Origin of the sequence: Photobacterium arenosum, assembly GCF_014841115.1 — a bacterium.
GTDB classification, from domain to species: Bacteria; Pseudomonadota; Gammaproteobacteria; order Enterobacterales; family Vibrionaceae; genus Photobacterium; species Photobacterium arenosum.
Genome location: NZ_JACYTP010000006.1, coordinates 170,267 through 227,307, shown reverse-complemented (window position 1 = coordinate 227,307; position 57,041 = coordinate 170,267). Strand labels below are relative to the sequence as shown.

Sequence of the window (57,041 nt, the reverse complement as noted above, 5' to 3'; positions counted from 1 at the left end):
CGATGATTTTGGCGTGTTATTGCCAGCGGTGGGGGTCAGTATTCATGATCCGGACGAGCTGAATCAGAAAGTGGAAGATTTCCAGGATGTTAATGACGAACTGGAAATGGCGATAGATAATAGCGGCGGCAGCCCGGTTTCTGATTCCCTGGTCAATGAATGGAAAGCGGCACTGATGGCCATGGATGAGGGTAAACTCAAGGCTGACATCAGTATCGGAGCGGCCGTTGCGGTGCCGAACCGTTATCTGAGCATGAGCCTGTTCACTCAGGCACAGATTGTCAGCCTGGCTCAGGCCAACATTGATCCTGATGATTTGGCTGGTGTGGATGGCTCGAATCCGCCGGATCTCGACAATCTTCAGTCTGATGTGCTGGGGATTGCTGGTGGCATCGTCGATGTCGGTTTAACCATGGGTAAATCTTTCGAATTACCTACTGTCTCCCTGCCGGAGCAGAAGGTGTCTGTGGGTATCTCACCTAAGATTCAACAGCTGATTGCCGTGAGCTTCCAAAACACTGTCAGCCAGTTTGATAACAGTGACTTCGAATTTGAAAACGAATATCAGGATGATACGGCCTTCAACCTGGATATCGGTCTGGCTTACCAGCCGATCCCAACAATAACTCTAGGGTTCAGTGGCCGTAACTTGTTTAAGCAGGAGCTGGAAACCAACACACCGGAATCCCCCGCAGGTCAGCCAGGCAAGTTTACCAGTAAGACTTTGCTGGTTGAGCCTAAATACACTCTGGGTGCTGCATACAGTAACAGCTGGTTTACCGCTGCCGCTGATGTGGATCTGACTGAGCAGAAATATTTCAAAGAGTTTGATCTGGCGACGCAATATGCACGGCTGGGTATGGAATTGAATGGCTGGGACTGGGTGCAGTTCCGTGCCGGTTACAGCTTGAGCCTGACTGATTCTGCTGAAGATACCATGAGTGCCGGTATCGGCCTGAGTCCGTTCGGCGTGGTTGCGGTTGATCTGGCATTGCAATACGGCCAGGACAACAATTATGGTGCGGCCCTGCAGTTCGGCTTTACTATGTAATCACCTGGAAAAGTATAGTGCTCACCCCGTCATAAATTTGGCGGGGTGTGTATATGATAAATAGATTGATTACATGTAATCATGGCAGTGGATCAAATAACAGAAATAATCTGAATGAAGTTTTCACAATCCTTTGAATTAAAATATAAAAATAATTTCTGATTTTTTGATATTAATTAGAATTCCCCAGAATATTAGCTAACCTCATAAGCAATGAAGTTAATCTTCATTTAACTGCTAAATAAAAAAATAAATAAAGAATCGATCTTTATTTTTATCGTCTCCGGAATTTTTAATCATGCTTTTCATTCGGTTAAATTATTATTCAGCGAATAGCACGGTTAAAAGGGGGCTCACAAAAAAATATGAGGAACAACGTCATGGCAAATATTAATAAAGTCGAAATCGTCATCGACTGCGAAGCAATTGAAAATGGTGCACAGGGCTATCAAGCCGTTCAGATGTTTGCTGATCCCAGTCTGGTTATCGATAATTCACAGGGTTCTTATGAACTGAGCATTAAGGTCAATAACGGCGATGTGATTCGCTGGTCTGCGTTTCCGAAAGTGAGTGTTTCGGAAGATGGCAGTCATTATTCAGTTCTTATTGACGCTGAACATGAATGGAACAGTACTTTGATCAAAGGTTGGTCGGCGTATCAGGGCAATACACAAGTCTATGTCTATCAGGAAGACGGTATTCCGATGAATGACAGCGTTAACGTGCCATTTGTACGCCAGACGGCCTACATGCCGTATGTTCAGGCTGAAGCCACACTGCCAGGTCGCCCGAATCCGGGTACTCAGCAAAAAGCGGCGTATACATTCTGGGTACAAGTCTTTAAAGATGATCAGCTGATTAAAGAAATTAACTGGGACCCATATGTGACTGCCATCCAGCCATAATTTGTTTTTATAACACCCAATAGCGAGCGTTATTTTCTCTCGCTATTGGATCTTATCTAGTCTTTATTTATTAAAGCATTTCATCTTTAAGCGGTTTTCATCACAATTACTGCAGCGATAACCACAAAAATACCTGTCCAGCCAAGCGGTGAAAGTCGTTGTTTAAACAAGACAGAGCCGCCAATGGCGGTGCCCAGAATGCCTATGGCGCCCCATGACGCATAAGCCACCGCCAAATCAATCTCTTTGACGGCCTGAGCCAGCAGCGTAAAGGCACACAAGACCAGCGCGATAGACAAGCCTCCCCAGAGTTTGTGCTTGAAGCCGTTCGAACGGGTCAGTGCCATGTTGGCGGCAATGTCGACCAAAGCCGCCAGCACCACAAAGCCGAAGGACAGGGTAAAGAACTGACTCATGATCGGCTCCTTGCTGAGGTTGAGTGCGGTATTGAAGACTTAGCCTGGGTGGCACGGCAGTCTGACTGCGCTTCACCCAACGTCACCATTACAATACCTGCCACGGCTAAACCCAGGCCAAGCAGTTCCTGGCTGTTCAAATCGGCCTTGAACACCAGCAGTGACACCAGAGTGATCAGGGTAATACCCAGCCCCTCCCATATCGCATACGCTACACCTATGGCAATTCTCTTCGCCGCCAGCGACAGGAAGTAATAAGACACAGTGATCAATAGATACATGACCGCATAACCCCAGAGTGCGTCTTGCTGGCCGAGCAGATTCATGGTGCTGGTACCGGCGACTTCAGAAGCGATAGCCAGTAGCAGAAAGATTCGTGCAAGAAACATCATTCACCTTTAAATGAACTTAATTAAATGCATAACATTGAAGGACATGAAATCCCGCCAGCAGGGAGAAAAACGCTGAAACCGTACTTTTGTTGACTGTGCAGTAAAATGTTATGGAGTAAGGCTAGAGTAGCCCGCGATATTCGGCCTGGACAGGTAATTGAGATATTCATTTTTGAATATCTCTTGGTGGTTCAGAGCGGGTGTTTGAACAGGTTCTTTACAATACGATGTAAATGCTGGTGCATCGGGTGATTTCTGTTGGTCTGCAAAAAACCGCCTGAGATAACAAAGTCGCTGAATTCCCGGTTGACGGCAGGCATAGGGTAAGCCACCAGATCCGGAAAAAGCCGGATGGAGCTTTTGCTGGCGTACATGATGGCATCGGTATTGCGCAGCATCTCGGCTGCGACGCGTAAACTGTAGGTTTTGAGCAGTACGTTCGGCTGATAGCCCATGCGCTGATATTCAGACTCCACGGTACACAAAGGATTGTACGAAGCGGGGGACGGCAGAGACACAATCGGCAATTGCGCGACCGCCTCCCAGTCGTTGCTGTCTTTATCCAGCGACAGGCTCGGGTGGTTATGCCGGGCCAGTATCATCCGCTTTTCCGTAAACAGTGGGCGCATATAGATGTCGTTCGACAGCTCGGTTTCCTGATCCAAAATGCAGTAATCATGCATGCCTTCGAGCATTTCACCCTGGCTGTTATTGTTCCAGCTGGAAAAGGAAAACGTCGCGCGGGGAAAGGCCTGGTAACAGCCGCTCAGCAGGCGTGCTCCCTGCTCGTCGAGCAGATACGGATCGATGACCAGCGAGAGCTGGCCGTCATACGCCTGCGCACTGAAATCCTCAAACTCGTGCAACACCTTGGCAATGGGCGCCAGGATGTTGTCGAACTCTTCGGCTAAGCGCAGCGCCATCGGAGAGGGTTCCACACCGTGCGGCTTGCGCACGAACAGCGGGTCGTTGAACGTGGTCTTTAATCTGGCCACACCACGGCTGGCACTGGGCTGAGAGATCCCGAGCTGCGCCGCCGCGACTTTAATACTCTTATGATCAACCACCGCCTTGAGCAAGCGCATAAGATTGAGATCCAGTGTATCGAGCTGATGGGCCATGCAGACACCTGATAGATCAACAGAAAAAGTGATTTGATGATTGTAATGGGTTGCGGCGTTCTGGTCACGGTGACAATCCGGCTGGCGTTATTTTGGCACCAGAAAGTGCGGTGAGTGGCTGTGATATTGAGCGCAAAACAAGATAAATAGTTGTATTGCCAGCAGCAACTGTGAATTTGCCGGCTGTTTACGACATAATGCCAAATGCGCATAACCGGCGTACTGCTTAAAATAGGGCCATTTTTGATCCCAACGGTGCTTTCTTCATGTCGTCCGATATCAAACCGACCAAACGTTTTGTCAAAGCCGCTTATCAGCCACTGGATGAGCGAATTTACAGCTCTAAACCTGAACCGGTTCCAGAGACAGAGCCTGTACCTGAATATGCCTATTCTGTGGCATTTGCTTGCCGGCCGGCGCTGTACCGACAATACGTCAAACCTTATCTGTCGCTGCAATTAAATCAGTCTGAGCAAGAAGGCCCGCTCACGCAATGGTCAGAGAAAGCGCAGGGTCAGCATACTTATGTGTCGTGCGAAGTCAGGAAGGATGAAGAAAAGTCACTGCAGGTAAATTGGCGAACCAGCCCTTTGGTGAGTTTTGGAGTGGATGCTGTCCTGCCGCACGACAAGTCTGCCGCAGTGATTCAGGAAGCCTTTGTGCCTGTTCGCCCGGCGATTCAGATGGGAGAGCAACTGGGCCTGCCGACCAAAGGCTACCTCTATCACTTTCTGGCAGGCAAACTGATCAGCGAATACCGTTGTATGGGGGAAACCTATCCGCGTTTTCAGGTTACCCAGAGCCGTGCGGAGGCCATGTATCCTGAGCCCGCGATTGATCAACCGCTCGAATTCATCCTTGCCCTCTGGCAGCGAAACGGCCAGACGGTTCAGGATCAATACCTGCTCTATAGTCAGGAAGCACTGACTGACGATGCCATTAACAGTGTCGATACCGCCTTTCTGGATCAACATGGTGTGAAGCTGGACATGCAGCAGATTATCCCGCTGACAGAAAATGGCGGGCAACGTAAAAAGCACACCGTGGTTGAGGGAGAGACCTTATCCGGTATCGCAGACCATTATCAGATGACGCTGGAATCATTGTTGTCACTCAATCCATTCTGGCGTGATAACAAAACACACCTGAGCATTGGCAGTCAGGTTTACCTTGAGTCGGTGGGGATTTACACCCATGGTCAGGACACACGTTACCCGGCTTCTGCAATGATGCTGGGAGACGGCGTTTTCGCCATCAGCAATCAGTCGCAGGGCTGGGTCGACTTTCCTGTGGTGAAAGTGGCTGAAGCGGAAGCAGGTCAGTTTACGGCCCTTTCCCCGGTGCGTTACGCCATTGATGCACGTAACGAAAAAGGACAGGGCTTGCACCCCGTTCAGGACACAGAGGTGTTTTCCGGGGGGATTTTTCAGTCAGCAGAGATACCCTACACCCTGCGTCAGATCCGTGACGGCTGGCTGTATGCGCTGCATCCGCTGCCAGAATCGGAAGCGTGGCAGCTGGAAGAATACAAGATTGAGCAGGGGGAGTTTCGCCGGGTAGAAGGCCACACGGCGCAAGCACGCGCAAAGGCGGAGCCTCAGCAACCGAAAAGCCATATTCTCTGCGCTACGGCGAGTCCGTATTACCTGGCCTATTCCGTGAAGCGCTGGACAGATCGTATCTGCGATTTTTATCTCACCGATGCACAGGCCCGCGACAACTGGCTGCGCAAAGTCGATCTGAATGAATCGGGTCAGCATACTCATCGCGCTGATGTCGCCACGGTGGAATGTGCTGTTGCCGATGTGAACGTCGAAGGGCTGGATCCCTTTGCCGGAACCTGCGCGCCGCTGACAGGTGAGCCCGGCAAACCGAACGATTTTATTCATGTCCCGCCGAAAAAGACACTGGCCAGTTACACCTATCAGGCACCGTCAGCACACGGACAGCAGATAGTGGCTCTGGACGATCCGCTGGCCGACCTGAGCGATCTCTATCTTGCCCTGCTGGAGCCGGTACTGACCACCACGCCCGATGAGCAAACCCACCGCAAAGTGGTGCTGGCAGAAGCCATTCGCTCCATGGTTCGGGTGTCGATCCCGCAAGATAAAATGCCGGTAATCCAGCCGGAACAGTGGCTTGATTTTGAAAGCGCACTGGATACCTGTCTGGAATATCAGTATCAGATACCCGTACTGCATACGGGACCAGATAATACTTTGTCAGCCAGGCTTGAGCTGCTTAACCAATACAAACAGGCCAGTCTCAAGGCGCAGGCCAAGCTGGAAGCCATGGGCTTTTTCGGGGTTGAAGACTATGTGCAGGAATATACCGAACGGCGAAAAGCCCACTCACAGGTAAATTGGGACGGGCTGGATACCTTTTATAAAGCCTATCTGGCGTCGCAGGCGGGCGCGTATGCGGCGATCCCCGGCGCCTTTGACCGGCTGTTAGCCGCCTTGCCCACACTGGGTACTGAGCCGATGCGTCTCGGGCTGGACATGCTGTACAGCGATCACATGGCTTATCTGATGGAACTCTTCGGGGAGATCCTGCCTGCACTCAACAGCAGCGCCAGCGATGACGCCATGCAGCAGAAGCTGGCCGAGGCGCTGGTGCAGGAGACACCGGATAACCTGATGGCACTGGCCACCTCATTTTTCTCGGCGGAATTCTATACCAAAGCCGATGAACTGGTGAAAGAAAGCGATGTGCTTGATCTGCAGCGTGAGTCTGTCCCTGTGACAGGTGTGGTCGCCGGTCTTAACAGCGTGCTGGGTTTTGGGCTGGGGACAGAATCGGCACTTTACCAAAAAACCTTATCCATGACGGTACCGCTGGGCGGTTTGATTGACAGTGCCATTGAAGCGGTGAAAAAAACGGCAGGCATGGGATTCCAGAAGGGGTATTTTACCTATTTAGGGATCACCATGAAAAAAGGCGGCTTTCGCGGTGGCTTCAATGTCGCGGCGATGACCTGGAGTCTGGAACAGATCTCTCAGGGCAAAATCGGTCTGAATCCGGCGTTTGAGCAGACCCGTCAGGCCTTCCGTCAGCGCTTTAGCGGTGCGGTCTCAGAGTGGCAGTCGCTGGATGAGCAGCTCAGGCGGATGCCTGCCGACTCACCCAAGCGGGCAGCGCTGGAACTGAAGCAGCAGAAAATGGAAACCCGTGTCGCCCGGATGGTCACCGAGGCACCTGGGGTATACGACAGTTTCAACGGCGCAAAATTGCAGGCGTTCAACAGTGTTCTGGACAGGGCCAATCAGGGGTTCAGTCGGCTCGGCCGGCTCGATTTTATTGTGGCGTTTCTTAATGCCATTAACGTGGTCGCCCAACAATACGCAGTGGAAGAGACGCTGGCCTCCACACCCAATGCCGACGTGAATACCCAGCGCCATGTGGTGGGTTTCAGCACCGCCTGGCTGATGCATGCCACCAGTGAGATCTTCCGCGGACTGGCATTTGATAGGGTGAAGCAGCATCCTTCTTTGCTTGAGCAAAGGTTGAATCACATTGTTTCAATAGGCAAAGGTGTCGATATAAAAGCGTTAGCGCGAAGCTATCTTCAGCGCTCTATGCTGGCAGGCATGCTGGGCGTTGTCGCGGCGGGGTGGGAAGCCTATTTAACCTGGCAGGATGCTGAGAAAGCTGACTTTTTAATAGAACAAAAACTGCTTGGAATTAAATCGATAATTCTTGCCGGACAAGGACTCACATGGGGAGTATTGGCGTTAAATAGTGTGTTGGGAACAGCGAACAGATTAGCAATCGGAGTGGTGTTGCAAGGCTGGATGGTCGCAGCCTGGTTCTGGCTGGGGATCGCTTATCTGGCCGTCTCTGTGATCATCAATGTCCTGCAAAAATCCCCGCTGGAAAGCTGGCTGCGCAACAGTGTCTGGGGAGAAGAGCCCAAAGGTGACTGGACTGCAGCAACTGAATATCAGGCGCTGCTGCAAATTCTCAATCAGCCGCACATTGAGGCGGTGGTCAAAAGTGCCAGGCAACTACCGGGCAAAGTCGCCTCCCCTTATGCGCCTTTGCCTTATACCTTTCAGCAGCAGTTGAAGCTCACTTTTCCGCAGCAACGTCCCGGACAGCGTATTGACGTCGGCGTTACTGTCTCTGGGCTGCGGGAGCGGGAAGTTTACGAAGGCTACTACAAAACCACCAAAGTTGATGCTTTTACCTATCAGCTGACCGAACAGGATATCGCACGGGGCGACTGGGAATTTGATGAACACAAGGTGCCGACGCTGGTACTGGATATCCCTATCTGGGTAGAGCGTATTGACACCATCAGGGTGTTTGCTGTGGTGAACAACCGCAACCCCTTTGCCGAATCACAGCAGACGGCACAGCACTATAAACATCAGGTGCATCCGCAGCTCCAGGCACAATCGGATGTGATGAAAGATGGCCAGGCAAGCGATATGCTCGGCCATCAACTGATTTTAGTAAAAATAGAGGACGTATGACTTCAACAGTATCTTTACCCGAATACACGGAAGAGTATAAAGTGCAGCAACACCAGCAGGTTTTGGAGGCTGAGGTGGTGCATGAATGGGAGTGTGTTTTGCGAACCAAAGTTAAGCTTTTGGGAACTTTGATTGTAGGTGGCGCAGGAATCATATTTGTTAGTGTGATGAACTATCTACATCCTAATGATTTTTTATTATTTCTGTGTGGCGGAGGAGTATTGATGTTTTTCCCCGTTTGTTATTTTCTGTTCTATACAGACTACGACTACAAGGGCCAAATCACTCCCAAAGGCATCATTATTCAGAAAACAGAACGGGTGCCGGACATCTTCTACAAGGCAACACGGGGAATGGCTTATATCGGCATTGTGGTGTGCGTGATTGCCGCCCTGATGGTCGGGCCGCTGGCCTTTGTCGGTGCAGGGGCTTTTGCTTTGATGTCGTTTAAGATGACGGGGTTTCATAAGCAACCGAAGGTATTAGTGTATCCGTTCTTGGAAAGCTTTACTTATCGAAATACATGCTCTGAATTAGATGATATTTATCAATGGGATATTTATACATTTATGTGCGATATTCCAAGTTTTGATGACCAGAAATTATATAACCTCTATTGGTTTGGTTTTCAATGTAAGGCATCAGACTTTCCTCACATTGAAAAAGTGTTGAAGCAATACATTCGGTTTGCAGATTAACGTTCAGAATGAGCCTAAGGCTAATACGAGTGAGTGTTGCAACATGACCACAAAAGTACCTATACCCGAATACTCGGAAGAGTATAAGCAACAACAACACCAGCAAGTGCTGGAGGCTGATGTGGTGCATGAATGGGAGTGTGTGCTTCGTCATCAGGATAAGCATCATTTACCGTTATTTATGGTTGGTGGGATTAGTGTTGTTTTTGGTATTTCGTATTATTTGAGCACCGATACCAACTTTTTATATATGTGGCCTATATTTGTCGCGATTTTCGTTCCTGTCAGCTATTTCCTGTTCGATGCCGACTACGACTACAAGGGCCAAATCACCCCCAAAGGCATCATTATTCAGAAAACAGAACGGGTGCCGGAAATCTTCTATAAAGCAACACGGGGAATGGCTTATATCGGCATTGTAGTGTGCGTGATTGCCGCCCTGATGGTCGGGCCGCTGGCCTTTGTCGGTGCAGGGGCTTTTGCCTTGATGTCGTTTAAGATGACGGGCTTTCAGAAGCAGCCGGAAGTGTATGTTCGTTCCTTTTTAGAGGGTATCCCTTATCGAATCAGACGTTCTGAAATGCCGTACCAATACGAAGTTCAACAGTTTTCCAGTCACTGTAAAAGTTTAAAAGACTTAAATGACAATGCTGAGCAGCTAAGGTGCTTTCATCGGTGGACAATTAACTGCACCGCAGAGCAGGAAAAGGAAGTTCTTTCTCAGTTATCCCGATTTGTTGAATTCGAGAATAAAGTGTGATGATTGAGTTAACCCATAATATTCAGTCTGTACTGAAGAGTGCAGCGGTATGACCACAACAGTATCTTTACCCGAATACACGGAAGAGTATAAACAGCAGCAACACCAGCAAGTACTGGAGGCTGAGGTGGTGCATGAATGGGAGTGTGTCTTGCGAACCAAAGTTAAGCTTTTAAGCACGTTAATACTGGGTGGGCTGGGAGGTGGGTTTGTCGGAGTAACTAACTACTTTCATCCAGATCTCGTCGCGCTGCTTTTATGCGGGGGAATGGTATTAATTTTTCTGCCAATTATTTATTTTTTGTTTAATGCCGACTACGACTACAAAGGCCAAATCACTCCCAAAGGCATCATTGTTCAGCAAACAGAACGGGTGCCGGAGATCTTCTACAAGGCAACGCGGGGAATGGCCTATATCGGCATTGTAGTGTGCGTGATTGCCACCCTGATGGTCGGGCCGCTGGCCTTTGTCGGCGCAGGAGCTTTTGCCTTGCTGTCGTTCAAAATGACGGGGTTTCATAAAAAAGCTCAAACTGAGGTCATTCCATTTGTTCGAGACAAACAATACCGCTACATGGGGTACGAATCATTTTATCAATACACAGTGTGTACCCATGGGTATGGCGTGGAAGAATTTTTAAGAACTCCGATTCATGGTGTCTATGAAGTTGCATTTAGTTGTACTGATGAGCAATTGCCAGAGTTAGACAAAATAATACGCCAGTATATTGATGTGGCGAAAGAAACTGAAAGCTGCGGTTAATACCGGTAAGATTATAGCAACATGACCACAACAGTATCTTTACCCGAATACACGGAAGAGTATAAACAGCGCGACATGTTGTAACAGCGCTGAGGTGACGTGGACATAAAAAGACCAGCAATTCCGCTGGTCTTTTGTATGTTAATGCTGAACGTGATCCTGCGGATCAACGCATAGTAACAAACTCTTCCGAGCCGGTTGGGTGGATGGCAACCACGCTGTCGAAATCGGCTTTGGTGGCGCCCATCTTCATGGCAACGCCGAAGCCCTGGATCATTTCGTCCACGGTATAGCCAATGCCGTGCAGGCCGACTACAGTTTCTTCCGGACCGGCGCAGACCAGTTTCATCTTACAAGGCTGGCGGTGGCTGGTGACGGCTGTGTACATGGCCGTAAAGCCGGACTGGTACACTTTCACATTCTCTTCGCCGTACTGGGCGATGGCTTCCTGCTCCGTCAGACCAATAGTGCCGATGGGCGGATGGCTGAAGACCACGGTTGGCACCAGTTTGTAGTCCATCTTGGCGTCTGGCTTGTTGTTGAACAGGCGCTCAGACAACTGACGGCCGGCTTTGACGGCCACAGGAGTCAGCTCGATGCCGCCGTCCATGATGTCGCCGACACAGTAGATGCCAGGCACATTGGTCTGCTGATATTCATCGACCTTGATGTAGCCTTTGCCTGTGGTTTCCACACCGGTCGCGTTCAGGTTGATTTTGTGCGTCACAGGGTTGCGGCCGATGGCCCAGATCAGCAGGTCGGTATTGTGTGATTCGCCGTTTTCAAAATGCAGCGTGGTGGTGCCATCGGCTTCTTTCACCACTTCTTTGGGCACTGAGTGGGTGTGCAGGGTCGGGCCTTCGTTGTTCATGACTTCGACCAGGGTGTCGACAATCATGGGATCGAAGCTGCGCAGCGGCGATTCTTTACGTACGAACAGGTGGGTATCTGTACCCAGCGCGCTCAGCACACCGGCGATTTCGACTGCGATGTAACCGGCGCCGATAACAGCAGTACGCTTAGGCTGCTCGGTCAGCTCGAAGAAGCCGTTAGAGTCGATACCGTGTTCCGCACCCGGAATGTCCGGGATGGTTGGCTCACCGCCAACGGCAATCAGAATATGATCGGCAGTGAAATGCTGGCCGTTCACTTCCACGGTTTTGGCATCTACGAATTTGGCAAAGCCGTTGATCACTTCAATCTTGTTCTTGCCCAGCACGTTATCGTAGGCCTGATGGATGCGGCCGATATAGGCTTCGCGGCTTTCCACCAGGGTAGCCCAGTTGAAGTTTTTCACGTCCACGTCAAAGCCGTAATCTTTGGCATACAGATGCATGGCTTCTGCAATCTGAGCGCCGTGCCACATCACTTTTTTCGGTACACAACCGACGTTGACACAGGTGCCGCCCAGGGCTTTGGCTTCAATCAGCGCGACTTTTGCGCCGTACATTGCCGCGCGGTTAGCTGATGCAATCCCGCCGCTGCCGCCACCAATACAGATGTAATCAAAATGCGTTGCCATGACTGTTCTCTCTATGCTGTGAAATCTTAGCTGGACGACAGTGTATACCTAAGTCGCCTTCAGATGCTAGGTTCGGCGAAACTGACGTCTTTGCCGTGGAATCTGTGGTGATCTTGATGCCGGGAAGTTAGGGAAGGGCTAATCATTCCGGTGCAGCATGCCTGGCTTTGCACCGGAGATCATTAAACGGCGGGGATTATTCCGGCACCACCCAGCGCAGTGTGGTGTGGCCGCGGGTGGGTGCAATCACAGACTGCAGCCAGGGCAGCAGGGCAGCCATCTGGCTTTCCAGCTTCCAGGGCGGGTTGATGACAATCATGCCCGAGGCCGTCATGCCGCGCTCTTCGGTATCCGGCTCGACACCCAGTTCAATCTGCAGAATGTTGCGGATCCCCAGGTTCTCCAGCTCTTCCAGCATGGCGTCGATATTGCTGCGGTATACCACAGGGTACCAGATGGCATAAGTGCCGGTCGCCCAGCGTCTGACGCTCTGACCTATGGCTTTCACCACATCCATGTACTCGTGTTTCAGCTCGTAGGGCGGGTCGATCAGCACCAGACCACGCCGTTCTTTGGGCGGCAAGCTGGCTTTGAGGCGGGCAAAACCGTCTTCTTTGTAGATACGTACCTGACGATCGCCGCGAAACTCCTGCAGCAGCAGCGGGAAATCGGTTGGGTGCAGTTCGGTCAGGATCATGCGGTCCTGGTCACGGATCTGGGCGCGGGCCACCTTGGGTGAACCCGGGTAGTAGCGCAGGGTGTCACCCTGGTTCAGAACCCGGATGGCATCCAGGTAAGAGGCCAGTGCTTCCGGCAGATCGTCGCGCTGCCACAGGCGTGCAATGCCTTGCAGGTATTCGCCGGTTTTTTCACTGCGCTCATCCTGTAGATCATAACGCCCCACACCCGAATGGGTGTCGTGATACACAAAAGGTTTGTCCTTTTGCTTGAGCGCATCAAGGATCAGGCTTTGGACTATGTGTTTGATCACGTCAGCATGGTTGCCGGCGTGAAAACTGTGGCGATAACTCAGCATGGGTTACTCTGTGATGGTCGACGAAGGGCGTTATTATGGCGTAATCCGGCCGATTATGCAGCGGGATTGTGGTCTGTCATCCTCGCGGCCACTAAAATAGAGTGAACTGCGAGCCTAAATTGCGCGAAGGGATTGAAAATCCCCTTATGCAGACGCATTTCCTCAGGAACCTACTTAAAAAGGATACGCTGATGTCGAACCCATTACTGACCATGACAGATCTGCCCCCGTTTACGCAAATCAAACCCGAACACATCTTTCCTGCGGTTGAGCAGGCCATTAAAGACTGCCGGGCCAAGGTAGAAGACGTCCTGGCCAGCGGCGAGACACCCAGCTGGGACAGCATTTGTGCGCCGCTGGCGGAAACCGATGATCGTCTGAATCGCATCTGGTCACCGGTGGGCCATCTCAACGGGGTGAAAAACAGCCCGGAACTGCGCGAGGCCTATGAAAGCTGTCTGCCCATGCTGTCGGACTACAGCACATGGCTGGGTCAGCACAAGGGTCTGTATGAAGCCTACAAAAGTATCCGCCACAGCGATGCGTTTGCGACCCTGTCTCAGGCGCAGAAAAAATCCATTACCGATGCACTGAAAGACTTTGAGTTGTCGGGCATCGGCCTGCCCGCGAGCGAACAGCACCGTTATGGTGAAATCAGCAAGCGTTTGTCCGAGCTGTCGTCATCTTTCAGCAACAATGTGCTCGATGCCACTATGGGCTGGAGCAAGCTGATTGCCGATGCCGGCGAGTTGTCGGGCCTGCCGGAGTCGGCATTGCAAGCGGCCGCGGCGGCGGCGGAAGACAAAGGTGAGCAGGGTTATCTGTTTACGTTGGAAATTCCCTCCTACCTGCCTGTCATGAGCTACTGTGATAATCGCGAATTGCGCCGTGAAATGTACGAAGCCTTCGTGACCCGTGCCTCGGATCGCGGCCCGAACGCGGGCAAATGGGATAACAGTGAAATCATTGCTGAAAAACTCAAACTCAGCCATGAACTGGCCCGTTTGCTGGGCTTTAATACCTACAGCGAGAAGTCGCTGGCCACCAAGATGGCGGAATCCACCGATCAGGTGCTGGGGTTCCTCAATGATCTGGCCGCCCGCGCTAAGCCGCAGGGCGAACAGGAAGTGGCAGAGCTGCGTGAGTTTGCCCGCAGCGAGTTCGGTGCCGATGCACTGGAGCCCTGGGATATTCCTTACTATGCCGAGAAACTGAAACAGCACAGATACAGCATTTCCGATGAGCAGCTGCGGCCGTATTTCCCGGAGCAGAAAGTGGTGTCCGGCTTGTTTGAGGTGCTCAAGCGTGTCTTTGGCATGACAGTGACTGAGCGTGAAGGCGTGGATGTCTGGGATCCGAGTGTCCGTTTCTACGATATTTTTGATGCCAGCGGCGAGCTGCGCGGCAGTTTCTACCTGGATCTGTATGCCCGCGAGCACAAGCGCGGTGGTGCCTGGATGGACGAATGTATCGTGCGCCGCGTGCGTCAGGACGGCAGTCTGCAGCACCCGGTGGCCTACCTGACCTGTAACTTCAACAAACCGGTTGGCGGTAAGCCAGCGCTGTTTACCCACGATGAAGTGGTGACCCTGTTCCACGAAACCGGCCACGGTATTCACCATATGCTGACCAAGGTTGATGAGTCTTCGGTCTCTGGCATCAATGGCGTACCCTGGGATGCGGTAGAACTGCCGAGTCAGTTCCTGGAAAACTGGTGCTGGGAAGAAGAGGCGCTGGCCTTTATCTCCGGCCATTATGAAACCGGTGAGCCTTTGCCGGCCGAATTGCTGGGGAAAATGCTGGCGGCGAAGAATTTCCATTCAGCTCTGGGTATGCTGCGCCAGCTGGAATTCGGTCTGTTCGATTTCTCACTCTACACCAATTACGATCCGGAAACGGGCGCGCAGGTGCTCGATACACTGGCTGCTATCAAGCGTCAGGTGTCTGTGCTGCCAAGCCCGGAATGGGGCCGATTCCCGCACAGTTTCGGCCATATCTTTGCTGGTGGTTACAGCGCGGGCTACTACAGTTACCTGTGGGCTGAAGTACTGTCATCCGATGCCTATTCCCGCTTCGAGGAAGAAGGTATTTTTAACCCGCAAACCGGGGCGGATTTCCTGGCCTGTATTCTTGAGCGCGGTGGCAGTGAGGAGCCGATGGATTTGTTCAAACGCTTCCGCGGCCGCGAGCCTAAGATCGATGCCCTGCTGCGTCACAGCGGTATCACAGGTTAAAGATACTCGATTCTACGATCAGAAAAGGCTCCCGTCGGGAGCCTTTTTTATGAGCATTGTCTTGAGCCACAGTGTTATGTGGCAGGTGTTCAGCTTTCTTCGCTGATCTGCAGTGGCCAGCCGAGATCGCTTTGGCGGTGGGCTTCCTGTTGTAACTCAGCATCAGTCAGCGGATTGGCTGTCAGCCAGGCTTTTGGCAGTATCAGGGTGAGCTGATTGTCATCGACCGTCAGGTGCGCAGGGGGCTGGTGCTGGCTGTCACGCCGGTGGCAGAGAATGACCGCCAGGCGCAGCAGGCGCAAGATACGCACAGCGTTGATTGCGGGGATGGCATGCTGTTCCGGCAGGCTGGTCAGGTTGTCCCTGTGCCTGCGCAGCAGCTCGCCCAGCAGGTGTTTCTGCGCGCGGGTAAAACCGGGCAAGTCCAGATGCTGGACCAGATAGGCGGCATGATCGCCGTTTTGCTTGAAGCCGATACCTGTGCCTATTTCGTGCAAGATGGCGCTGGACTGGAGCAAAGAGCGGGCTTGCTCATCGGTCTGCCAGGCGGGCTGACAGTCCTCCAGTAAAGCCTGCGCGGTGTCGGCCACGGTTTGGGCATGTTCGGTATCAACCTGAAAACGGTATTGCAGGCTGTTCAGGGTTCTGGCTCGCACATCGTCGTGACGCATCTGGCTCATCATGTCATACACCATGCCTTCGCGCAGGGCGCCGCCGGCCAGTGTCATGGTTTGGATGTCCAGCGATTCAAACAAGGCGATCAGAATCGACAGGCCACTCGGAAACACCAGAGCCCGTTCTAATGTCAGCCCTTCAATATCCAGATCTTCCAGGCGTTCGTATTGCATGGCCTGACGCTGCAGACGCTTGAGTTTAGACAGGGTGATCAGCTCGTCCATGCCCTGGGCAACCATGATTTCCTGCAGCGCCTGTACGGTGCCGCTGGCGCCGACACAGTGGTCCCAACCCAGTTTGCGGTAGGGCTCCACGATAGGCGCAATGGCTTGTTTTGCCGCCAGGATTGCCGCGCTGAAATTGTCGGCTGACAAGTGCCTGTCTTTGAAATAGCGTTCCAGCCAGGTGACACAACCCATTTTCAGGCTGGTCAGTGCCTTGGCATCAAAACCTTCACCGATAATGACTTCAGTACTGGCCCCACCGATATCGACGACCAGGCGTTTTCCCTGACCGCCAGAGGTGTGTGCAACGCCCTGGTAGATAATGCGTGCTTCCTCTTCACCAGGAATAATGTCGATGGGGTGACCCAGTATACTGATGGCTCTGGAAAGAAAGTCTTCGGCATTCACGGCGGTTCGCAGTGCCGCGGTACCAACAATGCGGACCCGTTCAGCCGGAATATCCTGCAATCGTTCTGCAAACATTGCCAGGCATTCCCAGCCGCGCTGCATGGCTTCCTGGCTCAGTTCATTCTGGCCGTTAAGGCCGGCTGCCAGCCGTACTTTGCGCTTGATTTTAGCCAGCGTATGCACACTGCCTGCGACTTCACGCACGATCCACATGTGAAAACTGTTAGAGCCAAGGTCAATGGCTGCATACAGCGGGGATACGACACAACTTTCCATAGCGTCTTCTTCAGTTACTGTGTTTTCTGTGGTGAGCGACGGCGGTTATTACTGCGCTGACGTCCCTGTCCTTGTCCCTGACGGGAACCACTGTTGCGACGACCACCGCTCTGGCGAGGTGCCCGCTGGAATTTTACCGGTGGCGGCAGATCATCCAGCAGCGCTTCGGCATCGTATTTTGATTGCGGAATCGTGTGCTCGATGTAGGTTTCAATCGCCGTCAGATTAATGGCGTATTCTTCACAGGCAAAGCTGATGGAATGACCGCTTTCGCCGGCACGACCGGTACGGCCAATACGGTGAACATAGTCTTCGGCATCGTCAGGCAGATCGTAGTTAAAGACGTGAGTCACCTGAGGAATGTGCAGACCGCGCGCCGCGACGTCGGTTGCCACCAGGATGTCGACTTCACCTTGAGTGAACTGCTCCAGAATGCGTACGCGTTTTTTCTGCGGCACATCGCCGGTCAGCAGGCCAACACGGTGGTTATCGGCTTCCAGGTGCGCCCAGATGTCTTCACAACGGTGTTTGGTGTTGGCAAAAATGATGGCGCGATCCGGCCAGTCTTCTTCGATCAGGGTCTGCAGCAAACGCATTTTGTCCTGATTGGACGGGTAGAACAGCTCTTCCTGGATACGGTGACCGGTTTTTTGCTCAGGCTCAACCACCACACTTTCCGGGTTGTTCATGTGCTCGAACGCCAGCTCTTTGACCCGGTATGACAGGGTGGCAGAGAACAGCATGTTCAGGCGTCCTTTCGGGCTTGGCATACGTCGGAACAGGAAACGGATATCTTTAATAAAGCCCAGATCGAACATACGGTCGGCTTCATCCAGTACCACAACCTGAATGCTGTGCAGATCTATCACACGCTGCTTGTAGAAATCGATGATACGGCCACAGGTGCCGATCAGAATATCTACACCGTTTTCCAGGTGCTGTTTCTGTTTTTCGTACGCTTCGCCACCATAAGCCAGACCGGCTTTCAGGCCAGTGCTTGCCAGCAACGGTGCGGCATCATTGTAAATCTGAATGGCCAGTTCCCGTGTAGGTGCCATAATAATTGCACGGGGCTGATTGGTTTTTCGCTCCTCGGATGCTGGGTTCAGCATCAAATGGTTAAAGGTCGCTGTCAGGAAAGCCAGGGTCTTACCAGTCCCTGTTTGTGCCTGACCAGCAATGTCACGGCCGGAGAGCAATACCGGCAATGCCAGGGCCTGGATAGGGGTACAGTTATGAAACCCCTTGTCTTCCAGTCCTTGTAAAACCAGGGGGTTTAGTCCCAGGTCGGCAAATTTCTGCTCTGTGATATGAGTCGTCTTCATTCGTATAGAATATCAGCTTAGGGTTGCAATACGAAACGTATTCAATTCAAATAGGGCATCGATTTGCTGGTTAAAATAGAATCAGCGTTGAAAATCAACCATTGGAGTGGAAGATGAGCGACAAGATTGTGCAGCTGACAGACGCAAGTTTTGATAACGATGTGATTAACGCTGCAGGCCCAGTTTTAGTCGATTTTTGGGCTGAGTGGTGCGGACCGTGTAAAATGATCGCGCCAATTCTTGACGAAATCGCAGACGAGTACCAAGACAAGCTGACTATCGGAAAGCTGAACATAGATCACAATGCCGCGACACCACCAAAATTTGGTATCCGTGGTATTCCGACTCTGTTGCTGTTCAAAGACGGCAATGTGGCTGCGACCAAAGTCGGCGCACTGTCTAAGTCTCAACTGAAAGAGTTTCTGGACGCCAACCTGTAATTGGCCTACAGTAACGCGAAACCGCGTACAATGATCCTTTTGTACGCGGTGTCTTTTTCAGGCCACTAGACGGATGCTGGCTTTAGTGCTAAGTTATTGCACGTAAATTATACGACAGTTCATTTCTTGACCAGCCCCATTGGTCGAAGCTTTTCTCAATTAACCATAGAACCCCTAATTTGACTGACAAGAAACCCACCACTATGAATCTTACAGAACTGAAGAACCAGCCTATCTCAAAGTTGGTTGCGCTCGGCGAAAGCTTAGGACTCGAAAACCTAGCGCGTTTGAGAAAACAGGACATCATCTTTGCCATTCTCAAACAGCACGCGAAAAGTGGTGAGGACATTTTTGGCGACGGGGTTTTGGAAATTCTGCAGGACGGCTTTGGCTTCCTTCGTAGCGCAGACAGTTCATACCTGGCAGGCCCGGATGATATTTATGTCTCACCAAGCCAGATTCGCCGCTTCAACCTGCGTACCGGTGATACCATTTCAGGTAAAATCCGGCCACCAAAAGACGGTGAACGCTACTTTGCCCTGCTGAAAGTCAACGAAGTAAACCACGACAAACCAGACAACGCCCGCAACAAGATCCTGTTTGAAAACCTTACCCCGCTGCACGCCAATGATCGCATGCGTATGGAACGTGGTAACGGCTCAACCGAAGACATTACTGCTCGTGTACTGGATCTGGCCTCACCTATCGGTAAGGGTCAGCGTGGTCTGATTGTTGCACCGCCAAAAGCGGGTAAGACTATGCTGTTGCAGAACATTGCACAGAGCATTGCTTACAATCACCCAGAGTGTGAGCTGATGGTGCTGCTGATTGACGAGCGTCCTGAAGAAGTGACCGAGATGCAGCGTCTGGTAAAAGGCGAAGTGATTGCTTCTACCTTTGACGAGCCGGCTTCCCGCCACGTTCAGGTTGCCGAAATGGTGATCGAAAAGGCCAAGCGACTGGTTGAGCATAAAAAAGATGTGGTTATCCTGCTGGATTCTATTACCCGTCTGGCCCGTGCGTACAACACAGTGGTGCCATCTTCCGGTAAAGTACTGACCGGTGGTGTCGACGCCAACGCCCTGCACCGTCCGAAGCGTTTCTTCGGTGCGGCCCGTAATGTGGAAGAAGGCGGTAGCCTGACCATCATCGCGACGGCACTGGTTGATACCGGTTCTAAGATGGACGAAGTGATCTACGAAGAGTTTAAAGGTACAGGTAACATGGAACTGCACCTGTCGCGTAAGATTGCCGAGAAGCGAGTATTCCCTGCGATTGACTTCAACCGTTCCGGTACCCGTCGTGAAGAGCTGCTGGCCAAGCCGGATGAGCTGCAGAAGATGTGGATCCTGCGTAAGATCGTTCATCCAATGAATGAGACCGACAGCATGGAATTCCTGATCGACAAGCTGGGCATGACCAAGACCAACGACGAGTTCTTCGAAGCGATGCGTCGTCAGAAGTCCTGATTCCATTGGCTTGATGTCACAGATTGTATAAACGCCACCTTGTGTGGCGTTTTTTTATTGCTGATAATATCGGCATGTTGTTTGAAACAGCATTCAATTGACGACTGAGGTTATCCTCTTTCAGACTTTGCCGGTCTGCCAGGAAGGTGGGCTGAAATGGACCTGATGCTCAGCGGCTCGGGAACCAACAATGAATCAAGTCAGCAATAACATGGAGTATGCAACATGCAACATGGAAGAGGCATGTGGGTCTGGTTGTGGTTACTGCTGGTCGCGCTACCCCTGAGGGCTGATGAAATCAGTCAGCAGGAATACCAGCAGGTCACGCAGGACATCACACCGGCATTAAAATCGCTCAAAACCCTGTACCGGGAAAGTGATATTGCCCAGCTCAATTATCAGCTGGCTGATTTCTCTGTGCTGGAGCAGGAAGCCCTGCGTTCGGCACTGGTGGACTACGCCCATACCTTGAAAAAGCTGGATGATGAAAAGATCGCCTGGCTTGAAACACAAGCGGCCCGACAATCACGTTTCACCCTGACAGAACAGGGCGATGGCTACCGGGTTACCCGGGCAGCATTTACCTACGGCACCCGGGCACACCAGCTGTTGCAGCGCTGGCAGCGTGAGCAGCTGGCGGAATCCTTTGTCCGTCAGGTTGATGCCGGTGATTTAGTGCTGGCAGACTGGCTGGCCGGTGATCTCAATACCCAGCGCACCCGGCGCGATATTGCCCTGGCGCAGCTTTCTGCGCTGTCCGGCACAGGCGTGAGGTATCTTGCCGATCAGTTTCTGTCCGACAGACAACTGCTTTGGCTGTCTGATAACGGCTTACTGGCCAAGCTGGCCGCGATAACCGGGGATGAAGGTTTGTACCAGCAATTGTGGCGTCGTCGCACCGATCAGTACAGCCGGGGCGAGCTGAACCGGCTGGCAGATGAACTGCCGGGCAAACTGGCTGTGAGCCAACTGATGGCCGCAACTCGTAATCCCTCCCTGAAAGCTCAGGCATACCAGGCACTGGCTACCCTTAAGCCACTGCCGGACGAGGTGGAAATCTTTCTGTTAGCCAAGCTGTCCGAGCCGGAAGACGGTGAGCTGGTGGCCAGTAAACTGGTCAATCAGGGTCATTCTAGCTGGCTCACCACACTCGCCGCAGGCACTAAGAGTTACACGTTAAAGCGTAATCTGGAAACCGCTTTATCGGCATCCATGCCCTGATGCCCGGTACAGTGCGCTGCAGGGGCGGGAAGATTTCTTTTCAGTACCTTGTTTTACCACCAATAAATGCCTGCATCACAAGCATCTTGTCAGGGATTCAGTATATAATGTGTCCTATTTTTATCCCGGCTGTCCGTAAGCCGGGTCGAGCAAAACAGATAGGGTGCAGGAATGAAACTCAATGATTTGCGCGACTTTATCGCCTACCTGGAAGAGCGTGGGCAACTTAAGCGCATCAAGCAGCCAATCGATCCCCGGTATGAAATGACTGAAATCTGCGACCGCACCCTGCGGGCAGGCGGACCGGCATTACTGTTTGAAAATCCGGTGGGTTACGATATCCCTGTGCTGGCGAACCTGTTTGGCACTACCGAGCGGGTTGCTATGGGCATGGGACGTGAGGATGTGCTGGAGCTACGGGAAGTCGGCAAACTGCTGGCGTATCTCAAAGAGCCGGAACCGCCGAAAGGCTTCCGTGATGCCATCGACAAGCTGCCGGTCTTCAAGCAAGTCCTTAATATGCCTGCCAAGCGCCTGAGCAAAGCGCCGTGCCAGCAGATCGTCTGGCAGGGCGATGAGGTCGATCTCGATAAGATTCCGGTCATGAGTTGCTGGCCGGGCGATGTGGCGCCGCTGCTGACCTGGGGGCTGACGATTACCCGCGGCCCGGAAAAGAAACGCCAGAACCTGGGCATTTACCGTCAGCAGAAGCTGAGCAAGAACAAAGTGATCATGCGCTGGCTGGCTCACCGAGGCGGTGCGCTGGACATGCGCGAGTTCATGCAGGCCCATCCCGGCGAGAAATTTCCGGTTTCTGTCGCTTTTGGGGCCGATCCGGCAACGATTCTCGGGGCGGTAACGCCTGTGCCTGATACCTTGTCTGAGTATGCCTTTGCCGGTCTGCTGCGCGGCAGCAAGACCGAGGTGGTCAAAAGCATCAGCAATGATCTGGATGTGCCGGCCAGCGCAGAAATCGTGCTGGAAGGCTATATTGATCCCAATGAATACGCAGACGAAGGCCCGTACGGTGACCATACCGGGTATTACAACGAAGTGGAAAGCCACCACGTTTTTACCGTCACACACGTGACTATGCGCAAAGATCCGATTTACCACAGCACCTATACCGGCCGCCCGCCGGATGAACCGGCTGTGCTGGGCGTGGCGCTCAATGAAGTGTTTGTGCCGATTCTGCAAAAGCAGTTTCCGGAAATTGTCGATTTTTACCTGCCGCCGGAAGGGTGTTCCTATCGTATGGCCGTAGTGACAATGAAGAAACAGTATCCGGGCCATGCCAAGCGGGTGATGATGGGCGTGTGGTCTTTCCTTCGCCAGTTCATGTACACCAAGTTCGTGATAGTCTGTGACGATGATGTTAATGCCCGTGACTGGAATGACGTGATCTGGGCGATTACCACCCGGATGGATCCGGCGCGGGATACTGTGATGATAGAAAACACCCCGATCGATTCGCTGGATTTTGCCTCGCCTGTGGTTGGCCTGGGGTCAAAGATGGGTCTGGATGCCACCAATAAATGGCAGGGTGAAACACAGCGCGAGTGGGGGACACCTATCATTAAAGACCCGGAAGTGGTTGCTAAGGTGGACGCCATTTGGGATGAACTGGGTATTCTGGCGCAATAACGCCGGATAACGCAGCAAGAAGGTTTACCGCAATGTATCAGGTTCGTGTGTTGCCGCAGGACGTCATGTTCAGCGTCGGGGAAGAGGAAACCCTGTTGAGCGCAGCACGCCGGGCAGGACTGGCTTTCCCCCACCGCTGTCAGGTCGGGGCGTGTGCCACTTGTTTATGCCGCAAGCTGGCGGGTGAGGTCACTTACCGGCTGGCACCGGTGCTGACGGAGAAAGAGCAGGCTGAGGGATGGATATTTCCCTGCCTGGCTATGGCCCGCAGCGATCTGGTACTGACTTTGGAATAGAGGAACAGAATGTCGATTCAGTGTGAAGTGAAGTCAGTCGAGTCACTGGCGTGTAATACGTACCGTATCCTGCTGCAACCTAAGCAACAGGTTGATTTTAAAGCCGGGCAGTATTTGCTGGCGGTGATGGGTGAAAAAGACAAGCGTGCATTTTCCATTGCCAGCAGCCCTTGCCGCAGTGGCGAGCTGGAACTGCACATAGGTGCGGCTGACCACAATCCCTATGCTATGGAAGTGGTGGAAGCCATGCGTCAGGCGATGGAAGGCGGCAGGGCATTTGATGTCGAAGCCCCGTTGGGTGATGCCTGGTTGCGTGAAGACAGTAATCAGCCTTTGCTGCTGATTGCCGGCGGCACGGGCTTTTCCTACGTGCGCAGCCTGCTGGATAACTGCCTGAGCCGCGGCATGAAGCAGCCGATTTTTGTGTACTGGGGCGGCCGTGATGAATGCCAGCTGTATGCCCATGACGAGCTCGTTGCACTGGCTGCCAAGCACGCTAATCTGACTTATGTCCCTGTGGTAGAAAGTGCGCCACCAGCCTGGCAGGGCAAAGTGGGTAACGTGCTCGAAGCGGTGAATGACGATTTTGTCAGCCTGTCTTCTTATGACATTTATATCTGTGGCCGTTTTGAGATGGCGGGTGCTGCCCGTGAACAGTTTACGGCTGAGAAAGGGGCCGATCGCGAGCGGATGTATGCCGACGCTTACGCCTTTATCTGATTGTTGCTGGTAAAAAGAAAAGCCCCTGGCATCGTGGATGTCAGGGGCTTTTTTATACAGGCGGGAAAAATTATCAGGCGTGGGCGGCCGCGACGCGGCGCTTGACCCAGGTTTCATTGACCCACAGCGACAGCAGGATAATAGCGCCGCCCACGATCAGACGCGGGTAGTCGACATCCCGGTTCCAGATCACGAGGTTAACGATAAGACCCGCCGGTACCAGGGCGTTGTTCATGATAGCCAGCGCCCCGGCGTTTACCAGGGTTGCTCCCTTATTCCAGATGAAATAGCCCAGACCGGAAGCGACAATACCCAGATACACCAGAATGCCCCATTGGGTGTCGGTGGTCGGCAGTTTTTCTGTGTTGCCGAACAGTAAAAACATCGGCAGGGCCACGCAGACGGCACCGAGATAGAACAGGCCAAATACCGTGTGCTGAGGCAGATCGGCCTGCTCTTTTTCCATGATGACTTTGTAACCCACCTGGCCGATGGCAAAGCACAGGTTAGCCCCCTGCACAATCAGGAAACCGAGCACAAAGTCTTCATTGATGCCTTCGAATTTGATGACGGCGGCGCCTAATACCGCAATGACGGCGGTGATCAGATACCAGGCCGAAAAACGGCGCTGCAGCAAATCATAAATGAGGGTGACATAAATGGGGGTAAAAATGGTGAACAGCAGCACTTCCGGCACCGACAGGTAAAGGAAAGACTGGTAGTAAAAGCAGTACATGATGCCGAGCTGAAAAGCACCCACCACCATGAGTTTCAGTGCCAGCTTGACCGTCAGGTGCTGACGACGCAGAAACGGCAAGAATACCAGGGCGGCCAGTGCCACCCGGGTCAGTACCGAGAACCAGGCATCAACCTGCCCGGCCAGATAAACCCCAATCAGGCTGAAGGAAAACGCCCAGAGCAGCGTAATCGCAGTTAAGTATCCCATTTGACATGTCCTTTGAATTTTGGCCGCCTAGTGTAACCGAAATTCAGTGATAGCCAATGAGAGGCTGGTCTGTCCTGATCAGGCACTGGCTGGCGTTCACAGTGGCCAGCCAGGATAGTTATCTGTACGGGGTGTGATCAGTGCAGCGGCACCATCAGTAAATCCACCGGGGTATGATTAATTAACTGTTTGGTCGAAGACAGAATTTTGCTCCAGAAATCCTGGTGGTGGCCGCAGATCATCAAATCAACATCAGACTGTTTGATGGTATTGCAGATCTCATCGCTCAGATCGCCGCTGCCGACAAAAGTATGAGTTACAGGATAGTTTGCTTTTTTAGCCAGATCCTGCAATTGCTCCTGGGCATTATCCGCCATGCGGTACTGGGCTTCGGCCATGTTGATATCAATCAGGCCGGTATACAGCTCGGCATAGTTGGTATCTATGTGGATCAGAGACAGCTTGGCCCCCAGTTTCTCTGCCAGCGCAGCCCCTTTACTGACCAGAATGTGACTGTCTTCAGATAAATCAACCGCAACCAGAATATGTTGATAGGTCATAACCCGCTCTCCTGTAAGGTTTTTTATATGCTAGCATGGCGTATGGGTAAAAAATGCCGTGCTGATCGCATTGCTTACGCTAACGGAAAATTCTGTGACACGTTAGGTAAGCAGTTGGATCGTTTTGGGATTTTTATTGCTTACCGGCAGGTTAAGCATGATACCTTGTCGTATGAGTTGCAAACTCAGTTATGCATAGTGACAATGTGTTTATTACACTTGATTAGGAAGGAGTAGTTCGATGCTTGCTCAAGCAATGGTTGAGAAACTGAATGAACAAATCAACTTGGAGTTCTTTTCATCCAACCTGTACCTGCAGATGAGTGCATGGTGCGAAGATAAGGGCTTTGAAGGAGCGGCAGAGTTCCTGCGCATTCATGCAGCAGAAGAGATGCAGCACATGCAACGTCTGTTTACCTATGTCAGCGAGACGGGTGCATTGCCGATTCTGGGTACGATTGAAGCACCGCAGCATGAGTTCAGTTCACTGGGTGAAGTGTTCCGCGCCACTTACGAACATGAGCGACTGATCACTGAGCGTATTAACAAGCTGGCACATGTGGCGTTTACCACTCAGGACTACTCAACGTTTAACTTCTTACAGTGGTATGTTTCAGAGCAACACGAAGAAGAGAAATTGTTTAAAGGTATTCTGGACAAGATCGAACTGGTGGGTGAAGACGGCAAAGCCTTGTTCTTCATTGACAAAGATCTTGCCGCCATGGCGAAGCAGGAATCCAGCTCTGTCATGGGTCAGCAGGCCGGCTAACAGGCTCTGGGAAATGCACGGCGGCGCCCCTTTCCGAAAGTGCGTCGCTGCTGTTTGCACCCCCCAACCCTTCCCGGCCAGCAAAGAACCATGGTCGTTGTTCGGAGGGTGTTATGTTTAGTGGTGATGCAATTCTGATGGCCCTGTTTCTGGTGGCTGTAGTCAATATCTCTCGTTATGTCAGCACGCTGAAAACCTTACTGGTGGTGATGCGTGACTGTGACCCGCTGCTGTACCAGCAGGTAGACGGCCGGGGCTTTTTCTCCTCCCAGGGGAATGTGAACAAGCAAATCCGGCTTTTCCATTACATCCGCAGCCAGCAGTACCATAAGCACCACGACGAGCTTTTCATGGCCAAGTGCGACAAGGTACGCAAGCTGTTTGTCCTTGCCAGTACCAGCCTGATGGTGTTCCTGGTTTCTATCTTTGTCGTCGCTTATCTGGGAATTTGATCGATTATTGCCGACAGATTTGGTAATCCGCCCGCAGACGGGTAAAATACGCGCACTTGAAAAGGATGCCAGGTAATGCATGTCATTACCGCATCCTTTTTATTTTGTCGCTGAGTCGGATTGCGGATAAGAGAATGGCAGAAAAGTTTGATGTAGTGATTATCGGTGCTGGTGCCGCCGGGCTGATGTGTGCCGCCGAGGCCGGTAAACGCGGCCGCTCTGTGCTGGTGGTTGAACACGGTAAAAAACCGGGCCGGAAAATTCTGATCTCCGGCGGCGGTCGCTGTAACTTTACCAACTATGATGTGACGGCCAGCAACTATGTCTGCCGCAACCCGCACTTTGCCAAATCGGCGCTGGCGCAGTACACCCAGTGGGACTTCATCGCCATGATCGCCAAGCACGAAATTGCCTACGAAGAGCGGGATCACGGCCAGCTGTTCTGCCTCGATTCGGCCAAAGACATCGTCGAGATGCTGCTTAAAGAATGCGACTTGCCGACGGTACAACAGCGTTATCGCAGTGATGTCCTGGATATCAGTAAAACCGACAGCGGCTTTAGCCTGAAAATCAACGCAGACACAGTATCCTGTGAATCTTTGGTGATTGCCACCGGCGGTCTGTCGATGCCCAAGCTCGGCGCCACCCCGTTTGGCTATCAGGTTGCCGAGCAGTTCGGCCTGAAAATGATCCCGACCACGGCCGGCCTGGTGCCTTTTACTCTGCATGTCGAAGACAAAGACGCTTTTGCCGATCTGTCCGGTATCGCGGTTCCCGCTGTGGTGACAGCCGCCGACGGCACCAGTTTCAAAGAAAATATTCTGTTCACCCACCGCGGTCTGTCCGGCCCGGCAATTTTGCAGATCTCCTCGTACTGGAAGCCGGGGCAGGCGGTTTCTATCGACTTGCTGCCGACCCTCAGCCTCGACGACACCCTGCAGGCGATGCGCGACAAACACCCCAACCAGAGTCTGAAAAATTCGCTGTCCCGATTGCTGCCCAAACGCCTGGTGGAAGCCATGATTGAGCGTGGTGATCTCGAAGATAAACCGCTCAAACAGCTCAACCCGAAAGAGGTTCAGGCACTGCACGACTATTTTCACCAGTGGCAGATCGCCCCCAACGGTACCGAAGGCTACCGCACCGCCGAAGTCACTCTGGGCGGCGTCGATACCGACGGCCTGTCGTCGAAAACCCTGGAAGCCAAAACCGTGCCCGGCCTGTATTTCATCGGCGAAGTGATGGACGTCAGCGGCTGGCTCGGCGGCTACAACTTCCAGTGGGCCTGGAGCTCCGGCTTTGTCGCCGGCCAGCATGTGTAAGTTGCGCTGTATTGAATGCCTTGAATGAACAAAGCCCCGCATCGCGGGGCTTTGTTCTATAAGGACATTTTCAGGGTTATATAAATAACCAGGGCATTTCGATAACTAGTATTACTTAAATACAATAAAGCGATTAATACTGGGTTCGCATACCGCACCACTTAAGTTTTCACCGTCAATATTAATTTTGACATGTTTATCTGTCATGAAAGCAGCAATTATTGAGTTAATCATTACTTCCTAATTGTTCTTTGTGCGAGGGATGATAAAACGATTGCTATTATCGCAATTACTTAATTCCTTATTGGAATAGTCTTAGGTTGTGATAACTAACCCATTACCTGCGGATACATCGAGTGTATCTGTATTATCGCAGGGCAGGGGTTAGCTTTAAGGGGGACGAGATGAGATTGTTAGAATTCTACGCCTATTAAGTTTTTATAATGGACTCAACATTCATCTTTTGGTTTTGCGACTTAGCTCACCTTTTGTAACCGAGTGCAAGTAATAAATTGTTTACTGTTTGAATCCGTTTATTATATTGCCTGCCTAAAAAGTAATACACGGATTACCAATCTATCTGTTCTTCTTTATCGAGAGAGTAAGATGAATAACTTGTCTTGGTCATCTGTTTCGTGAACATGTCATAGTGAAGGGAATTGAGTGGTCACTCAAAACAAAGCGTTTTCGGTCAAAGCCATTTCGGTAATAGTCATTATTGTTTTACTCATTATCGTACTCACGGGTGGCTATTTTCTGTTGTTGGCGAAGCCGGAAACCAGTAAGGCTGGGCAAGCTCAGGACATAACAGTTAACGTGAAATCAGAAAATGATCTTTCTGAATCTCCTTTGAGCGAAGATGCGAGCTATCCATCACCCGTACAGCAGTTGCAGCAAACTGTGGCTTTCGGTCTGGTGAATCAGGATGCGCCGGATTTACCTTTATTAAAAGGCGAGTTAGCCCAATTTTCGCAAGATAATATTAAAGATGGCGAAGTGGCTGTAGATATCGGTCAAGCAAGTGAGCTGCACGATTTGAAACAGCGGCTGGAAGCCTTAAATACAGTGCTATCAACTAAAAATTCTAACGAATAAAACTATCAGTTTGCAGGTAATAATAATGAAATACGGACGTTCTCACCGTCTAATGGTCAATTTTTTGACTATCCATGCATGTTTCCTCATGGTGCTGTCGCTGGGTTTAGCGCCAGCTGAGGCTTTGGCGCTCACTTCTGGCCACGGGAAAAGCATCGTACTCAGCGGGGAATATCAAACCGCTGGCGGTGAAGCCACGTATTCATTACCCATCGCTGTAGCGCCAGGGCGCGCCGGGCATCAACCGCAACTCAGCTTTGAATACCGCAGTAATAGTGGTAATGGTCCGCTTGGTGTGGGTTGGCATCTGAAAGGTCTGTCTTCTGTTTATCGTTGTGGTAAGAATCTTGCGATTGATGGTGCCTGGGGAGGTGTTAATCTCGATGCCAGCGATCAATATTGTATTGATGGTGAACGTTTAGTCGCGGTTAACGGTAAGCCTGGTGGCGATCAAACAGAATATCGCACTCACATTAACGATTACCGCAAGATTGTATCGATTGGTAAGCAAGGCAGTGGTCCTCAGTACTTTAAAGTCTGGACGAAATCCGGGCAGGTGTTTGAGTATGGTGTGTCCGGTGACTCAAGAGTGGAATTACCCGGCAAGTCAGATGTCTATAAGTGGTCGTTGAACAAGCTGACAGATAAAACCAGAAGGAATGCGATTACGTATACCTACTCGGAAGATAATGCGGCTGGCACCCATAGACTGAGCACTGTGAATTACGTCGGTGGATCGATTGCGATCAACTATGACTCTCGTACTGATAAAACATTTTCATATCTGAAAGGCAGCAAGCTCAACCAGTCTTACAGAATAAAGTCCGTTGTTACCAAGAATAGTTCGGGCAGTGAATTTGCCACGTATAAACTTTCTTACAAGTATTCTGAGGGAACACAACGTTCTCTACTTGATAAAGTAGAGCAGTGTGTCGGTAGCACGTGCAGTACGCCAGTGGCTTTCTCATGGCAGATGAAGTCACAGCCAAGCTATCAATCGACAAAAGCAATATTCCCTGGAGACATTGTTGAACATAAATTCTTTGATGCTGAACGGGATGGAAATGTAGAAATATTAGCACTTTCTAACAATAGAAAGACTGTATACACCAACAGTGATGCAAAGAAAAAAATCAGTGGGTGGGGATATTTTTATTCTAACCAAAAAGATGCGACATGTCATGACTTTGCTGTTTCTGATTGGGATGGCAACGATATACCGACATTTAGATCATTTTGCGCATGGTCAAATCAAACAGCAGACAGAACGAAGCCTTTTGGCTCAATGATTGCTTACCATTACGGCAGTGGCAAGAGTAAACCTTTTTTTACTGCTAACATTGGTAAGGTAGGAGATTGGCCGTGGGCAAGTGGTACTAAATATCCTCTTGATAAAAATGGCAATGGGATTTTTAAAGAAGAGGTAATTTGTATTGGTTGCCAATATCATGATTTCTATAATGATGGAAAAAATGACGAGTATTTGAAAGATACTGGTGGAAAAATTGAACTATATAAGAATGATAAGCTCATTCAAAAAATAGCAGATGATTCGCAAATTAGAGAAGTGATCGATCTGAATAATGATGGCTATTTAGATATTATTGTCTCTAAAAAAGATTATATAAGAAAGGTCAAAGAACAAACCGGTTTGCAAGATCGTATTGCTCAAGGAATGGCAGGTCAAGACGTTAAAATATACTATTTCGATGGTGTTAAATTTCAACATCAGAAATCACTATCCGTAAAATATCATTATAGAGTCACGGAAAGTAGAAATACAACATGTGGTGGCAGTGATGGTAGCGCATGTACTGAGCATACATATGCTTATGTCCCTAATGGTTTGTCAGTAGCAGATTATAACGCTGATGGTTATTTAGATATACTTTACAGTGACTTAGTTTACCTAAATAAAGGTGGGTATATATCTTCGGCGACAGTAAAAAATAATTTTGGAAAATTATCGCCTAGATATATTGAGAATGCACGTAATTTAACTAATCTGGCTGATGTGAATAGTGATGGCTGGCCTGACTTTGTTACTGCTAAAAATATAAAAAGAACAAATCCTTTTGCTCAAGATAAAATTAAAGTTATACAAGAGTATGGTGTAGATTATTCGATAGCTTATAAACCTGCATCAGATACCTCTGTTCACACGCAGAAGAAAGATTTTAAATATCCGGTTGTAAATACAACACCTGGTCGTTATCTAGTGTCGGATGTTGTAAAGACTCCTCGTGGTTATGCCAAAACCACTTATAACTATGTGTATGAAGGTGCGAAGTCTCACCGGGAAGGTTACGGATTCTTAGGTTTTGCAAAAGTTACTGAGACGGAAAATGGCGACGTTAAAACAGTACGTGTAACTGAGTTTGAAAATACGGATCCAATAAAAGCCGGGAAAATAAAAAGCATCACCGTATTTAAAGACGGCAAGAAGGTATCCTATTCTAAGAATGATTATAAAAGTGTAGGAAAAAGTAATGTTTATCAGGTTTATGCCAACCGATCAGAATCAGTGCAATATGATTTGCACAACACCTCTTTAATTACTAAAAGAGAAGTTATCGCACGGACGCTTGACGTTTTTGGCAATGTGACCGAAGAGAAAACAACTCTGTTGGGCACTGATGAGCATGCCGGTAATTTTACTCAGACGATCAAGAATGAATATTTGTCTGTTGGCTCATTACAAAGTCATTTAGTTTACGATGTAAGTACGTTTAGTGGAGTGACTGCAGCGACTTTATCTTCGTTTAAAGCCGGCATGCAAAAATACTGTGGCTCAGACGGTAAGGCTTACTTTAAACCCAGTGATTTTGTTATTCTGATTCATGGTGATGTTTCAACTCCGATCGTACTGGAAAAATACAACAGTTATTACCGTTACGATGGTAGCAGTTCTTCGACAAATGCATTTGGCGTGACAACCTATACCGGTAACCTGACCGCTATTTCCGCTTCTGCTTTTAATAAAGTCTCGCCAAAAGCCTGTGGTGGCACATTTGTATTTAAGAATGTCAATAGTGACAGTGATGCGGAACTTTCATCCAGTTCCAGAACTGTGTCGCAATTGATTACTGAAGTTGGTGACAGATACTGGCAAGTAGGTGCGCTGAAATCGACCCAAACCACCTTGCAAGATGTCAAAACGGGTCTGACACGTACGGTTAAGAATGAATTTGATTACACATCCAATGGATTGATACGTTCATCAACGACCACTGCGTCAGATTACGAAGCGGGGTCGACAATTGGCCTGGCCAGCAAATTCCTGACCAAAAATTTCAGTTACGATTCCTGGGGAAATCTGACCAAAGAAGTGGTATCTGGCACAAACGTGGCAGAACGCGAAACTGTCACGTTGTACGATAGTGCGGGCTTATTTGTCGATCGCATGATCAATGCACTGGGCCATGAAACGGATGTGTCTTTTAACCGAGATGGTGTGCTGGCATCCAGTACGAATCCGCAAGGGCGCAAACAAAGCTACAGCTATGACGCATTTAACCGACTGAAGCTGGAAACACTGCCCGGTGCAGGTAATACGGTGTCTTACACTTACACCCTGAATGAAACCTGCCCTCACACGACATCTAAAACGGTGTCATGTTCTGTGACCAAAGCCGCTGCCGGTAGTGAGGTAGTCACTCAGTACGATTTTGCCGGCCGGGAAATTCGTCGATTGCATAAAGCCTTCAACGGCCAGTTTGTGGTGGTGGATACGGTATGGGACCGTAATGGCCGCAAAGTGAAGATCACCCGGCCTCAGTTTGTCTTAAACAATGCTGCAGCGCCTTACGTGACCATTGCTTACGATGCGCTGAATCGTGAAATTAAAAAGTCGGAACCTGCCAGCAATGGCGGGCGTGCGGAATTCACCACGGTTTATCACGGCTTAACAACCACAGTCACGGATGCACGCGGCTTTAAGCACAGCACAGTACAAAACCTGCTGGGTCACATACTGCAGAAAAACGAACCGGAAGGTGCCTCGCAGAGTTATACCTATTATCCGGACGGTTTGCTGCGTTCCTCAACCGACTCGGCCGGCAATAGCACCACTGTTCGTTATGACAATCTGGGCCATCGTCGTTCTCTTGATGATCCGGACTTAGGAAAGTGGACATACATTTATAACGCCCTGGGTGAGCTGGTTGAAAAGCAAGACGCCAATGGCGTTACGACAACGGTGACTTACGATAACCTCGGCCGTAAAACCAAGCAGGTAGAGGGTGGCAATACCTCTTACTGGGTGTATGACACACGACTGACGGGTGAGTTGTCCTACTTTGAAGGCTATGGTAACCGGACCGACTATTACTACAACGCTGCCGGACTGACTGAAGAAGTTGCCGTCCAGACCGGTGGTGAAAAATTCAGCACCCATTATTTTTACGATAAGTATGAACGTGTCAGCCGTGAGGTTCGCCCTAATGGTGTCGACAGCTCTGCTTTGGGGATAGTGAATCAGCTCAGCGATAAAGAAAATACCCTGGATCGCCTGGCCGTTGAGTACATCTATAATCCACAGGGTTATATGTCTGCGGTTCGCAGTCCGAAAACGTACGCGGATGAAGCCTTCACCAGCGCCAGTTTTCGTGAAGAAATTAAGGCACTACTGACTCAAGCAAAAATCCAGGCCATGCAGTATGTGGCAACGGCTGAGAAGTATGCCACCCGTGAAGCCTTCTTTAACGAAAAGGCAGCAGAATATCAGAAAAAAACTGTAAACATCCGGAATCTGGATGCTTCTTCGGCCGGGCTGCTAGGTAGCGGTTATCGCTTCAAGCAATGGTGCGACAGTCAGGGGCAGTGTTATCTGCGTCCGGCGACCTGGGTCCTGCTGCATGATGATATCAGTGTTCCCTTAGATATCACCTTAGGTGAAGCGGTGTACCAGCTAGAGACAACGTTAGCTGGCACCAGCGGTGGCAAGCGTAATTACAATGCCACGGTTCATAAGTTCACGAAAGCGGACTTTGACAAACTCTCACTAAAGGCTTCTGACGACCTGATTTTGGCCGACTATGATGGCAACGGTCACAAGGATCTGATGAGCAATCGGGATATTTACGCGGCACACGCCGATGGTGAAACCCGTGAGGAACTGCTTTTTACCGCAGAAGATCTGGCTGAAGCAGCGCGTATTTCAGGGCAGCGTTACAAATTCTACACCGATCTGGCGAGTGATTTAACGGCCTTGGCTGAGCGTGTGGCTGATCTAACGGGTCTCTACTGCGACTACGCCAATCAGTTAGGTGGCCAGCAAGTACAGCACGCGGCAGGCAGCCGATGTGCGAAGACGCAGCAGGTGGGTCAGGCGGATCATCTCAACGCCATTTTGACGCAATCAGAACTGGCAGAATCTGCCGGTAATGCGGCTTATGTGTATTACTGGCAACGCCGCGATACCGATGCGTTTGATCATACGCTGGCAGAAACCCTGGGTAACGGGCTGGTAAACACCTACAGCCATAACGCAGCCACCGGCCGGCCGGATTACATCGTAACGCACAAGAGTGATGCGCTGTTTAATGCTGCGTTGCCGGGCGCCAAAGGTAAAGGCAGAAACGTTCGCTTCCTGCATTACAAATACGATAATCACAACAATGTGGTGTACCGTAACGACAGTGAACTGGGTATCACCGACAGTTATGACTATGACGGTCTGGACCGGGTGACGAGCAATCGTATCGTGCTGGACACGCCTGATCTGCACGGACCGGATAACCCTGATTTTGCCGGCCCGTTCCATTTCAGTTACGACAAGCTGGGTAATATCACCTCGAAAACAGGCGTGGGCAGCTACAGCTATAGTCAACACAATGCCGGCTCTCACGCAGTGACACAGGCAAATGGTCTGACGTATCAGTATGACAGCGCAGGTAACATGGTGCGCGCTTCGGCAGGCAGCACGAGCACACCAGAGCGCGTGATTGAATGGAGTGCCTTCAACAAACCAGTGAAGATTTCGCGGGACAATCACACCGTCGAATTTGTCTACGACGCCAACCATAACCGGTATCTGAAAAAATCCAGCGATGGTAAGCAAACGGTTTATGTCGGCAATCAGTATGAACGTATCATCGACACCAAAACCGGCCAAGTACAGCATCAGCACTATATCTATGCTGATGGTAAACTGATTGCGCTGAACACCCAGTTTAAAAATGCAGAAAACAAACTGGAAAACAAACAGACACGTTACCTGCATTACGATGCACTGAATTCCATCGACATGATCACCGATGGTTACGGCTTGATTGTAGAGCGTCGCAGTTATGATACCTGGGGGAATAAGCGTTCAGTCCAGTGGCATGTGAGCGGACCCCAAACGATTCTGCAGTCCGCGATAACGAATCGTGGTTACACAGGCCACGAGCATATCGAAGAAGTGGGTCTGATTCACATGAATGGCCGTGTGTATGACCAGGAGCTCGGCCGCTTCCTGAGCGCAGACCCGTTGATCCAGTCACCTTATGTCACGGGTAGCTTCAACCGCTATACTTATACATGGAATAACCCACTGAAGTATATCGATCCAACCGGTTTTGAGACGGAGGAAAGTTCCGAGGCGGGAGGTGATAATAACTCTAGCGCTGCTCACAGTAATGGAAAATATACTGAGACAATGACTGTAACCGGCACCAGAGTTCATGATTTCAGTGGGGAAAGAAGAGGTCAGAGGAAGCATCAATTTAAGCCCATTGAAAATCGGTTTGTGTGGGGTAATGAAAACTTTGTCAATCAGTCCACGGAGGCAGAGAAACAGGAAGCTGTAGTCGCGCTTATGTCTGTGGTACCCGTTGCTAGAGGCGCTTCGCTTATTGCTCGAGGAGCAGCTTATGCTGCAGAGAGGTTCGCTAATTTTCGCCGAGTAAAGCAGTCTTTAAATGCTACCGCGAAGGCAGTGGAGAAAGTTGATAACAAGGTTGAAAAGGCTGAAGAAAAGGTTACACAGAAAGCAGGATCTGCTGGTGTTGATCGAACTGGTAAGGTTTTTACTCAAAAAACCAAAAGAGAAATTGACGCAGAAAATGCAGCGCAAAATGGCGGTGTGAATCGTTGTACTAACTGTGATACTGAAGTTGTTCCTGCACAAAGACATCGGCGCGGTGTGACCCCACCAGAAAACGAGCGGCACAGAGATCACATCATCCCGAGATCTAAAGGTGGTGATGGCACGCTTGAAAATGGTCAAATTCTGTGCCGTAGATGTAATTTAGATAAGAGTAATAATTAGTAACTATGAGTGAGCACGTAAAATTATTTTTTGAATATCCCGTTAGCGATTCAAACCGAAATGAAACTGAGTCCTTATGGACTTTGCCGGACGGAAAAGGTTTCAAGCTGGATAACATTCCTTTTTATGTTAAAGGTGTTTCGCTTGGAGATGTCGTTAGTGCTGAAGAAGTAGATGGATGTCTGTATATGAAAGAGCTATTGGAGCCTTCAGGCCATAGTACAGTACGTATCTGGTTTGCCAGCGATCAGGAGGTTCAGTCCGTAAGGGAAACCTTAGAGTCCATGGGGTGTAGCTCTGAGGTTAGCGATCAACCCCGGTTAATCGCTGTCGATATTCCTCCAACTATTTCTTATGATGAGATTCGAGCCTATCTCGATGAAGGCGAGTCCAACGGTAAGTGGGATTATGAGGAAGCCTGTTTAGGCTTCCTATAAAATTGACCACTTAATATATTTTTTCTTTAAAGCAGCTTCGGCTGCTTTTTTTGTTTGTTGGTTTTCTGAGTCCGCATGTTTTTGTAGAAATGGAATGGTGTTTTCGTTTTTGTGCCAACCAGCAGAAGCTGAAACAATCCAGGTGGTGTTGTTATCAGATGTGCCGCGACTGTCTGCAAATTTAAGCAGTCTTTTTATATCCCTTTCTTCTGGAACAATTCTTTGCATTGCAATTGCTCTTAGGATTCCATTACAAAAAAAAGAATTCTGGGGGAGACTTAGCACTTGTTCGATAACGTTATGAACACTTTTTTCATCTAAATAAATAAGTCTTGTTATTGAGTCTCCGATTGCGACATAAATCATTGTTGCTTCAAATTTTTGTTCGGCAAGTTGACGTAAAAAATCTAGGCTCTCGGTGTAACCAGATTCTCCCAAAGCCATGATCATCTGATATTGCGTTTCCCAGGTACGTTTATCATTGAGTTCGTTTTTTAAGGCGGCAAACAGTGCGGGGCCTGCTTCTTTGGTTTTTAGTTTTCTCAGCTTCTTAGCTGCTGAACGCCGTCTGCCAGATACCCTGTCGCTGAGTTGTTCAATCAGTTGCTGGATGGCTGCATCATCACTCATTTAGCCGCCTCCTCTTGCCTGCTCTTATCCCAGCGACGAGAATGATACTTTATTACTAGGATTTCCAGTACTTCCCGGATCACTATATGTTGTTGGGTAAGTCCCTGCTTTATACGCAGGGTAATAAGTTTCTTAGTTAGGATCATAAAAAGTGTTCTGATTAACGTTGCCATTATCTTAACTCCTAGTCTATGCAATAGCATGGTCTTGACAAGATTTTAGAAGAAAGCAGGGTAGTACGATTGGCTGATGAAGTGATGAGAAGCATTCATAGACAGGGCCTTAAGAATCAAGCTTCTCGTGAATTACACCTAAGGCACTGTCTTAAATGAATTTTTTGAGGTATTCATCATGACATTACAGTCGCCATGATATTATGACTGACCAAGTAAAAAAATATTATTTCTGTCTGTTTATAAAATACTCTTCCAGTTTGTATGTTGGAATGCATCCTGAATTGAATTTTATCGAAAATTCAGTGAATTAACGATTTCAATGTTATCGATAGGTGTTGTCATAGGCTATTTATAAGCTAAGAGGCTATGTTTGAAAAAAAAGCCCACTAAATTATTCATGTTTGTAACGTTCATTACCATTTTCATGGTCAAATTATAGCTTTTAATTATGTTCGTTGTAAATCTCAGTATGTCGTTTTGGTGGGGGGTATGCATTATGCTACAGAGGTTTTTGTGACGAAACAAAAAGTAAAAAAGAAGGGGGTTCATGTGAGCGAAATGAAAAAATGGATACCTTTAAGGGGTGTAAGTTGTTATATTAACGTATCATTAGGATGAGTTTCAACTGAGATCTCAGTATCATGGTCATCAAAAGTTAGATTGTAGAACAGTCCTATATGATGAAGTATCCTACGTTACTATGAACCCTGAATTTACAGAATGAGTTGAGTTATGAAAAACATTATTTTTCTGCTGTTTTTTATCAGCCCTGCCACCTGGGCTGGCTGCAACAACATCGCTTGCTATGGTGTGGGGAAAGACGCCATTGTGAATGTTTATCTTCACCCTAGTGGCAATATTTACCTTGGTGCACCAGAGAAAGATAAACTCAACTGTCAGTTAGATGGCGGTACCTATATGACCTTAAAACCTGCTCATCCATTGTTTAGTGAAATTTATTCGACAATTTTAACTGGCATTGCGGCTCAAAAGCAGATGCAAATTCGTATTGTTGAAAATTCACCAGAGTGTGAAGTCATGTATGTGACAATCAACTCATAATTTTTTCGAAGGTAAAGAATGCGCTATTTCTTATTTTTGTTGATGATCATTAGTCCGACAGTGCTGGCGGAGTGTAACCCAACGGGATGTATAGGTATTGGAAAAGAGGCGCTGTTATCAGTTTATCCTAATCAAACCGGGCACATTTACTTACAAGCGCCGGCAGGGAAAGAAAAGCTGAATTGCAAACTGGTCAAAGGCCATTTTATGGTGTTAAAAAATACTCACCCTGTGTTTGATGCCATGTATTCGACAGTACTGACAGCACTTTCTACCCAAAAGCAGCTTACGGTCCGGATTGTTGAAAACTCGGAAGACTGTGAAGTCACTTATGTCCGAATGTTTATGTGAATGCGTATAAAATGAAAATAAATCAAATATGTAAGCTGACTTTCCTGTGTTTATCTTTGTTTTGGTCAGCGACATCTGTCGCGACAGATGCGATTTACTGTCCGTATACGAAAGTGCTTGAGCTTCAGGTTCAGCCTGAAAATGTGTTAGTGCATTTAGAAGGGCAGGGATGGAAACAGCTGGGCACTTACCTGGAACCGGCTTTAGACAGCCGAGTCTCTATCGTACTTGCGGCGCATGCGTCGGGTAAACAAGTCATGATGGCTTTTCCATTGAGCAGTGGCATTGAATGTGAAAAAACCAATTATGGTGTTTCTCCGTATAAAGTAAGGATTCGGTAAATGACCAAGTTTCTTAAATCTGCAGGCTTGCTATTCTTTCTGTTTTCAACCCCATTTTCGATAGCCGCAGAAAATTACGTGTCAGGTAAAATTACTAACATTACCGCTATCGAAGGCGCATTGTTAGTAAACGTAGAAAATGGAATGATTCCTGAAAACTGTGCTGGCACGTCTAATAACTGGATGAAAATAAAGCAGGAAAACACCACTATGATCTCTGTTGTTCTGGCGCAGTGGGCTGCCAATAACCGAATGGCGACTGTGTATACCTCAGGTATTGAAACAGGTGGTCAATACTGTTTAGTGATTCAGGTTGACCCGGCTGGTTAATAGTAATTAGCTAAAGAAATAATGAATTTTTGGAGATTATGATGAGACAACTCTTTGTCTTTTTAATGGTGTTTGTATCTATAAAGACTTATGCCGTAGATATGAATTTCGTCGGTTCAGGTGTTTCAACCATAAAAACCATTCATTCTTACTCTGAGTTTGGTGGTGGGGATGTTTACTTAAAGCTTGCAGAACCAGAGACCACATCTTACCCAAGTGGATATTGGTTAAGAAAAACGGATCCTGGCTTTGATGCCAATTTGTCGATGGCAATTGCAGCATTTCACGCGAAATCGCGTGTGGTGGTGTATGGATTACCTGATGAAATGTGGCCGGGTTCACCAACAGGTAAGTATTGTCATCTTTATGCGATCCAGTACCAATAGGATATTGGTTAAATTAAATGTTCAGCGGTGATCTTTAGTTGACTTCAGCGTATTGAATGTTAAAAGTAAAAGTGTTGATTAAGATGAAAAAATTAATTTTAAGTTTCATTGTAATGATTGCATTACCATTCTCTGTGTTTGCAGAGCAAGGTGATCCTGAATTTAACCAGCCATTCACTATTACCCAGGTATTCTCTGAGGGTACAACGACGGCAGGGTTTTATACTGCAGAAGCTTTAACTGGGTGCAAGTGGAATATTATGTATCTGGACCTTTCTACAGAATCGGGCAAAGCCATGTTCTCTCAGGTCTTGGCAGCCAAGAGCGCTGGGTTCAAGGTTGTCAGGGTTTATTATAAGAAAAACGACAGTGAAAAATGTACGGCAACAGGCTTACATATCCGATAGGGACATATTAATGAAAAAATACATTTTTATACTGATTGCAGTCTGTTTGTCATCGAATGCTTTTTCATCAACTAACTACTGGGTTGATACAACAGGGAAAGTATTGAATATTGCCACGTATGCGACTACGGAAACCGTTCTGGTTTTCTTGGATAACAATGGTCAGGACGTCGCTGAATGTTCTGATAAACAAGCGTTTGCAATCAGCAACACCTTGTCGAGTGAGGCAAGAGCAAGAATGTATTCGATGCTATTAGCAGCAAAAACAGCAGGTACACCAATCACAGTTGCTTATACCAAAGTGGGTAGCTGTGAAGCATGGGGCAGCAATAACAGTGTGTACCGCAGAATCATGAGGCTGAGGTAAGAACGAATGTTAAAAAAGGTGATAGCGATTTTATCTCTGATGTTTTCGACAACTGCGTTGGCGGAATTTAGCTGTGAAGTTGAAGTCAATCGCGTGTTGGTTTATGCAAATGGCAGTGTCAATGTTCTGCATTCCGGCAGAAATGAGTACACCTATATTTGTAATTTGAACACAGCAAGACAAGGTGTGGGTATCACCACCTGTGCGATGTGGACCAGCATGTTACAAAACATTCAAAAATCGTACGCCAAAGCGATATTTTACTACCCAGGCTCGGGCGACTGCAGCACATTAGCTACTTATGGTAGTGCGCCTGTACCTGTTTATATAGGATCAATTAAGTAATGAAAAACTCCAGTGCGATGAAGCTGTTCATTTCCGTATTTTTGCTCATTTCTTCTTCATTTGTCTTTGCTGGCTCGGTGACTGGCACGGTATCGCGTATCATCGTCAGGGATGATGGTCTGCATTATGTTTACATTAATGGTGAGATACTTAATCGTGCAGAGTGTGCAAAGGACTATAAGTACTGGATGATAAAAGACGAAAACAGCACATACGGAAAGTCGCAGTACAGCCTGTTATTGGCAGCGAAAGCCAGCGGAAAAGCCGTTTATATTGAAGGTGCTGGTACCTGTATGCGCTGGGGTGATGGTGAAGACATCAAGTATGTCTCATTTAATTAACCAGCCTGCCAAATCAGCCCGTGAATATTACTCACGGGCTTGATCTTTAGTTAAGGTATATATCTTTTATTTTAAACCAAGGACCTTCGCAGCCTTCAATTGTGATAGTGACAGAGAGGTTGGCGGTTTTAGCTGCCAGAATGGCAGATTTGATGGTGTTATCAGCCATACGGAGCCCGGCCCAGCCATTGTTTTCCGGGCATTGATTATCTGAGGTCGCCCTTGGAAAACCGCCTTTTAGTTGGGCTGCAACTGCGCCTTCGGCACTGACAAAGATCCTGCTTATCACGCCACTATCTTGAGAGTAGCTTGCTGCTTGCAAGTGAAAACTCAGCAGTGGCAAGAGTAAGAACAAACAAGTTGATAAATTTTTCATTAAAATCTGGCCCTGTGTAAGTGACGGGAATCTTTTCCGTCAACGGTCGAGTCTGCATCTTTCGCACAAACAAAATCACCCACAGCATTTTGTGCCCGCATAGCAAGTACAATGGAAAGCAGCTCTTTTTCAGTGGATTTGATGTAGCAGAACTCACCATTGCTGAAACGTACCTGTGTACTATTGTTATTCCAAAAGCCGTAAATAAACTGAATAGATACATTGGTGTTCCATTGCCAGTCGTCTCGATAAACGGGCGCATTGGCAAAAGTGGGTGCAGAAAAAATACCGAGCAGTGCAGCGATGAAAATGTGTCTAACTTTCATATGAAACCCTTACTTGAGGTATATGCCAACAATGTGATCTTTCCTTTTCGGTGTGAAACACTCTAAACGAATAATCACTGGCTGTATCAGACGGTATTTAAACTTTGGTTAACCGAACACTACGAACCTTACAAAAATTGTCTTTTGAACCTTTCCAAAACTTTTCAGCATCATTCCAAATTTGGAAACGAACCGTCTGACTTGAAACATATGCCGCCATCGCCATGGAAAGTAGCCTATCGGCATATTCGGAATTTTGTATATAGACGCCACTAGGGCATTCAGCTATTCCTGTGGTTAACTTTATTAAGGTGTCGCCATCTACAGATGGAATGTATTCAGCTTCTGCCCAACTAGTTATTTCATTTATTAAACCAAGTTGGGTGTTTACAATTTCTGCACTTGCTGATGTGGACATCGCTAAAAACAGTCCTGCAATTAATTTCTTTTTCATTGGCATGCGGCTTAAATAAAAATGAGATGTAAATGATATCAAAGAGGAAAGTGAAAGAAATTAATAATATACAATCATGATGTGAAAAATGAGGGGCGTGTGGATTTTTATAGGGGTAGGGGAAAAGTTAAGGGAAATTACTGTCGCTAAACGGTTTAATGGGCAACCCAGCTCTGCTATGAAAGCTGGGTTGTAGAAATTAATGAGCAGATTTACTGCCCAATCTGCACGCTATCCACATCCACTGTGGTGCCGTTGAGGTCTTTGTCGACTTCGCCCATCAGGGTGACCTGAGTTTCCGGGCCGACTTGTTTATCGCCCCACAGGTGGTTGTCGATTTCGACGATCATTTCGCCTGTGCTGTCTTTAAAGCGGTAGTCTTCATCGCCGAGTGAGGCGACGATATGGCCGGTCAGGGTGACGCGCGCATCGTCTTTGGCCTGCATAGCCTGGGCGACAGTTGAGTTGACGCCCTGGGTTTCATTCGGTCCTGTGTAGCCTCCCTGAGCGGCGGTCGCGGTCAGGGGCAGGGCCAGAGTGGCAAATAAGAAGATCACTTTTTTCATGACTGGGTTCTCCGTTATCGGGCTCATGGGAGCAGCGACTGTTTTCAGTATGACAGCTGAGCAACGATTTGCCGCTGTCATCGTGCTATCTATGTAGCCAGAATAACGAAGAGAACGTGAAGCAAGCGTGAAATTCCCGTCAGGAATATATGAAAAGTCGTGATAAAGAAGAATTTTTTATCGCCAATAGTGGTTTGCTATCAGGCTTGCCGGGCCATGCCGTACCACAACATATCAAAAGCCGCCTGACGTGAGGCGGGATCGGCCGCCAGTGCCGGTTGCTCGGCAAACAGGCTCACGGTGGATAAAAACAGGCTGTGGCAGGTGTTGAGCATCAGAGGTTGCGGCCAGCCTGCCAGTTCCCCTTGCTGTTGTCCCTGCTCTATCAGTTGCGGCAGGAAAGGCAGGGCCTGGCTAAGCATGGCATGCTGCTGGCTGAGCAGGTACTGCGGGTCGTTGGCCATCTGGCGCAGGAACTGAAACTGCTGCGGATGGGCAAGTCCCCAGTTGATGGCGGCTTGCCAGATATGCTGCAATTGCGCCTGCACGCTCAGGCTGGTGTCCGGTGGTGTCAGGGCCGTTGCCATGTCTGCTTTTATGCTCAGATACAGGGTTTCGACCAGCACCTGCTTACTGGCAAAGTGATGGAACAACGTGCCATTGGCCACTCCGGCTTCTTTGGCGATCTTGGCAGTGGCAGTGGCCTGAATACCCTGCCGGGTAAAGAGGCTGAGGGCGGCATCTAATAATTGTTGTTTCTTATTCTGGCTCATAGCTCGCTGTCAGTGGAGAAACTGGCTCATCGGGGTGAGCCAGCATAATACAGGTTTAGCGTAAGAAGAAAGCCATCATCAGCTTTTGCACTGTGGCCCGCCAGCCGGTGAAAGGCGGTACGGCCAGTTTGGCGGTATTGATGCGGCCTTTGGTCAGCACGGTTTTGGCTTTGGAGAAGGTCAGAAAGCCTTCCTTGCCGTGATAATGCCCCATGCCAGACGGGCCGATACCGCCGAATGGCGCATCGTCGGCCGCGACATGGAAGACCGAATCATTGATGGCCATGCCACCGGCGTGAACATAAGATTTTACGCGCTCTTGCAGGGCTTTGTCCTGCGTCATCAGGTATAAGGCCAGCGGGCGGGGACGCCGCTGGATGTACTGGATGGCCTCGTCGATGTTGCTGTAGGTGATCACCGGCAGCAAGGGGCCGAAGATCTCTTCTTGCATCAGGGTCAGGCTGTCGCTCGGGTTCACCAGTAAATGCGGCACCATACGGTGCGCACCGGGGTCGATGGCATCCGGGTGGACGGTTTCAATCCGGGTGTTGTTCCGGACAGCTTCTGCCAGCCACTGGCTCAGACGGTCGAACTGGCGCTGGTTGACAATTGAGGTGAAATCCTGGCTGTGCACGCCTTGCGGATACATTTGCGTAAATTGTTTCTTGAACTCGGCAATGAACGCATCTTCGTTGCCTTCCGGCACTAAAACGTAATCCGGTGCCACGCAGATCTGACCCGCATTCAGGCACTTGCCGAAAATCATCCGCTCAACCGCCTGCGGCATATCGGCATCCGGGGCGATAAGAGTTGGCGATTTACCGCCCAGTTCCAGCGTTACCGGGGTGAGGTTATCCGCCGCAGCGCGCATGACATGGCGGCCGACGGCAGTGGAGCCGGTAAACAACAGGTGATCAAACGGCAGTGCCGTAAACGCCGCCGCTATGTCGGCTTCACCTTCAATGACGGCGACCTCAGTGTCAGCAAAGATATCTGCCAGCAGGGCGGTAATGAGCTGGTTGGTTTGCGGGGTGAATTCACTCAGCTTAATCATGGCACGGTTGCCAGCCGCCAGCGCAGGGATCAGCGGGCCGATGCTCAGCATGACAGGGAAGTTCCAGGGCACCACGATACCGACCACACCGACCGGCTGGTAAATGACTTCCACTTTGGCCGGCATCAATAGCAAGCCGGCGTGACGCCGCGATGGCCGCATCCATTTTTTCAGTCGTTTAATGGTGTAGTTGATCTGCTGGACACAGGGCAGGATGTCGCTCAGCAGGGTATCCTGGTGACTGCGGTGGCCAAAGTCGGCAGACAGTGCTTTACACAGCGCGTCTTTGTGAGCAAGCAATGCGGCTTTCAGCTGTTTGAGTCGGGCAATCCGGCTGGCATAGTCCGGCATGGTCTGCGCCAGGTACTCATTGCGCTGGGTGTGGAACAGTCGCTGCATAGTGAAAATTTGCTGGCTGTCTTGGCTCGCAGTGGCAAAGGTCATCCCTATCTCCTGTTTTGACAGAGTGAACCGCGTACACGCGGTTGAGTATCAGAGAATGCCAGCCGATTTATCCATATACCGACTGACTAGTCGGTTTTAATATAGGGCGGCTCAGCGCTGCGTGCAAGAAATCGGCAAATTTAAATACCGTTCTGTGAGGTGCAGCCCGTGAGGCGCAGCGCGATTATGGCTCAGGCCGACGACGCGGATGCCCGCTTTTTTCCGCCGGGAAGGCCGCCATAAAGGCGTCGAAATACTGCAGTAACGCCTTGGCATCGCTGTGCTCTCCCAGCAACTCCAGCAGGGCAATGCCTGTTTCGCAGGTGCACAGATTGCCCGTCTGCTGATTGCGGCGCAGCGAGTAACAGGAGTCGCGATCCACACTCAGACTGAGCCGGGGCAGCTTAGCCAGCCACGGGCTTTTGCGCATCATCTTGCGTGCTTCCTGCCAGGTGGCATCAAGCAGAATGAATAAAGGGGTCTTGCCTGTCTCGCGCGCAAAGGGTGCCGGGGGATGGGCGTCGTCGGCGGGAAACAGCAGCCAGGGCTGGATCGTGTCATCGGCTATCAGCGTCAGCAGCGCCTCGGGCGGCTCGGTACGAGACCAAAGCAGGCGCTGGCAATGCGGCAACGTTCTGGCCATCAGCGCCCCGGTATTGGTGTCTTTGCCAAATTCCTTGCTGTGAGTCAGCAGCACGAAGATCGCCTGAGAGCGCAGGCGCACCTCGGCATGGCAGATACAATTATGAACAAAGCCGCAATTCGGGCAGGGTGTTACCGTTTGTGGAGCAGGTTCGGCGCTCATGGTTGTCATCGCTTATGGTATTCTTGAGTCTGTGACCTCAGATGTTACTGCTCTGGTACCACAAAATCACGACAACAGGATGCGATATGGCTTATTGGTTATTCAAAACGGAACCGGATACTTTCTCTATTGATACTCTCAAGCAGATGAATGTGGCTTGCTGGGAAGGCGTTCGTAACTATCAGGCGCGCAACATGATGCGTGATGACGTCAAAGTGGGTGACCAGGTCTTTATCTATCACTCTTCGTGCAAAGACATTGGGGTGGTGGGGGTTGCCAAAGTGGTGCGCGAGGCCTATCCCGATCATTTTCAGTTTGATCCCGACAGCCCGTATTTCGACCCGAAATCCGATCCCGCCAATCCGCGCTGGGTGATGGTGGACATCGAATATGTGCGCCATCTGCGCCTGGTAACGCTGAAAAGCATCAAAGTCAATGATGCGCTGCATGAAATGCCGCTGGTGCAGCGCGGTAACCGCCTCAGTATCATGCCGGTCACGGAACAGCAGTGGCAGGAAGTGCTGCGCATGACAGGACAGTTTTAACGCACTTGTAATGGTTTATTGTTTGAATATTCCCTCCCCTTGGCAAGGGGAGGGATAGTACTGAGTTTGCTGAAGCGTTGAGTATTCCCTCCCCTTGAATAGGACTAGGGAAAAGTGGCTTACAGCAGATGCTCGGCCAGATAATGCGCCACGGCTTCGTCGGCGCATGAACCAATCACGCCGTTGTCAGGCAGGGCGGCCATCACTTTGTGGTGAGCTGTACCCATAACCAGACCTTTGCCGGCCATGCTCAGCATTTCCACATCATTCATGCCGTCACCGAAGGCGATACAGTCTGTCAGCGCATAGCCTTTCGCTTCGGCAACCGCTGCCAGGGCGTGGCCTTTCGACACCCCGACATCCATCACTTCCAGACACCAGGGCGTGGAAAAGGCGATGCTGGCACGCTCGCCAAACACGGCGCGGAACTTGTCCTCCAGCACAACCAGTTTGTCGTGGTCTTTATCATCACGGGTGAAGAAAACCTTCGCTACGCCATCCAGCGGTGGATTGTTTACGTCAAACAGTTTGTATGTAAAGGTTTCGTGGAAATCACGCAGATACGCATCTTCGATGTTGAGCAGCCAGTCATCATGCCGGTAGATATGAATACGTAAGTCCGGCTCGTCTTTGGTGAGCTCCATCAATCCCAGAATTACCTCAGGCTGCACGTCCTGCTGGAACAGCACTTCGCCCTGACAAGTGTGCACCCGGGCACCGTTAGAGGTGATCATGAAAGCCGGAATGCCCAGTTGCTCGCGCATTTCGGCCACATCGATATGGTGGCGGCCGGTTGCGAAGACGAAATCTTTGCCTTGCTGGTGCAACTGCTGGAGCACCTCTTTGGTGAAAGGGGCGATTTTATGATCGGGTGTCAGCAGAGTACCGTCGAGATCAGAAGCAACAATTTTATACATGGCACGTCTCTTTCTTTGATGGCTGCACCGCTTCGGGCCAGCCGGGTGATTGACATACACAGGCAGTGTAAACCAGATTAGATCAAGAAAAGAGGCTAATCTGCGACTCTGGTTTTTTCCGCTATTCCTGTCAGTGTGGGTTCAGCTTGGTTGACCGCTGGCCACCAGCGGGGTGGCGACAGTCGCTGGCTGGCTGAACCGGGCGAAGTGTTCCAGCACAGCTGTGACCGCCTGTACCCGCTGCGAATCCTGTTCGAACAGCACTTCATGGCGGGCGCCCTTGATCACCTTCACCTGACACTGGCCGCCGGCCTGTTTGATCTGCTGGTAAAACAGGTTCTGCGCCCGGTTATCGACTATGGTGTCCTGTTCATTTTGCAGCAGCAGTACCGGGCAGCGGATCTGACCGGCCAGTACCACCGATTGGCGGGCGGCGCTCAATGCCTGCCAGACCCATCGGGAGCTGGGCCCGCCCAGTTTGAGTGCCGGCTGGTCTTCATACAGCTTGCGGAACCACTCGTAACGGCACTGGCTCTGGCATAAGGGGTTATCGGCAAAGGGCTTGGGATAATAAGGGGTCTGACCGGGTGCATAGCCGGGCTGACGCTGGAGCTGCTCGGCCACTCTGGCCAGCGGCGAGGCTATAGGCTTCATCCAGTGGCTGACTTTGATGCCGTGCATCGGGGCGCTCAGCACGGCGGCCGCAATATCATCCGGGTACTGGGCCAGATAGAGGCTGGTCACTGTGCCGCCCATCGAGTGACCGAGCATAAAGAGCTGCTGGTAACCGGCCGGTTTGACTATGGTATCCACAAAGGTATGGAGATCACTGACGTAATCGGTAAATTCTTCCACATGGCCGAGCTGGCTGTCTGGGGTCAAGCGGCCGGAGCAGCCCTGGCCGCGGTGGTCCAGGGCAAAAACATCGTAGCCCTGACGGGTCAGCTCCCAGCAGAGCTCCTGATATTTATGGAAGGTTTCGACCCTGCCATTCACCAGCACTATAGCTCTGTCAGTACTGAAGCCGGTCAGGCTCATCCAGGCAATGGGCACGCCTCCGACACCGTCGAACTGGCTTTGCCGGCGCTGAGCCCAGCACTCGGCCACCGGCCCTGACATAGTGGCCGCGAAATCGGATTCCATGCTGATCGCCCCGGCAGGGAGGGAAAAGGAAAAACCTTGAGTCATGGGAAGCTTGTCCAACATTTGTCAGCTCTTTGTGGCGATATAAAGGAATTAGTAATATGTTCCAGTATAACGTAAAGTGTTGATGGTTTTGGATACGGCATCAAATCTGATGCCATTCTATTATTGTTATTGTCTTCCACCGGACAGGATCATTAATTTCCCCAATATGTACGCCTACGTTGCTCGTCAACCTATCTTGAACCGCCAGCAGAGAACCGTTGGTTATGAATTGCTGTTTCGTGATGGGGAGCAGAATGCCTTTCCGGACATCGAAGCCAACACGGCAACCAGCCGTTTACTGGTGGAAAACTACATGGCTGTCGGTGACGATCTTGCCACCGCAAGCCAGCGTACCTTTATCAATTTCCCCTATGACAGCCTGGTGAGATTGCTGCCGTTGTTGCTGCCGCGGCACAAGGTGGTGATAGAAGTGCTGGAAACCTGCACCCCGGATGATGAGCTGTTTGCGGCGATACGTCATCTGAATAAACAGGGTTATACCATAGCGCTGGACGACTTTGATCTGCAACCGGCCTGGCAGCGCTTCATGCCTTATGTGCATGTGATTAAGCTTGATTTCATCAAACTGGGTTGTCAGCGCGCCTGTGCTTTTGTGGCCCAGCATGAGAATCGCCGCCTGAAATTCCTGGCCGAAAAAGTAGAAAGCCGGGAAGAGTTTGAAGCCGCCCGGGCTGCCGGTTTTCATCTGTTTCAGGGCTATTATTTCAGCAAACCTGAGCTGCTGAAAAACCGTCAGGTGACGCCTGAAACCCTGACCACCCTGAGACTGCTGCGTGAAATCAGCCGCACTCCGGTCGATTTTCCCCGTGTCGAGCGCATTATTGCCAGCGACGTTTCCCTGTCTTATCTTTTGCTGCGTTATGTCAATTCCGCCGCCCACCGAACCTTGACGCCAATCGGTAACTTTAAGCAGGCGCTGGTGTATCTGGGTGAAGAGAAAATTAAGCTGTTTGTCTCAGTGGTGGCCGCGGCTCATGCTTCTATCCGCAAACCGCGCGAGCTGTATATTCTGTCGCTGCAGCGGGCGCGCATGTGCGAAGAGCTGGCGAGGGGAAGCGGTATTGCCCTGAACAGTGATCAGGCGTTTCTGGCGGGGATGTTTTCGCTGCTCGATGCCTTGCTCGATAAGCCGCTGCCTAAACTGCTGGAGCTGTTACCTCTGTCTGAGGAAGTCCACCGCGCCTTATTGCTGCGGCAGGGGCCGCTGGGCGATATTCTGAATTTGCTGGATGCCTACGACAATGCCGACTGGGAAAGTACCGCCCGGTATTGCCAGCGGCTGGGAATGAATGAAGCTCAGGTGGCGAATGTGTATCACCAGACGCTGCGCTGGCTGGCCAGCTATCAGATCCCGTATCAGAAATAAGCTGTGTATCCCGCTGGGGAAAAGAGGAAAAACAAAACCGGGCGTTTGCCCGGTTTGTCGTTTCAGGGGGAAGCAGGATTAGCCGCCAATGTTGTAATAGGTCGCGGCGCCCGGACCAACCGGGATACCCAGTACAAACACCCAGACATAGAACATCAGGCTCCAGCCGACCACGAAGACCATGGAATATGGCAGCATGGTGGCAATCAGGGTGCCCAGTCCCAGATTCTTCTGGTAACGGGTCGCCACCGCCAGAATCATACCGAAGTAGCTCATCATAGGGGTGATGATATTGGTGACAGAGTCGCCGATACGGTACGCCGCCTGAATGGTTTCCGGCGCATAGCCGACCAGCATCAGCATAGGCACGAAGATAGGGGCGGTAACTGCCCACTGTGCCGAGGCTGAACCTATCATCAGGTTGATGAAGCCACACATCAGGATAAAGGCGAAGAACAGCATCGGCCCGGTCAGGCCGATGGATTGCAGCATGTCTGCACCCGCCACGGCAAAGACCTGACCAAAGTTAGTCCACTTGAAGAATGCCACGAACTGGGCGGCAAAGAACACCAGTACGATATACATACCCATTGACGACATAGAAGCCGACATCGCACTGATCACGTCGCGATCTGTCTTCATGGTGCCAACGACTTTACCATACGCAAAGCCAGGGATGGCGAAGAACACAAAGATGAAAGCCACAATGCCTTTCAGGAAAGGCGAGCCTGCCACCAGGCCGGTATCAGGATGACGCAGGATACCGTTTTCCGGCACTATGGTCAGCGCCAGCAGAACAGATACCGCCAGTGCAGCCAGTCCCGCCACTTTCAGACCTTTCTTTTCCAGATCCGTCAGCTTGCCCATTTTGTCTTTGCCCAGATCGTCGCTGGCTTCCTCGACATTGTAAGTGCCCAGTTTTGGCTCAACAATTTTCTCGGTCACGAAGGCACCCATGATGGTGATCGCGAACGTTGAAGCAAACATGAAGTACCAGTTCACTTCCGGGCCAACCTGGTAGGTCGGGTCAATCATTTGCGCTGCCGTCTGGGTAATCCCGGACAGCAGGGGATCAACAGTGCCCAGCAGCAGGTTAGCGCTGTAGCCGCCGGAGACACCGGCAAAAGCCGCGGCCAGACCCGCCAGCGGGTGACGACCCAGCGAGTGGAACAGCATGGCGGCCAGTGGGATCAGCACCACATAACCCAGCTCTGAAGCCGTATTGGAAATGATACCGGCAAACACCACAACCAGAGTTACCATACGGCGGGAAGCGCCCATGACCAGGCCACGCATTGCAGCAGAAAGTAAGCCAGAATATTCTGCAATCGCGACACCCAGCATGGCCACCAGCACAGTACCCAGCGGGGCAAAGCCTGTGAAGTTTTTCACCAGATTCGCCACGATCATTTGCAGACCTTCGGCGTTCATCAGGCTGATAACGTGGATCATGCCGTCAGCGGCACGCCCTGGGGCGCCTTCCGGGCGCGGGTCTGGCACTGAAACGCCAAAGTAGCCGGCAATGCCGGAAGCAATCAGTATTGCCAGGCTGAACAGGGCGAAAAGGGTGATTGGGTGCGGCAGCAGGTTGCCCAGCCACTCAACCGTATCCAGAAAACGCGTAAAGAGCGTTTTTTTGGTATTCAACTGTTTTTGTGAAGCACTCGAATGCATCACGACCTCCATTCTTACGTCATGTACCCGTCAATGGGCATCTAATCGGTGCGGGAGGTTACGCTATTGTTAATGCCATAAACAAGATAAAAATGTGTCTAAATGTTTCTATTGTGTGTTTTATGACTGCATATTGACGATCTGATTAGTTTTTTGTGTTTATTTTTGTGTTGCTAGTGGACCATTTTACTTTTTTATATGCTTTCTGTTGATTATTTGTGCGAGTGGCTCAGAGAATAAAGGGCTCAGTTTTGCTTGGCCTGCTTGCTATGATGGCCACAAAAATGTGATTAATATCTCGTTTTGGTGTGAATTTAATAAAACATCATTCAAATTATCAATTTGATAACATACTGATAAGCGTCTGCCTTTAGTTTGCTTAGATTGTACGCCAGTGAGGTATGCACAAATTCTGATCAGGCCGCTCGTGGCGCTTTAGTATCGAAAGAGGGGCTGTAACAAGTGAAGGAGATCCCATGCGGGAAAAAATAGTCTTTGTCGACTTACTGCGCTGTGTTGCTGCCACCGCTGTGGTTGTGATTCATGTGTTAGGGCCTTACCGTGAACTGCTCGGGCAGATCCCGGACCATGCCTGGATAACTGCGGTGAGTTATAACAGCTTCAGCCGCTGGGCTGTGCCTGTCTTTATCATGATCAGTGGCGCGCTCATGCTGACAGACACCCGGCCGTTTGAGTTTGGCTATTATGTCCGGCGGCGGCTGGGCAAGGTATTGCTCCCTTTTCTGGTGTGGTCGGTGTTTTATGCGTTTTTTTCAGGCCTGACCTTAGATGGCTATCAGAGCAGTACCGCGATGGCGACACTGGCTAACATGCCGGAACACGAAACCTATTATCACCTGGGCTTCTTCTACTATTTTCTGCCTTTGTATCTGGTGATGCCGTTTTTGCAGGCGTGGGTGAAGCGGGCTGATCCGACAGCAGTGAAAGGGGTGACGCTGGTGTGGATGCTGCTGACGGCTTTGTTTTTGTTTTATATCGATGGCCCCTGGAGCCACCAGTTGGTGCTGTACAGCGGGTATTTGCTGCTGGGCTATTGCCTTTATCGCTATTCCTGGCCGACACTGGGCTGGTTACTGCCTTTGGGGATAGCGGCACTGGTACTGACGGATTATATGGTACTCAGCCGCAGCTTTGCGGCGGGTGAATACACTGTTGGCCGCTGGCTGTCTTACAAAACCCTGAATACTGTGCTCATCGCCGCGATGGTTTTTGTGGTGTGCCGTTATATTGCCGATCGCCTCAGTGAAGGTACGCTTGCCAAACTGGCCTTTGTGAGTCGCTATAGTCTGGGTATTTACTTGCTGCACCCGATTTTTCTGTGGCCGGTCAGAGCGTTTGATTGGTACTTTATTCATCCTGTTGTGATGATCCCGTTCTGGACTCTGGTGGCCGGCGGGCTTGCTTTGCTGGCGAGCTGGCTGCTTAGCCGTCACCGGCTGACGGCCTGGCTGGTACCCTGATGCAGTCAGTGAATCACGAGATCTGTCAGTGTCAGCGTTTCAGTGCAAAGTGCATAAATCGTCGCCCCCGGTAGGTCAGGGTACCTGAGTCACCGGCATTCAGGGCGTGGAAATAGTGCGGCCCTATCTGGAAATCACGTTTGGGGCCGCCTGTTACCGGCTGGACATAAAGCCAATATTCCTCACTGTCGCCGCCTGGTGGAGTATTGTCGAGAGCGACACTCTGTTTATCGAGTATCAGCACCTCTATTGTCTTTTCTATCGCCGCGTTGCCCGACAGATGACGGCGGTAGATGTGAACGAATGAGGCGACAGCAACAACAAGCAACACCAGAAGAATCAGAAAAGGGGTGACGGGCATAGCAGGCTCCTTAGGTAACTGCCCGCTATTATGCTTGAGTGTGTAGCGGGTTGTCTGTGACAGAATGCGGCTATGGTGAGATCGCTGCCGGTAGATTTGCAACTGGCTGATCTCCCTGTAAGGTTAAAGAAGAAGCAGGTAGCAGGAGAGATGTGGGTGTCAGAGATTGAATTAGTGGTGAGCCGGAGCCGGCGACTCGAGCATTTGCTGCGGCACCATTATCATGCGGAAGGAAAAGGGCTGCATCAGTTAATTACCAGTTGTGAAGAGCGTTTGCCTCACGAAATCATCCCCACCTTGCGTTATGTGGCCACCATACGCAATAAAGTGGTGCATGAGGAAGGATTTAGCCTGGATGACAGTCGTGGCTTTCGCCGGGCCTGTCAGGAGTGCGAAAAAGAGCTGACGCCCCGCAGTGCGCGCAGGGTGTGGGCGGTTGCCGTTTTGTTGGTGCTAGGCATGACCGCCTTGGCGCTGTGGTTTTATTCAAACAATTGGCACCATATAAAGTTGGATCCGTAACGGGTGGCGCATGATAGCGACAAAATAAAAAAGGTGCCTCAGGCACCTTTTTTATTGGCTAATTTTATCTTTTGCTTAATAAAGCACAGGCAGCAACATGAGACCGGCGACGACGGCGATCATGACAAGCCCTTGTTTTTGGGAAGGTGATAACATAGTTATAGGCTCCTGTTATGTTGCTGGGAAATTTGTTAAGAAAAGAATAGCACTTTTTTTATCGCCTGATCAAAGGAAGAGTGTGATATTTAGCAATAAATTTACTTTTAGTTGTCATGAAATCCCTTTGTTGATGACATTTGGCTGCTGAAAATGGTGAGGTCAAAAAACAATCTGATTGGGTTGTTAAGTTTTAATTTTATTTTAAGTATTTGATTATTTTGTTGTTTTAATATCTTCGTGTTTTTGTTTTTATCCGTGTTTAAGTTCTGCTTGTGGTTTTGTGCTCTGGCGGCATCTGGTGTTAGCTATCATTGTTTTTCGTGATAAAACTAAAGAAAACCGGTTCAGGTATACAGCCGGGTTAGGTTTTTGCATACGATTTTCGTTATTTATCGACATTCAACGCTCTGTAACTGTGTAGATGTTAGGTAAAATAACTTAAGGAAGCTCTGAGCTGATTTTGGTGCTGGGTTTTGTTTTATTTGTTTGTTTTTATTCATTTTTATGTTTTATTTTGAACGGGGTTTCTATCTGTTTTCGTTTCTTGTGGGGGTAAAATAAAGCGGTATTTATCGCATTAGTATGAACCTGACGCTTTTGACAGCGGAACTGTACTGTTTTTGTTACCAGACTGGGAGTTGCAGCCGTAGCATTGAACGAAAAGGAATAAAAGTGGCGGTAAAGGAATAAGTTATATGAAAGTGTGATGGATCACAGAGGTGAGAATTGACCGGGTTTCTGGCCTATCTGAGCTAGACAAACGGCGTTTGCTTTTTACACTGTCACAGCTTTGATAACTCGGGTGAACGTATGTGGGTCTGGTTAGCCGTCTCTTTTTCTGCTTTGTTACATATCAATGCCGCTTATCGCGGTCCACAGTGGCAGTTTTATTTGTTTAAGCCGCTGACGATTTTCTTGCTGCTGGCAACAATCCTGCAGTTTGGCCAGGGTGATGGATACCAGCAATGGATTATTGCCGGTCTGCTGTGCTCCGTCGCCGGGGACATTTTCCTTATGTTGCCCAAAGACAAGTTTGTGCCGGGCCTGACCAGTTTTCTGCTGGCGCACATAGTGTATTCACTGGCCTTCTGGAATGAATTGTCTGGCCCGATAGTGTGGTGGCTGCCTGCCTTGCTGATGGGGGCCGGGATTATCGTTTATCTGTTGTTGCTGCCGTCTCTGGGCCGGTTGGCTCTGCCGGTTGGAGTATATATAGGGGTGATTTTGCAAATGACCTGGGCGGCGGGTGAGTACTGGCTAACCACCCGAACAGGCGCCGGCCTCGCCGCTTTTGCCGGGGCGATGGTCTTTCTGGTATCAGATACTTTGCTGGCCCTGGACCGGTTCAGAGGCAATTTCAGAGCTGCGACAGGCAGTATCATGACCACCTATTATCTTGCCCAGTCGCTCTTAGTGGTCAGTGTGCTGCTACGCTGATGATAAAGAGAAGAGATTGGTAATGGCAGCTAGCTGGCAACAGATCTACCGGGCGGGCAACAGCCTTGAAGCGCATACCCTGAAAGGATTGCTGGAACATGCCGGTTTGGCGGTGCGTCTGACCGGGGAGAATCTCGGGGCGGCTGCCGGTGAATTACCGGCTGATGTGGTACAGGTGACAGTCTGGGTATCGGAACAGGATGCGGTAAAGGCACGCCAGTTACTTGCCGGGTACGAGACGGGCAATCAGCGGCGCTGGCGATGTGTGTCCTGCGGCGAAGAGAACGAAGGACAGTTTGACTGGTGCTGGCAATGTGGCACCGATAAACCTGAGACTGACTGCTGAAGAGCAGGATAAACGAAGGGCACCAGCCGGGCACCCTTGCCGTTAGCTTTTTACACCATGTGCTTGCGGCGAATATCCAGCAAAGCAAAGATGCCGAAAATCAGTATCGACCATTTTTCCCAGCGACTCAGAGACAGTTTGTCACCAAACGCACCGAGGAAAATCAGCATTTGCAGGCCGTGCATCGCCAGCAGAAACGCCGTCATGATATACAGTGCGATTGCCGCCACACCCGGGAAAGGGTGGAACAGGTTCAGCAAAAGTACCGCCCAGACAAATCCGATCGCCACTTTCGCCAGTAAAATCAGCGCTTTCATATTTCCTCTCTTTGATACAGGCGGTAGCAAACTTGTCCCGCCGATTTTTCTTTGATGAGCTGCCAGTGTTCGGGCGTATCAGGCAGTCCCAGTTCTTTTTCTGCTTCCAGATAAATCAGGGCTTGCGGGGTCAGCCAGCCATTGGCTTCCAGCAGGCGAATCACCTCCGGCAGCATGTCGCGCCGAAAAGGCGGATCAATAAACACCAGATCAAAAGCCGACCCCGGTTTATTGAGAAAAGACAGGCTGTCGGTCTGATGCAGCTC

General features: G+C 50.1%; 56 protein-coding genes and 1 pseudogene (2 of these 57 running past the window's edge). 34 read left to right on the top strand and 23 right to left on the bottom strand.

The features are described from left to right. Both IFO68_RS11980 and IFO68_RS11975 read left to right on the top strand, forming a co-directional pair. A protein-coding gene (locus IFO68_RS11980) for a conjugal transfer protein TraF (RefSeq protein WP_192016079.1) crosses the window boundary here: on the top strand, positions 1-1,051 show its 3' portion. 191 nt of this gene lie to the left of the window's left edge; 1,051 of the gene's 1,242 nt are visible here — the last part of the coding sequence; its start codon lies off the left edge, out of view; it ends in the stop codon at positions 1,049-1,051. A gap of 380 nt (positions 1,052-1,431) precedes the next feature. After that, a complete protein-coding gene (locus IFO68_RS11975) occupies positions 1,432-1,956 on the top strand; it encodes an AidA/PixA family protein (protein ID WP_192016078.1) in 525 nt (174 codons plus the stop codon). Between the two features lie 86 nt (positions 1,957-2,042). On the opposite strand, the gene mdtI is transcribed toward IFO68_RS11975, so the two are convergent. From mdtI to IFO68_RS11960, 3 genes are all read right to left on the bottom strand, one after another. Continuing rightward, the gene (gene mdtI / locus IFO68_RS11970; protein ID WP_192016077.1) at positions 2,043-2,372 is read right to left on the bottom strand and encodes a multidrug/spermidine efflux SMR transporter subunit MdtI; all 330 of its coding nucleotides are present in this window, start codon (positions 2,370-2,372) and stop codon (positions 2,043-2,045) included. Then, entirely contained in the window at positions 2,369-2,761 is a 393-nt protein-coding gene (locus IFO68_RS11965) for an SMR family transporter (protein WP_192016076.1), read from the bottom strand. Before IFO68_RS11965 ends, mdtI begins: the two co-directional genes overlap by 4 nt. A 194-nt stretch (positions 2,762-2,955) precedes the next feature. Beyond that, on the bottom strand, positions 2,956-3,885 hold the full coding sequence (locus IFO68_RS11960) for a LysR family transcriptional regulator (RefSeq protein ID WP_192016075.1): 930 nt from the start codon (positions 3,883-3,885) through the stop codon (positions 2,956-2,958). A 266-nt stretch (positions 3,886-4,151) separates the two neighbouring features. Here IFO68_RS11960 and IFO68_RS11955 point away from each other — a divergent pair, with 266 nt between their 5' ends. From IFO68_RS11955 to IFO68_RS11940, 4 genes are read left to right on the top strand one after another with little or no spacing between them, the layout of a single operon-like run. Then, on the top strand, positions 4,152-8,363 hold the full coding sequence (locus IFO68_RS11955; RefSeq protein WP_192016074.1) for a toxin VasX: 4,212 nt from the start codon (positions 4,152-4,154) through the stop codon (positions 8,361-8,363). Then, positions 8,360-9,061: a hypothetical protein gene (locus tag IFO68_RS11950; protein WP_192016073.1), complete on the top strand. Its 702-nt coding sequence runs from the start codon at positions 8,360-8,362 to the stop codon at positions 9,059-9,061. The genes IFO68_RS11955 and IFO68_RS11950 overlap by 4 nt, the downstream gene beginning before the upstream one ends. A gap of 43 nt (positions 9,062-9,104) precedes the next feature. Further along, the gene (locus tag IFO68_RS11945) at positions 9,105-9,821 is read left to right on the top strand and encodes a hypothetical protein (RefSeq protein ID WP_192016072.1); all 717 of its coding nucleotides are present in this window, start codon (positions 9,105-9,107) and stop codon (positions 9,819-9,821) included. A gap of 49 nt (positions 9,822-9,870) precedes the next feature. Further along, positions 9,871-10,584, top strand: coding sequence for a hypothetical protein (locus IFO68_RS11940; protein ID WP_192016071.1), 714 nt, complete (start codon positions 9,871-9,873; stop codon positions 10,582-10,584). A 166-nt stretch (positions 10,585-10,750) separates the two neighbouring features. On the opposite strand, the gene gorA is transcribed toward IFO68_RS11940, so the two are convergent. Next, positions 10,751-12,106 carry a glutathione-disulfide reductase gene (gene gorA / locus IFO68_RS11935; RefSeq protein WP_192016070.1) on the bottom strand — a complete coding sequence of 452 codons (1,356 nt, stop codon included), beginning with the start codon at positions 12,104-12,106 and terminating at the stop codon, positions 10,751-10,753. Between the two features lie 196 nt (positions 12,107-12,302). Next, a complete protein-coding gene (locus IFO68_RS11930) occupies positions 12,303-13,142 on the bottom strand; it encodes a 23S rRNA (adenine(2030)-N(6))-methyltransferase RlmJ (RefSeq protein WP_192016069.1) in 840 nt (279 codons plus the stop codon). 191 nt (positions 13,143-13,333) lie between these two features. Here IFO68_RS11930 and prlC point away from each other — a divergent pair, with 191 nt between their 5' ends. Further along, on the top strand, positions 13,334-15,376 hold the full coding sequence (gene prlC, locus IFO68_RS11925; RefSeq protein ID WP_192016068.1) for an oligopeptidase A: 2,043 nt from the start codon (positions 13,334-13,336) through the stop codon (positions 15,374-15,376). Between the two features lie 89 nt (positions 15,377-15,465). Here prlC and gppA read toward each other — a convergent pair whose 3' ends face one another. After that, positions 15,466-16,959, bottom strand: coding sequence for a guanosine-5'-triphosphate,3'-diphosphate diphosphatase (gppA, locus tag IFO68_RS11920; RefSeq protein WP_192016067.1), 1,494 nt, complete (start codon positions 16,957-16,959; stop codon positions 15,466-15,468). A 14-nt stretch (positions 16,960-16,973) separates the two neighbouring features. Continuing rightward, positions 16,974-18,284 (bottom strand): ATP-dependent RNA helicase RhlB, encoded by a 1,311-nt coding sequence (gene rhlB, locus IFO68_RS11915; protein WP_027250484.1) that lies wholly within the window; start codon positions 18,282-18,284, stop codon positions 16,974-16,976. Between the two features lie 113 nt (positions 18,285-18,397). Between rhlB and trxA the strand changes: the two genes are divergently transcribed. From trxA to fre, 6 genes and pseudogenes are all read left to right on the top strand, one after another. Continuing rightward, complete coding sequence (trxA, locus tag IFO68_RS11910) at positions 18,398-18,724, top strand: thioredoxin TrxA (RefSeq protein WP_046220469.1); 327 nt, start codon at positions 18,398-18,400, stop codon at positions 18,722-18,724. Positions 18,725-18,927: 203 nt separating this feature from the next. After that, positions 18,928-20,193, top strand: a complete 1,266-nt coding sequence (rho, locus tag IFO68_RS11905; protein WP_046220468.1) for a transcription termination factor Rho — start codon at positions 18,928-18,930, stop codon at positions 20,191-20,193. A gap of 225 nt (positions 20,194-20,418) precedes the next feature. Continuing rightward, on the top strand, positions 20,419-21,414 hold the full coding sequence (locus IFO68_RS11900; RefSeq protein ID WP_192016066.1) for a hypothetical protein: 996 nt from the start codon (positions 20,419-20,421) through the stop codon (positions 21,412-21,414). Between the two features lie 171 nt (positions 21,415-21,585). Further along, positions 21,586-23,037 (top strand): annotated as a pseudogene (ubiD, locus tag IFO68_RS11895) (4-hydroxy-3-polyprenylbenzoate decarboxylase); the annotation flags it as partial. 53 nt (positions 23,038-23,090) lie between these two features. Then, the gene (locus IFO68_RS11890) at positions 23,091-23,354 is read left to right on the top strand and encodes a 2Fe-2S iron-sulfur cluster-binding protein (RefSeq protein ID WP_192016064.1); all 264 of its coding nucleotides are present in this window, start codon (positions 23,091-23,093) and stop codon (positions 23,352-23,354) included. A gap of 9 nt (positions 23,355-23,363) precedes the next feature. After that, a complete protein-coding gene (gene fre, locus IFO68_RS11885; protein ID WP_192016063.1) occupies positions 23,364-24,074 on the top strand; it encodes an NAD(P)H-flavin reductase in 711 nt (236 codons plus the stop codon). A gap of 73 nt (positions 24,075-24,147) precedes the next feature. Here the strand turns inward: fre and IFO68_RS11880 are convergent, their stop codons facing one another. Further along, on the bottom strand, positions 24,148-25,020 hold the full coding sequence (locus IFO68_RS11880) for a carboxylate/amino acid/amine transporter (protein WP_192016062.1): 873 nt from the start codon (positions 25,018-25,020) through the stop codon (positions 24,148-24,150). 137 nt (positions 25,021-25,157) lie between these two features. Beyond that, the gene (locus tag IFO68_RS11875) at positions 25,158-25,580 is read right to left on the bottom strand and encodes a universal stress protein (RefSeq protein ID WP_027250492.1); all 423 of its coding nucleotides are present in this window, start codon (positions 25,578-25,580) and stop codon (positions 25,158-25,160) included. Between the two features lie 241 nt (positions 25,581-25,821). Between IFO68_RS11875 and ftnA the strand changes: the two genes are divergently transcribed. The 6 genes from ftnA to IFO68_RS11845 all read left to right on the top strand — a co-directional run bounded on the left by ftnA (position 25,822) and on the right by IFO68_RS11845 (position 36,907). Beyond that, positions 25,822-26,349, top strand: coding sequence for a non-heme ferritin (ftnA, locus tag IFO68_RS11870; protein WP_027250494.1), 528 nt, complete (start codon positions 25,822-25,824; stop codon positions 26,347-26,349). Positions 26,350-26,462: 113 nt separating this feature from the next. Further along, positions 26,463-26,801 carry a universal stress protein UspB gene (gene uspB / locus IFO68_RS11865; RefSeq protein WP_046220460.1) on the top strand — a complete coding sequence of 113 codons (339 nt, stop codon included), beginning with the start codon at positions 26,463-26,465 and terminating at the stop codon, positions 26,799-26,801. Positions 26,802-26,935: 134 nt separating this feature from the next. Next, positions 26,936-28,123: a BaiN/RdsA family NAD(P)/FAD-dependent oxidoreductase gene (locus tag IFO68_RS11860; RefSeq protein ID WP_192016061.1), complete on the top strand. Its 1,188-nt coding sequence runs from the start codon at positions 26,936-26,938 to the stop codon at positions 28,121-28,123. Positions 28,124-28,786: 663 nt separating this feature from the next. Next, positions 28,787-29,218 (top strand): hypothetical protein, encoded by a 432-nt coding sequence (locus tag IFO68_RS11855; RefSeq protein WP_192016060.1) that lies wholly within the window; start codon positions 28,787-28,789, stop codon positions 29,216-29,218. Between the two features lie 25 nt (positions 29,219-29,243). Further along, the gene (locus IFO68_RS11850; RefSeq protein ID WP_192016059.1) at positions 29,244-36,470 is read left to right on the top strand and encodes an RHS repeat-associated core domain-containing protein; all 7,227 of its coding nucleotides are present in this window, start codon (positions 29,244-29,246) and stop codon (positions 36,468-36,470) included. 5 nt (positions 36,471-36,475) lie between these two features. Then, a complete protein-coding gene (locus IFO68_RS11845) occupies positions 36,476-36,907 on the top strand; it encodes a DUF4265 domain-containing protein (protein ID WP_192016058.1) in 432 nt (143 codons plus the stop codon). Here IFO68_RS11845 and IFO68_RS11840 read toward each other — a convergent pair. Continuing rightward, entirely contained in the window at positions 36,902-37,537 is a 636-nt protein-coding gene (locus IFO68_RS11840) for a HEAT repeat domain-containing protein (protein WP_192016057.1), read from the bottom strand. The genes IFO68_RS11845 and IFO68_RS11840 overlap by 6 nt on opposite strands. Before the next feature lie 908 nt (positions 37,538-38,445). Between IFO68_RS11840 and IFO68_RS11835 the strand changes: the two genes are divergently transcribed. The 9 genes from IFO68_RS11835 (at position 38,446) to IFO68_RS11795 (ending at position 41,643) form a co-directional block, all read left to right on the top strand. Then, a complete protein-coding gene (locus IFO68_RS11835) occupies positions 38,446-38,775 on the top strand; it encodes a hypothetical protein (protein WP_192016056.1) in 330 nt (109 codons plus the stop codon). Between the two features lie 18 nt (positions 38,776-38,793). Continuing rightward, the gene (locus IFO68_RS11830) at positions 38,794-39,126 is read left to right on the top strand and encodes a hypothetical protein (RefSeq protein ID WP_192016055.1); all 333 of its coding nucleotides are present in this window, start codon (positions 38,794-38,796) and stop codon (positions 39,124-39,126) included. 11 nt (positions 39,127-39,137) lie between these two features. Next, positions 39,138-39,467 carry a hypothetical protein gene (locus IFO68_RS11825; protein WP_192016054.1) on the top strand — a complete coding sequence of 110 codons (330 nt, stop codon included), beginning with the start codon at positions 39,138-39,140 and terminating at the stop codon, positions 39,465-39,467. Next, positions 39,468-39,797, top strand: coding sequence for a hypothetical protein (locus IFO68_RS11820; RefSeq protein ID WP_192016053.1), 330 nt, complete (start codon positions 39,468-39,470; stop codon positions 39,795-39,797). Positions 39,798-39,835: 38 nt separating this feature from the next. Further along, positions 39,836-40,183, top strand: a complete 348-nt coding sequence (locus IFO68_RS11815) for a hypothetical protein (RefSeq protein WP_225445193.1) — start codon at positions 39,836-39,838, stop codon at positions 40,181-40,183. A gap of 83 nt (positions 40,184-40,266) precedes the next feature. After that, the gene (locus IFO68_RS11810; RefSeq protein WP_192016052.1) at positions 40,267-40,590 is read left to right on the top strand and encodes a hypothetical protein; all 324 of its coding nucleotides are present in this window, start codon (positions 40,267-40,269) and stop codon (positions 40,588-40,590) included. 10 nt (positions 40,591-40,600) lie between these two features. Continuing rightward, positions 40,601-40,957, top strand: coding sequence for a hypothetical protein (locus IFO68_RS11805; RefSeq protein WP_192016051.1), 357 nt, complete (start codon positions 40,601-40,603; stop codon positions 40,955-40,957). Between the two features lie 6 nt (positions 40,958-40,963). Next, entirely contained in the window at positions 40,964-41,302 is a 339-nt protein-coding gene (locus IFO68_RS11800) for a hypothetical protein (protein WP_192016050.1), read from the top strand. Continuing rightward, entirely contained in the window at positions 41,302-41,643 is a 342-nt protein-coding gene (locus IFO68_RS11795; protein WP_225445192.1) for a hypothetical protein, read from the top strand. The genes IFO68_RS11800 and IFO68_RS11795 overlap by 1 nt, the downstream gene beginning before the upstream one ends. Positions 41,644-41,689: 46 nt before the next feature. On the opposite strand, the gene IFO68_RS11790 is transcribed toward IFO68_RS11795, so the two are convergent. The 7 genes from IFO68_RS11790 to IFO68_RS11760 all read right to left on the bottom strand — a co-directional run bounded on the left by IFO68_RS11790 (position 41,690) and on the right by IFO68_RS11760 (position 46,450). After that, a complete protein-coding gene (locus tag IFO68_RS11790) occupies positions 41,690-42,019 on the bottom strand; it encodes a hypothetical protein (protein WP_192016049.1) in 330 nt (109 codons plus the stop codon). Continuing rightward, positions 42,019-42,345 carry a hypothetical protein gene (locus tag IFO68_RS11785; RefSeq protein WP_192016048.1) on the bottom strand — a complete coding sequence of 109 codons (327 nt, stop codon included), beginning with the start codon at positions 42,343-42,345 and terminating at the stop codon, positions 42,019-42,021. Before IFO68_RS11785 ends, IFO68_RS11790 begins: the two co-directional genes overlap by 1 nt. 97 nt (positions 42,346-42,442) lie before the next feature. Further along, positions 42,443-42,799, bottom strand: coding sequence for a hypothetical protein (locus tag IFO68_RS11780; RefSeq protein WP_192016047.1), 357 nt, complete (start codon positions 42,797-42,799; stop codon positions 42,443-42,445). A 212-nt stretch (positions 42,800-43,011) separates the two neighbouring features. Further along, complete coding sequence (locus IFO68_RS11775) at positions 43,012-43,365, bottom strand: NirD/YgiW/YdeI family stress tolerance protein (protein ID WP_192016046.1); 354 nt, start codon at positions 43,363-43,365, stop codon at positions 43,012-43,014. A gap of 200 nt (positions 43,366-43,565) precedes the next feature. Next, positions 43,566-44,138, bottom strand: a complete 573-nt coding sequence (locus tag IFO68_RS11770) for a TetR/AcrR family transcriptional regulator (protein ID WP_192016045.1) — start codon at positions 44,136-44,138, stop codon at positions 43,566-43,568. 55 nt (positions 44,139-44,193) lie between these two features. Then, a complete protein-coding gene (locus IFO68_RS11765) occupies positions 44,194-45,636 on the bottom strand; it encodes a coniferyl aldehyde dehydrogenase (RefSeq protein WP_419555442.1) in 1,443 nt (480 codons plus the stop codon). Between the two features lie 184 nt (positions 45,637-45,820). Continuing rightward, a complete protein-coding gene (locus IFO68_RS11760) occupies positions 45,821-46,450 on the bottom strand; it encodes a tRNA-uridine aminocarboxypropyltransferase (RefSeq protein ID WP_225445191.1) in 630 nt (209 codons plus the stop codon). 77 nt (positions 46,451-46,527) lie between these two features. On the opposite strand from IFO68_RS11760, the gene IFO68_RS11755 reads away from it, so the two are divergent. Continuing rightward, positions 46,528-46,986 carry an EVE domain-containing protein gene (locus IFO68_RS11755; protein ID WP_192016044.1) on the top strand — a complete coding sequence of 153 codons (459 nt, stop codon included), beginning with the start codon at positions 46,528-46,530 and terminating at the stop codon, positions 46,984-46,986. 119 nt (positions 46,987-47,105) lie between these two features. Here the strand turns inward: IFO68_RS11755 and IFO68_RS11750 are convergent, their stop codons facing one another. Continuing rightward, on the bottom strand, positions 47,106-47,903 hold the full coding sequence (locus IFO68_RS11750) for a Cof-type HAD-IIB family hydrolase (protein WP_192016043.1): 798 nt from the start codon (positions 47,901-47,903) through the stop codon (positions 47,106-47,108). Positions 47,904-48,044: 141 nt separating this feature from the next. Beyond that, positions 48,045-49,109, bottom strand: a complete 1,065-nt coding sequence (locus IFO68_RS11745) for an alpha/beta fold hydrolase (protein WP_330872769.1) — start codon at positions 49,107-49,109, stop codon at positions 48,045-48,047. A 148-nt stretch (positions 49,110-49,257) separates the two neighbouring features. Between IFO68_RS11745 and IFO68_RS11740 the strand changes: the two genes are divergently transcribed. Next, the gene (locus IFO68_RS11740; protein WP_192016108.1) at positions 49,258-50,478 is read left to right on the top strand and encodes an EAL and HDOD domain-containing protein; all 1,221 of its coding nucleotides are present in this window, start codon (positions 49,258-49,260) and stop codon (positions 50,476-50,478) included. A 78-nt stretch (positions 50,479-50,556) separates the two neighbouring features. Here IFO68_RS11740 and IFO68_RS11735 read toward each other — a convergent pair whose 3' ends face one another. Then, positions 50,557-52,152: an AbgT family transporter gene (locus IFO68_RS11735; protein ID WP_192016042.1), complete on the bottom strand. Its 1,596-nt coding sequence runs from the start codon at positions 52,150-52,152 to the stop codon at positions 50,557-50,559. Positions 52,153-52,628: 476 nt separating this feature from the next. Between IFO68_RS11735 and IFO68_RS11730 the strand changes: the two genes are divergently transcribed. After that, complete coding sequence (locus tag IFO68_RS11730) at positions 52,629-53,633, top strand: acyltransferase (RefSeq protein ID WP_192016041.1); 1,005 nt, start codon at positions 52,629-52,631, stop codon at positions 53,631-53,633. A gap of 31 nt (positions 53,634-53,664) precedes the next feature. On the opposite strand, the gene IFO68_RS11725 is transcribed toward IFO68_RS11730, so the two are convergent. Then, complete coding sequence (locus IFO68_RS11725) at positions 53,665-53,994, bottom strand: DUF2500 domain-containing protein (protein WP_192016040.1); 330 nt, start codon at positions 53,992-53,994, stop codon at positions 53,665-53,667. Positions 53,995-54,150: 156 nt separating this feature from the next. On the opposite strand from IFO68_RS11725, the gene IFO68_RS11720 reads away from it, so the two are divergent. The 3 genes from IFO68_RS11720 (at position 54,151) to IFO68_RS11710 (ending at position 56,458) form a co-directional block, all read left to right on the top strand. Beyond that, entirely contained in the window at positions 54,151-54,516 is a 366-nt protein-coding gene (locus IFO68_RS11720; RefSeq protein ID WP_192016107.1) for a DUF4145 domain-containing protein, read from the top strand. A 969-nt stretch (positions 54,517-55,485) separates the two neighbouring features. Then, the gene (locus IFO68_RS11715) at positions 55,486-56,112 is read left to right on the top strand and encodes a lysoplasmalogenase (protein ID WP_192016039.1); all 627 of its coding nucleotides are present in this window, start codon (positions 55,486-55,488) and stop codon (positions 56,110-56,112) included. A gap of 22 nt (positions 56,113-56,134) precedes the next feature. Continuing rightward, positions 56,135-56,458, top strand: a complete 324-nt coding sequence (locus IFO68_RS11710; protein ID WP_192016038.1) for a putative signal transducing protein — start codon at positions 56,135-56,137, stop codon at positions 56,456-56,458. A gap of 50 nt (positions 56,459-56,508) precedes the next feature. Here IFO68_RS11710 and IFO68_RS11705 read toward each other — a convergent pair whose 3' ends face one another. After that, a complete protein-coding gene (locus IFO68_RS11705; RefSeq protein WP_027250511.1) occupies positions 56,509-56,775 on the bottom strand; it encodes a DUF1145 domain-containing protein in 267 nt (88 codons plus the stop codon). After that, positions 56,772-57,041: the final stretch of a 16S rRNA (guanine(966)-N(2))-methyltransferase RsmD gene (gene rsmD / locus IFO68_RS11700; RefSeq protein WP_192016037.1), read on the bottom strand. The gene runs 336 nt beyond the window's last position; 270 of the gene's 606 nt are visible here — the last part of the coding sequence; its start codon lies beyond the right edge, outside the window — the gene reads right to left on this strand; it ends in the stop codon at positions 56,772-56,774. Before rsmD ends, IFO68_RS11705 begins: the two co-directional genes overlap by 4 nt.

Bases quoted from the DNA above. Each gene is read 5' to 3' on its own strand.
- IFO68_RS11975 (WP_192016078.1), top strand. From the start codon at position 1,432: ATGGCAAATATTAATAAAGTCGAAATCGTCATCGACTGCGAAGCAATT.
- mdtI (WP_192016077.1), bottom strand. From the start codon at position 2,372: ATGAGTCAGTTCTTTACCCTGTCCTTCGGCTTTGTGGTGCTGGCGGCT.
- IFO68_RS11965 (WP_192016076.1), bottom strand. From the start codon at position 2,761: ATGTTTCTTGCACGAATCTTTCTGCTACTGGCTATCGCTTCTGAAGTC.
- IFO68_RS11960 (WP_192016075.1), bottom strand. From the start codon at position 3,885: ATGGCCCATCAGCTCGATACACTGGATCTCAATCTTATGCGCTTGCTC.
- IFO68_RS11955 (WP_192016074.1), top strand. From the start codon at position 4,152: ATGTCGTCCGATATCAAACCGACCAAACGTTTTGTCAAAGCCGCTTAT.
- IFO68_RS11950 (WP_192016073.1), top strand. From the start codon at position 8,360: ATGACTTCAACAGTATCTTTACCCGAATACACGGAAGAGTATAAAGTG.
- IFO68_RS11945 (WP_192016072.1), top strand. From the start codon at position 9,105: ATGACCACAAAAGTACCTATACCCGAATACTCGGAAGAGTATAAGCAA.
- IFO68_RS11940 (WP_192016071.1), top strand. From the start codon at position 9,871: ATGACCACAACAGTATCTTTACCCGAATACACGGAAGAGTATAAACAG.
- gorA (WP_192016070.1), bottom strand. From the start codon at position 12,106: ATGGCAACGCATTTTGATTACATCTGTATTGGTGGCGGCAGCGGCGGG.
- IFO68_RS11930 (WP_192016069.1), bottom strand. From the start codon at position 13,142: ATGCTGAGTTATCGCCACAGTTTTCACGCCGGCAACCATGCTGACGTG.
- prlC (WP_192016068.1), top strand. From the start codon at position 13,334: ATGTCGAACCCATTACTGACCATGACAGATCTGCCCCCGTTTACGCAA.
- gppA (WP_192016067.1), bottom strand. From the start codon at position 16,959: ATGGAAAGTTGTGTCGTATCCCCGCTGTATGCAGCCATTGACCTTGGC.
- rhlB (WP_027250484.1), bottom strand. From the start codon at position 18,284: ATGAAGACGACTCATATCACAGAGCAGAAATTTGCCGACCTGGGACTA.
- trxA (WP_046220469.1), top strand. From the start codon at position 18,398: ATGAGCGACAAGATTGTGCAGCTGACAGACGCAAGTTTTGATAACGAT.
- rho (WP_046220468.1), top strand. From the start codon at position 18,928: ATGAATCTTACAGAACTGAAGAACCAGCCTATCTCAAAGTTGGTTGCG.
- IFO68_RS11900 (WP_192016066.1), top strand. From the start codon at position 20,419: ATGCAACATGGAAGAGGCATGTGGGTCTGGTTGTGGTTACTGCTGGTC.
- IFO68_RS11890 (WP_192016064.1), top strand. From the start codon at position 23,091: ATGTATCAGGTTCGTGTGTTGCCGCAGGACGTCATGTTCAGCGTCGGG.
- fre (WP_192016063.1), top strand. From the start codon at position 23,364: ATGTCGATTCAGTGTGAAGTGAAGTCAGTCGAGTCACTGGCGTGTAAT.
- IFO68_RS11880 (WP_192016062.1), bottom strand. From the start codon at position 25,020: ATGGGATACTTAACTGCGATTACGCTGCTCTGGGCGTTTTCCTTCAGC.
- IFO68_RS11875 (WP_027250492.1), bottom strand. From the start codon at position 25,580: ATGACCTATCAACATATTCTGGTTGCGGTTGATTTATCTGAAGACAGT.
- ftnA (WP_027250494.1), top strand. From the start codon at position 25,822: ATGCTTGCTCAAGCAATGGTTGAGAAACTGAATGAACAAATCAACTTG.
- uspB (WP_046220460.1), top strand. From the start codon at position 26,463: ATGTTTAGTGGTGATGCAATTCTGATGGCCCTGTTTCTGGTGGCTGTA.
- IFO68_RS11860 (WP_192016061.1), top strand. From the start codon at position 26,936: ATGGCAGAAAAGTTTGATGTAGTGATTATCGGTGCTGGTGCCGCCGGG.
- IFO68_RS11850 (WP_192016059.1), top strand. From the start codon at position 29,244: ATGAAATACGGACGTTCTCACCGTCTAATGGTCAATTTTTTGACTATC.
- IFO68_RS11845 (WP_192016058.1), top strand. From the start codon at position 36,476: ATGAGTGAGCACGTAAAATTATTTTTTGAATATCCCGTTAGCGATTCA.
- IFO68_RS11840 (WP_192016057.1), bottom strand. From the start codon at position 37,537: ATGAGTGATGATGCAGCCATCCAGCAACTGATTGAACAACTCAGCGAC.
- IFO68_RS11835 (WP_192016056.1), top strand. From the start codon at position 38,446: ATGAAAAACATTATTTTTCTGCTGTTTTTTATCAGCCCTGCCACCTGG.
- IFO68_RS11830 (WP_192016055.1), top strand. From the start codon at position 38,794: ATGCGCTATTTCTTATTTTTGTTGATGATCATTAGTCCGACAGTGCTG.
- IFO68_RS11825 (WP_192016054.1), top strand. From the start codon at position 39,138: ATGAAAATAAATCAAATATGTAAGCTGACTTTCCTGTGTTTATCTTTG.
- IFO68_RS11820 (WP_192016053.1), top strand. From the start codon at position 39,468: ATGACCAAGTTTCTTAAATCTGCAGGCTTGCTATTCTTTCTGTTTTCA.
- IFO68_RS11815 (WP_225445193.1), top strand. From the start codon at position 39,836: ATGATGAGACAACTCTTTGTCTTTTTAATGGTGTTTGTATCTATAAAG.
- IFO68_RS11810 (WP_192016052.1), top strand. From the start codon at position 40,267: ATGAAAAAATTAATTTTAAGTTTCATTGTAATGATTGCATTACCATTC.
- IFO68_RS11805 (WP_192016051.1), top strand. From the start codon at position 40,601: ATGAAAAAATACATTTTTATACTGATTGCAGTCTGTTTGTCATCGAAT.
- IFO68_RS11800 (WP_192016050.1), top strand. From the start codon at position 40,964: ATGTTAAAAAAGGTGATAGCGATTTTATCTCTGATGTTTTCGACAACT.
- IFO68_RS11795 (WP_225445192.1), top strand. From the start codon at position 41,302: ATGAAAAACTCCAGTGCGATGAAGCTGTTCATTTCCGTATTTTTGCTC.
- IFO68_RS11790 (WP_192016049.1), bottom strand. From the start codon at position 42,019: ATGAAAAATTTATCAACTTGTTTGTTCTTACTCTTGCCACTGCTGAGT.
- IFO68_RS11785 (WP_192016048.1), bottom strand. From the start codon at position 42,345: ATGAAAGTTAGACACATTTTCATCGCTGCACTGCTCGGTATTTTTTCT.
- IFO68_RS11780 (WP_192016047.1), bottom strand. From the start codon at position 42,799: ATGAAAAAGAAATTAATTGCAGGACTGTTTTTAGCGATGTCCACATCA.
- IFO68_RS11775 (WP_192016046.1), bottom strand. From the start codon at position 43,365: ATGAAAAAAGTGATCTTCTTATTTGCCACTCTGGCCCTGCCCCTGACC.
- IFO68_RS11770 (WP_192016045.1), bottom strand. From the start codon at position 44,138: ATGAGCCAGAATAAGAAACAACAATTATTAGATGCCGCCCTCAGCCTC.
- IFO68_RS11765 (WP_419555442.1), bottom strand. From the start codon at position 45,636: ATGACCTTTGCCACTGCGAGCCAAGACAGCCAGCAAATTTTCACTATG.
- IFO68_RS11760 (WP_225445191.1), bottom strand. From the start codon at position 46,450: ATGACAACCATGAGCGCCGAACCTGCTCCACAAACGGTAACACCCTGC.
- IFO68_RS11755 (WP_192016044.1), top strand. From the start codon at position 46,528: ATGGCTTATTGGTTATTCAAAACGGAACCGGATACTTTCTCTATTGAT.
- IFO68_RS11750 (WP_192016043.1), bottom strand. From the start codon at position 47,903: ATGTATAAAATTGTTGCTTCTGATCTCGACGGTACTCTGCTGACACCC.
- IFO68_RS11745 (WP_330872769.1), bottom strand. From the start codon at position 49,109: ATGTTGGACAAGCTTCCCATGACTCAAGGTTTTTCCTTTTCCCTCCCT.
- IFO68_RS11740 (WP_192016108.1), top strand. From the start codon at position 49,258: ATGTACGCCTACGTTGCTCGTCAACCTATCTTGAACCGCCAGCAGAGA.
- IFO68_RS11735 (WP_192016042.1), bottom strand. From the start codon at position 52,152: ATGCATTCGAGTGCTTCACAAAAACAGTTGAATACCAAAAAAACGCTC.
- IFO68_RS11730 (WP_192016041.1), top strand. From the start codon at position 52,629: ATGCGGGAAAAAATAGTCTTTGTCGACTTACTGCGCTGTGTTGCTGCC.
- IFO68_RS11725 (WP_192016040.1), bottom strand. From the start codon at position 53,994: ATGCCCGTCACCCCTTTTCTGATTCTTCTGGTGTTGCTTGTTGTTGCT.
- IFO68_RS11715 (WP_192016039.1), top strand. From the start codon at position 55,486: ATGTGGGTCTGGTTAGCCGTCTCTTTTTCTGCTTTGTTACATATCAAT.
- IFO68_RS11710 (WP_192016038.1), top strand. From the start codon at position 56,135: ATGGCAGCTAGCTGGCAACAGATCTACCGGGCGGGCAACAGCCTTGAA.
- IFO68_RS11705 (WP_027250511.1), bottom strand. From the start codon at position 56,775: ATGAAAGCGCTGATTTTACTGGCGAAAGTGGCGATCGGATTTGTCTGG.